Origin of the sequence: Thermotalea metallivorans, from assembly GCF_001562415.1 — a bacterium.
GTDB lineage: Bacteria > Bacillota > Clostridia > Peptostreptococcales > Thermotaleaceae > Thermotalea > Thermotalea metallivorans.
Map to the genome: position 1 here is coordinate 1 of NZ_LOEE01000032.1, position 57671 is coordinate 57671.

Consider the following 57671-nt stretch of genomic DNA (forward strand, 5'->3'; position numbering starts at 1 on the left):
GGGACTTTGCCTCCGGCTTCCTTCAGATTCCACCTCACGATGGACACCCTTGCCTTTGGCTAATGGTTCCCACTGCCAAGCCCATAGCGGACTTTCACCGCCAAGTTACTGCCCATGCCGGGCGCACGAAAAAAGGAACGTGGCACTGCAAACCGCGTTCCTTTTTGATTATTTCAGCATCCTCAGGGCTTCCGCAAGCTTGGGCAAGATCTGCTTCTTCCTTGACACAATTCCCTGAACAAAAAAACCCTGTTGCGGCTCTATATCAAAAGCTACGGCAAGAAGACTCAAATTGGCGCATTGGTACAGCAGATAGGAGCCTTCCTTCAGGATATCCGTTACCATCAGAAGGGTAAGGTAATAATTGTTATGTTGATGAACCCGTTGAATAAAATCGATAAATTGATCCCTTCGATGGAAGACATCTTCTATATCTAAGGTGAATACTTGGCCAATCCCTACTTTTACTCCCTCCAGTTGAAATTCTTTGAAGTCCTTGTAAAATACCTCTTCGATACTGTATCCTTCCAAAGAGGTCCCCGCCTTAAACATCTCCATGGAGAAAACTTCCAAATCCAATTGCAAAGTCTGGTTTAACCCCTCCAAAGCCCTTTTATCCCAAGGGGTGGCGGTGGGAGACTTCAACAGCAGAGTATCGGAAATAATTCCGGAGATCAGCAATCCAGCCATTTCATAGGGAATTTCCACCCTTGCTTCCTGGAACAAATGATAAATAATGGTACACGTACTTCCTACGGGCATATTTCGAAAGCTAATGGGCATAGCCGTGGAGATGTCTCCAATCTTATGATGATCCACAATCTCCAGAATTTCGGCTTCCCCCAGTCCCTCGGCACTTTGGGCATATTCATTGTGATCTACCAGAATGACTTGTTTTTTCCTTGGATTGATAATATGCCTCCTACCGATAAATCCTAAAAACCGCTGCCCATGATCTACCACAGGAAAATTTCTGAAGGTTGTATGGATCATTTCATCCTTCACTTCTTCCAAATATTCCTCCTCATGGAACTGGACAATTCCCTGGGTTTTCATGATGGAAGAAATAAAATTACATTGATTGATCAACTTTGACGTAGTAAACGTATCCGTAGGCACAGCGATCATATTTACATTCTTGGCCCTTGCCATATGCAAATACCTGGCAGGCAATTCTTTGTCTCCTGTGACGATAATCAATTTCACACCTGCCTCAATGGCCTCCTCGATGATCATATATCGATCCCCCACGATAATAATATCATCTTTGCTCAAAGTGCCGCGAATACTCTCATAATAAAAGGCCATCACCTTAATCCTGCCCCTGATCTCTTGGTACCCGTCCACAAGGATTTTTCCCTTTAAATCCCGGACAATATTCTCCATGGAGGTGTCCAGATGATAAAAGTCCCCTTGAATCAAACCCATGGCAATATCCTTCATGGTCACGATTCCTGCCAATCTCTCCTCTTCATCCACAATCGGCAGGGTTTTCAGATTTTTTTCCTCCATCTGCCGATAGGCATGCAAGATGGACGCCTTTGGTGAAATTCCTTCTACCTTATCATAATTTAGATCTTTGAGCTGTATTTTGACATTTTTGATAAGGCTGGGTAGCTGTACCCCAAAATATCCCAGTACAAATTTTGATTCCTTATTCAAGTTTCCAAGAATACAGGGAATTGTGTCGTACCCCAGCTGATTTTTCAAATAGGAAAAGGCAATGGCTGAAGCAACAGAATCCGTATCAGGATTTTTATGTCCGAATATCAAAATCGACATGAGCATTCTCCTTTATCTTTGCATTGAAAAACTAACGGCAAAACTAGATTTATATTATATGCCTACAGGCAGCCATGGGCCGGCATTGTCTTTATCTTATTGTATCATAGATTGGAGTTTGCATACCTTATTTTGCATCTTATGAAAAAAAAAACAGATCATCCTATTTGCTTAAGATTCTTTCGGAATAAAGTACAGATTTGTTAAATGCTTTTGATGTCAATATCTATTTTCGCATATTACAAATATTATTTTGATATCACGATATTTTCGTGTTATGATAATCGTGGAAACATTCCATTTCCCGAGCTGTCATAAAAGGCCATAAAAATGTTGAGACCACTCTGGAAACTTATGCCCATCTTTATATGGGGAGGTTGCTGAAAAATTAGACGCCCTTAACGAGTCTCTGGAGGATGAGAAATTGTCCGAAGAAATCTCGGAACTTGAGAAAAAATCGAAAATCTTGAATAATGTTGCCATTCTGCTGCCACAAACAAAAATTAAAGCCTGCAAACCCTTGATTTTATTAGGTTTATAGGCTTTTACTTTGCTATTCCCACTCTGTGATTAAGTCTTTTTCTTAAATTTAATGTGCTGATTTTATTGCATTTCACACCATTATTATTTCTATTTTCAATGAAAAAGCAGGTTTCATAAAATATGTGTACGATTTGTGTACGCTTGTTTTCACTCATTTTTATATTTCCTGCGGCATCAATTATATCATTTTATAATCTTTGTTAAATCCATTCTTGAATTTATAATTCGGTGAATTTCAATCGTTTCTTCTAACACAACATAGAATATTAAGTATTTATCAACTACCATCCTTCGGTATCGAAAGCCCATCACATCAACTGGGTATTCCTCATACATAAATGGAAATTCTTTCAAAGCATTAATTTTTTCAATAATTCTATCATATTGTTTTAAAGCTGTGCTTGGGTAGAATTGTGACAAATAATCAATCATATCACCCAAATCAACCTTTGCAGCAGGAAGCATTTTAATTTTATATTTTTTCAATGAGTTTCTCCCTCATTTCTTTTGAAACTTCATCAAAATCATATCTTATATCTGTTGATTTTGCTTCCAATGCAGCTTCTTTTAATTTTTCAAAAATCAAAATATCCAGCTTAAGCTTCTCATAAGCTTCCATGCTCATTACAACCATATCCCCATAACCATTCTTGGTCAAGAATACAGGTTCGGCAGTTTCATGGACTATCCTTGAAATATCGGCAAAATTATTTCTCAAATCTGATACAGGTCTAATATGTGGCATACATTTATCACCCCTTTATTAGCTTAGCATAATTTTATCATAATTATGCTAAACCATCAATGAAGTATAAAACCAATCCCCTAAGCCTTTTAATATGTAAGGCTCAGGGGATTTTTTTATTCCCATTCTGTGATTATGTCTTTTTCAATATTTTCACCTATTGATTTTACTGCATTTCACGCCTTTATTTTTTCTATTTTCATTGAAAAAATCAGGCTTCAAAAATTTTGCGTATCATTTTCGTATCACTTTTTCACTCATTTATTATATTTTCTGTGGTGTCAGATATATCATTTTATAATCTTTGTTAAATCCATTTTAGCATATACAACCCTATGAATTTCAACAACCCGTTCCTTAACTACATAGAAAACAGCATAATTCTTGACTGGTAAAAGCCTATATTCATTTTCCAACTCTTTGATTGGCTGATATACTTTGCACGAATAAGGGAACTGTTCAAGCCTGGATATGGATTCATCCAGGGCATTTAATAAATCCATTGCTGCCTTTGGTGCTTTCAAATGGTCTGCAATATAAGTCGTAATATCAGTTAAATCCTTCCTCGCTAAAGGCAGGTATCTAATTTCATACATTATCAGATTCCATCCTGTCCGAAAGCTTTACCCTTAATTCGTCAAAAACTTCTTTATGAGAATATCTCTTATCGGTTGTTTTGGCTTCCAATTCAGCTTCCTTCAGCTTGAAATATACTTCACTTTCAAACATTTTGCGTTCATAAGCTTCCATACTCATTACAACCATATCCCCATAACCATTCTTGGTCAAGAATACAGGTTCGGCAGTTTCATGGACAACCCTTGAAATATCAGCAAAATTATTTCTCAAATCTGAAACTGGTCTGATATGTGGCATTATATTCACCCCTCAATTAGTTTAGCATAATTTTATCATAATTATGCTAAACTAACAACAAATTTTTGAAAATTACCTTTCAATATCCTTTATATTAAATGGGTCAGTTAAATCTTTACCTTCATACTTTTCAAGAAATTCCAGTAATGCGGTTCTTCTTATTTTCATGCTTCCAAGTTTTAAGGCTGGAAGCAAACCCGCTTTGATTAAACTGTAAATGTAAGCATTATTACATTTAACCAATTCGGCAACTTCTGCAACTGTATATAAAATATCCTGTGATTCAGCATTATAAACCACCGTTACATTTTGCTGCTTTTCACCCAATAGATTATGTCTTTTTAATTCGTTAATGATTGCATCTGCAATCTGCTTTTCATCTATCTTTATTTCCATAATCTTAACCCCTATTCTTTTGAAAATTAACCTTCAATTTCATTATAACAAAAGGGATGCCCTTCAAGAACATCCCCAGCAGTTTATTTTATATCTGCTGCAATCCTATTTAGTTCTTCAATTGTGCTGTACGTGCCTAAAATATCCTTTGGCAAAGCCTTTTGAAGTGCTTCCAGGAATTCATTTGCCTTTTCCATCCCGCCTTCTTCAGAAAAATTGAAGGAATAACTTTCTTCATCACTAACCAACACATTCAGAAGCAGGTCACCTTTATCATTATGGCAAAAGTATATGTTCAAGCTTCACATCCCCCTTCATATTCAACATCAAAGAAGTATATAGGTATTTCTTCAGGTTGGATATTCAACAGTTCAGCAGCCTTTTCTATCTCTGATTGTGTGAAGTCTGTTGCACTTTTTAACCTGGAATTGATTCTTTGCTTGGTCATGCCCATAAGCTTCCCAAAGGCTTCCTTACTGCCATACATGACATTGATTCTTTGTTCCAACTTCTCATGATTGAAAATAATAAACATTTTTATTCCCCCATTCATCTTATAAGTAAAATTCAACTTCATCCTTCAGCTTGATGGTTTCCCAACCAAGGTACTTCCTTAAAACGTTCATAGCATCAATTAAGGCTTTGACTTCATCATAAAAAGGATTTTCACTAAGTTTTTTATAATTGCCTGTCCTATGTTCTTCCAGGAAGCAATCCAACAAGGCTTCATAATGTGGTCTTATTGCATCAAGTACATGGTCTATGGTAATCACCTTCATTTCCACATATTTTTTAATATTTCAAAGAACAATCTATGTAATGGGAAGCATTGCAATACTTCCTCTTGGCGGGTTCCCGCTACCCCACAAAGGGGTTTCGACTTGTACCCAGCAAGTCATCATCAGGCGGGTTTATTTTGCACGACAGAATTCAATTGTAATTAACTTTTGGTCACCTATATCATAGGTTTTCAATGTAGAAATGCTGTCCGAATAAACAAATTCAGTATAAGCATTCATCACTGGTGCAACATCTTCTATAGTTGCGTTAAACAACTTTTTCAGTGTAGAAATTGCAATTCCAATATCCCATGTTTGAAATCTAATAAGAGAACTTGAAACTCTTACTTCTATTGACTTCATAATAAACACCTAACCTTTCATAGTTATTATTTAACCTTACAAGGTTATTTTATCACCCTTCAAAGTATTTGTAAAGATATTTTTTGACTTTTTAAGGTTAATTTTTAATTCTCTATTGATATTATTTGCCTTTTCATGGTAAAATCTTTATGAAAGGATGTGATAAAATTGATTACCTGCAATATTAGAATTTTAATGGCAAAACACAAGATAGATGATATTCAGGAACTGATAAACCGTTCAGGATTAAGCAGAAATGCAATCAACAGGCTTTATAAGGGAACTAATGCTGAAATTGAAGCTACCAGCCTAAAAACCCTTATAACGCTTTGCAAGGTTTTTAACTGTAAGCTTTCTGACTTATTGGAATATACACCTGATTCACCTGAAGAATAATAAAAAAAAAGCACTTGGAATTCAATCCAGGTGCTAATTTTTGTATGCTATGCCCTTACAGCTTGCCCATATTAAGCCCAAAACATCAAGGTAAGGTATTTATATTACCCATGGTAAAAAAGCCCTTCAGAAGCCAAATAAAGAAGCACCTGCCATTAAATCAGCGGGTGCTTTAATAAACAATACCTTCTATATCATAGGTTGGTATTTTACCAATATCTCCAATAGCTTCAATTGTTGGGATTGAACCATCATCAAAGAAAACCGATTCAAGAACACTGCAAGCTGCTAACAAACTATTTTCAGGCGGGTAGTATGTTCCACCAATTGCAGGGCATTTTTTCAGCTTTATAATAAAATCATTTTGTGCTTCTTGGTTAAATTCTCCATCAACTTCAATAATCGGGAATCCATCTTTCAGGAAACATTCAACTTCTCTTTCAACACCAAGATATTTACCTTTAGCAATTATTTTGGGCATGGGTTCACCCCGTTTTCTTAAATAGTCACTTTTCATATATTCTTCAAATTCCTTTTTCAGTTCTTCAGGTGCATCATCTGTCAAATGCCAGTTGTCACATTCCATAATAAAATAAGGGGAATCTATAAAGCTTGGTCTTGGTTGTGACATATTATTTCACCGTTCCTTTGAAAATTAACTTTCAAAAAATATTATAACATATTATTTCAAATATTTGGATATAAAATACCCTTGAAGCACATAAAGCAATTCAAAGGTATGTTGATAAAGATGAAAAGGAGTATACACAAATGATTATACCTTAAATAAAAGGATATAGTTATTACCGACATCCTTTTATATTCCAAATTCAAAAATCAGGAGTTCCCATTTTAGGATTGTGGTATCATTCGCATAAACGAAAAAAAGCCCAAGGGATAGCCAAAATAAAGGCTGTTCCTTGGGCATTTATCATTATTATAGATGCACACCTTCAGCGGCAACCTGCATTGCTTCATATAGTCCTTCAGCAAGGTAATCAATTATGCCATCAAGGTCAGTATCTTTGCTTACATTGTTGGTTATGCCGCCCATTTCAATCTTGATTTCGGCAGTTGTAAAGCGGTTTATTACTTCCTGTTCTGCCAAGTCACGCATATATTCAAGGGTTTCTTCACTCATTTCCATAGAATTAGCCATCTTTGCTGTATTAGCTGCTGTATCAGCTAAATTTTTCATTGCTTCAGCGTTATTGAATATGGATAAAAAGTCATTATCTTGCGCCGCCTTGGCAGCATTTGCCGCTTGTGCTGCACTTATTTCAGCTTGTCTTTTAGCGGCTGCATCCCATGCATCTGACTTCATCCTTTCAAGTGCTGCATCCCTTGCAGCCATACCAGCTTCAAGTTGATTCCTGTAATTCTGAAGGTCGGCTTCCCTTGCTCTTTTAGCTGCATCATTTTCCATTTGTGCAGTTGTTCCAAAGGTTACTTCCTGGATTGCACTAATGGACACCCCTGGAATCTTATTCAGCAGGTTAATGAAATTATTGATGATTCCAATTGCACCATTGACCATGTTTTGAAGGATAGTCAGTACATTGGCTTTCATATCACCCATGAAATTCTGAATTCCAACACTTGCTGTCATAATTCCAAACTTCAGCTTATCCCATAAATCAAGAACCCAATAAACACCTGTAAAGAATCCAATTTTTACCCAATCCCAGGCTGTCAGGATTCCATTCATGCAAATTTTCCATGCTATTTCAAGCCCTCCAACTGACTGAACCCATCTGTAAATAGCAGCAATTACAACCCCAACTGCAAGTGCTATCCAAAATAATGGATTACTCATTAAGGTTGTAAAGAAAGCTTTGGCAGCCCCTGTTGCAATCCATGTTGCAACAGTTTGTATTCCAAGTCCAACTGCATAAGCACCAACAGCAGCAGTAAGCCCCCAAAATATTGGTTCAAGGGTTGACCAGTTGTCATATATCCATTGCGCCCCTCTACCAATACCCTGAAGCACTGGTTCAAAGGTCTGAAGTAAGGTATTTCCAACAACTGTTCCAATCTGTCCAATAGTCATTGGCATTTCAGCAAACTTGGCATTGGTTTCATCAGCAGAAGCAAACATTGCATTTTTGATAATGTCAGCAGTAATTAAGCCTTCAGCGGACATATCTTTTAATTCGCCAACTGATTTCCCCATGTATTCAGCAATGGATTGTGCAAGAAGCGGCGCATTTTCCATAATGCTTCTGAATTCATCACCTTGTAATTTACCTGCCGCCATTGCCTGTGTAAGCTGGTACATTGCCGCTGTCTGTTCTTGAATACTTGCCCCGCCAATAGCAAAGTTCTTGTTCATAAGTTCAGTAAATGCAACTATTTCAGCATTGCTTGAAAAAGCATCTTTTGCCATAATTCCAAGCTTGGAAACAGCGGCGGCAGTGTCCATATAAGCAACCCTTGAAGCATTTGCTGATTCCAGTATCATATTTTGAAGTTCTTCAGTAGTTTGAAGTCCATCATTCATTAAATCAAGCCTTGCATTTGTAGAAGTCATGGAATCTGTCAATTCAATAATCTTTTTAGCGCCAAAGGCAGCACCAATTGACATTGTCACACTTTTCAATTTACCCAATAAACCATCAGCAGCCCCTTGACCATTACGAATATCATTATTGAATTGCTGTTGTGCCTGGTTTGCTTCTCTTATTTGTTGTTCAATCTCATTAAAAGCCAATTCTGCCCTGTTTAATTCTGTCCTTGCTGCTTGAATACTTGCAGTATCAATTGCATTACCTGAAGCAGTCTGAAGTGCTTCAAAACTTGATATTGTCATATTCAAAGCATTGGTTATACTTCTTAATCCTGGTGTCATACCATCATGAATCTGAATAGCTGTTCTTATTGTTGCCATTTATAATTCACCCCTTTCTATTTTCCTTCGTTTTTGCTCTAATTTGAGCATTTCCATATACAATATTTGCCACTTATCTTTGTTTGGAATTCGTTTTGCATTGGAAAGTTCATTTTTAATTTGACGATTAGATTTATTCATAATTCTACAAAACCCATCTTTATAAACTTCAAAAAGCTTATGTTCCTTGTTTAAAAGAATAATTCCTGTATCAAGCAGTTGCCCAACTTCTTCATCAACTGGAACAGTATCATCAGGAACATAGTTAATTTCACTTATGAATGGAAGGAAGCTGAACTTTACCGCCCACAAATGTTTATTGATTACTTCAATATTTTGGTTCACTTTGTTTTCACCCCTTTCTAACAGCATTGTTTGAGAATTTTATATAGTAAATCATCAACGATTTCCATTCTTTCAAGAACCGTATCAGGTGAAGCAAATTTATTTATTTTATCCCTGTCATGTTCCAGTGAACTTAACACTTTCCACTGATATTTTTTCATCAATGCTTTACCTTCTTCACTATTTCTTATTTTTTTAAGTGCACCGAATTCAATTTGTTGAACATACTGATGTGATACATTGAACTTTTTACCTATTTGTTCAATTGATTGTGGTTTCCCCTCTAATCCATAATGCAAAATAAGAACTTCCCTGCCAGTAATACCATTTTTCAGCTTGAAGGTTAAATAATTGACATCCATAAAACTAAAATCTTCACCATTGAATTCTGTTTCTTTACCAAATACTGAATCAAGCACTTCATATAGGTCTTGCCTTAATATTTCATTGTCAATTTCTTCATCAACTTCTAAAAAAGGCTGTTCTGAACTTTCATCTGCAAGTAATTCTTCAAGGTTTCTATCATCATCTTCTGACACAACGTTATTAAGACTGTGCATTATTATCCAGTCACTCGTTGAATCACTTTTTTTAACCCTGGAAATATTTCTGTTTATGAAATTAAGCATTCTACCTTTAATTACTTCACCAGCATAAGCTGATAATTTAACGGGTTCTTCAGTATTAAACCTGTATTTTTCAACTGCTTTTATAAAAGCAATCCAACCTTCTTGTTCTAAGTCATCAAAATCAAGTAATGCTTTACTTGCAACACCACAATATTTGTTGGCAAAATACTTGACCAGCCCTTTATTTTTCTGTATCAGTTCATCTAAAGCAGAATAATTGCCTTCTTGATATGCTTTTACAAGTTCTTCATTAGTCAAGTAATTCACCCCCTTCAGCGACTATCTAAACATAGCCATGATGCTAAGTTCAGGATACAGAATCATTGATAACTTCAGCAAAGCTTTCTTCTTATTCCTTCTAACTGTTGTAACATCAATATTTAAAGCATCAGCTATTTCATTTCTTGTCTTATCCTCAATATAGGAATTGTAAAAAATAGTGAAGCACCTTTCACCAACCATTTCATAAAGCTTTTTAAAAGCTTCATTCATGCCCTTTACAAATATCGCTACTTCACGTTTCTTATTAGCTGGTACTGAAGCATCATTCAGCATAATTAAGCTTTGCTTGAACCATATAATGTCACTGAAAATGGATGAAATAACTTGTTCCTCATATTCATTAAGCAAATGTGCTTTTCTTAAATCATTTAAAAGGGTTTCCGCTGCCTGTTTTACTATCTGCTTGACTTCAAATAAATCTAATGTTTCCACCAATAACAACCACCCCCTGAAAACAAATAGCTGCACCAATGCTGAAGGGGAGTCCACCACCAGTGCAGCTTTTAAATCCATCAAATAGCTTTTCTTTCAAGCAGTGCAGCCCCATCACAAGCCCTTGCAAGATAGTAAGAACGAGTAACATAATCGCCTTCATGCCTGTCCAGTATATATTCAAGGCTGTTGTTTTCTGCACTGGTTGCCTTGACTTCATTCAGATAATCAACCAAACAGTCAATATACTGGTTGTAAGCTGTCTTTAAAGCAAGTTCTTTTTCACTCATATCAAATTTCACCGCCTTTCAAATTAAGCTTCCAAAGCATTTGCTAATTCATGAATAGTATCAACTTTGGAATTGAATATTTCCATTTTTATTCCTGATTTCATATCCTCTTTTGAATCAAATAAGCTGCCAGCCAATGATTCAACTTCATCCAGGTTATTAAGCATTGCTGTATAATCCATTACTTTTCCAAAGGTCTTTTGGAATGGATATTGGAAATGAGAACTTAAAATGTCTTTAAATCCTTCACCTTTACCATCAGCCCTTGTAATCCCCCTTGTTTCAGGAAATATACCTTCAACAACTTGCTTGAACAACTGCATTGTTTGCATATCATTTTTAAAGGGTTCAAGCATTTCAGATAACTGCTTATCAGTAAGGGATTTACCAATTGTTTCAATGAATTTCAAAGCATTAGAAACTTGAATCTGATAATCAGCAGGCTTTGCTTCAGGTTCACCAATAATGGCTTTCCTTTCTTCAGTAATAATTTCTTTTAACTGCTTGTTAAACATCGTATCAATAGCCTTTAAGCCTTGTTCCTTTTCCTGTTTAAGCTGTTTTATAATTTCAGCCTTATATTTATCTGTATAGATGGTTGACTGTTGTAAATCGTTAATCTGTTCATCAATTTTGGCATATTCCTTCCTTGCTTCCCTTTGCATTTCAAATAATTTCTGCACCCTGTTTTTAATCTCTGTTTTCATGTTTATTTACCAACCTTTCTTTGTTTATAATTTTTGAAGCATAATTTTCAATTCTTCAGTGGTAAGCCCTTCAAAAGGGTTATTATCCAATTGCCCTGATATTTCAACCTTATCCTTAAACATTCCCAAGTGCCTTCCAAGCAGTTCCAAAGCCTTCAATTTGTCATGAAGTTTAAAAGATATTCCATTGTTGGTTTCTTTGATTTCAGCAATAGCTGAAAGCTTATCTTGCTGGATGCTGTCAGTGTCAAAGAATTCAACATGGTTATTTTCGATTTTTAAGTAATCAGTAATAATTGAAAAGCCAATCTTACCAAGTTCATGAACAACCATATCCTGTGTTATTCCTGTTCTTCTCGACCGTTCATCCATCATTTTTTCAATTCTTCTTTGGATGTAGGGTTTTGTAAGGTTTTCATTAGCAATAAACCTTGCTGTTTTAGGGGAATACCCTGCCCTGATTGCCGCCTGTGTTGCGTTCAGGTCAATCAGATATTCTTCACAAAACCTTCTTTGTTTCGCTGTCAGCTTTGCCATTTTATCCACCTGCCTTTCTTTTTAAGGTGTCCGATATGTCCGAATACTAACTTTTTAATCCAAGTCAGCCAGCACCTGGTTCAACAATGCTTTTAAATCCTCATTACCTTTGAAGCCATTCAAATCCAGGGTTACTGTTTTACCCATGCGAACTTCATCATTCATATCCTTCCATTTGGGTTTTGAAACCTGAAGCCTTTTAGCTTCCTTGTAGTACCTGAATTCCCCTTTTTCTGTAATAACAGTTACTGGTGTTTCCATCTCATAATACTTTGCCATTTTCATCTTCCTTTCTTTTAATCAACTTCATCAAACCAACCATCATAAATCATGTTCCTGGTGTCCGTTCTGCAATTTTCCCAAGTAAACTGTGGAAAACCTGCTTTTATAAAAGCACTATCAATTTTCATGACAATGTTATTTGGTATTGGTGAACCTTTTAGTAAATAATCTTCAATGAATCCAAGGTCATCTTCAGATAAAACATTCAGCATCTGACCAACTGCAATTTGATTATTTGGCGGCAGCTTGTCCAGGAAATCAACAAATATTGACATGCTTACACCCCCATAGAACAAAGCTGCAATTTCTTCATCCAATACCTTTCTTGCCATTCCTTCACCTTTTCAGGATGTTCAGAACGATATTTCCGCTGGTATTCATTCAGCTTATCTCTGTTTTCTTGTTGATACTTTTTTAAGTATTCTTGACGGCTTTTTGTTCTGTCATCCAATGAATTCACCCCCTAAAAGCATACTTTGCCATAAGATAATTTTACCATTTTGTGACGTTATGTTCATCAATATAACACTATATTTAGTATGTTTCTAAAAAATAAGACACTATATATAGTGTCTTTAGTGTTTTTCTATGATTTTGTAAATTGTTCCCCTGCTCAATCCATACTTTGCAGCCAAATCAGAAACTTCCATTCCAGCAGCATAATCTTTTCTGATAAGATTGTTCCGCTTCTTCCTGTCATGATATTTTTCATTAAAATTCTTGGGTATGTATATGTTTTTACCTGGAAGATGATTGACCAATTCCTGAAAAGCAGCTTCACCAACAACTTTCTTCAGCTTTTCTATTGAAACCACATTTGACATTATTTACACCATCCTTCCAAGTCAATATAATAAGCATCCTGCTTAATTTTAATAATCTTGGTTTGACCAGTTTCTTTGTCCTGGTATGCAAGAATTCTATTTGGAATATTGCTGCAATTATTGGAACACCTTGACTTTATCAACTTGCCTTTTTTAATTTCATCCTTATGAACTGCTTCAAACTGCTGACAATGTGGACAACAAATATAATAATAACCATTACTGCTTTTGCCTACTGGTTTAACAATATATCTACCATCAACCCTTTTGCTTCTTTCATCAATATAGAAGGTCAATCGGTATTTTCTATCTATTCTTTCAAAGCCTAAAATGCTTTTACAATTCAATCCTTCATCAGCCAATTCAATAACCTTTTTCAAACTTAATGTACTCATTTAAACCACCCTTTCTTAATATTTAGGGGTTACGCTTCTACGGTTTTGACCGTAGATATATATAATATTTATTTTTTTTATATATAAATTTTTTATATAATTTTTTTTTATATATTTAATATAAGAAATTTATTTTAACCGTAGACAACCGTAACCGCCTTGATATTTCAGTAATTTCAACCGTAGAATAAACTGTAACCAACCGTAGAATAAACCGTAACTATCAATCATTGCTAATAAATATTCTTGTTGATTTCCCATTTACTTTTGTAACCTTTATTCTAAAGTTGAGATGTCTATTTATTTGTTTAGAAAATTCAATATTGCTTACTGCTTGAAATCCATTCTTAGTGCAATAAGTACAATAATGTTCATAAACCTTGCTTGTAGGCTCATTTTCAATCTGAAATTCTTCAATATTACACTCTTGAATAAATCCAAGAACCGGATTGTTTGTCACTTCATATTCATCCAGTTCTTTTTCAACTTTTTCAGATTTTGTATAAGCTTTGTTTTTCAAAACCCTTTTTAAACCTTCAATCCCAAGAAGAATCATATATTCAACACATTCTTGTTCTCTTAATTCATACTTGATACCAGGTGTATAATCAGGGTCATCATTACTGAATCGTGCATCAAACGGAATTATAACCAACCTTCTTAATATTGCACCAGTATCCCTTCCTTTCCCCATTCTTGGGATGTTATTTGCTGAAAACAGTAATTTTGCATAGTTTTCATATTCAAATGGGTCTTTCCCTTTTCGTTCAACACTAACCCTTTCACCAGTAACCAACTTCTTGAATACCGCTGCATTGGCAATAAATTCATCACCTATATCATCACCTATGTTTGCAAGCTTCCCAAACAATTCAGCAGTTTTGAATCTATCACCCAATTCTTTAAGGTCAAGGGATGCAATATTTTCATCTCCAAGCATTGTTTTCACCATATCCAGGAAGGTTGATTTTCCATTATTTTTTTCACCAAGAAGGATGAAAGCTTTTCCACCTGCAAGAGTATTTGAACGGTACATAACCGCACCTAAAATTTCTTCCAATAACTTTCTAATGTTGCCATCATTACAGGCAATCTTATTTAAGGTTTTATCAACCAATTCAGAATAAGCAGCAGGGTTGTAATCCCAATTGATTTTATTGGTGATGATAATGTCAGGTGAAAATGGCACAAATGAATCATCCCTGATGTTATAAACCCCATTCCTGAAAGCAATTAAATTGGCTTCTGAAGTTGGTGTATTTTCAATTATCAAGTCATCTAAATATGACATTACTTCATTTCTTTTTGCCCTGCTCAATTGTGGAATATGTGTCAACATTGTATTATTGATTAGTTTGTCATTTGAAACATAAACACCATCTTTATATATGTGAAGCTGATTATTTATCTTGATGATGTGGTTATTGTTCTTGATATAGGTTGCAAACTTATCAAACAAGAATGTTGTTCCTTTGAAGAAAATTGGCTTCTTGAAAGCATCATCCCGCAGCACTACATCAAGTTCAGAATCCTTCAATGGAACTTTCAAAACATAGCTGTTTATCAACCTGATTGTTTCCCTTGCTTCTTCAACTGTAAAGTCAGCAGATTGAAGTGTCAGGATGTAATTAAATAAAGCTTGGTTTCTACCATCCCCAGCTTCCATATCAAGAAATTCAAAGCTGGTTCTAACAGGGGTCATCCATTTGGGAAGTTCCTGAATTTTATCTTCAGGGGTGTCATAAAGAATTTCCCTGTTTTTGTTGTTGAACTTCAGGATTGAATATGAATTTCTGATTCCAAGCTTAATGTCAGCAGTCAAACCAATTGCAAGCTTACATTTGGTTTTGTTGGTTGTCACACCCTTATTCTTAAACAGAAAGTGCTTCCCCCTGCTTGTTTTGTAAACTCTGCATTTCAACTTTAATGCCTTGACTATCTTGAATATAACTTCACTTGATTCAAAGTCATCAATATCAATCAGGATGGTTTCATCCCCAAGGATGCCCGCAAATTCAGGAAGTGATTGAACCTGTTCAATTGAATAAAGTTCTTCTGTTGATTTTCCTTTGAACTTAATTAAACATTGTTTTTCCTTTGTTGGAACATAACCTTTGAACAGTTGCATTGACAATCACCACCTTCCTCACATTTTATTTTCATTTTAAATGACCACCTTTTCTTCAAAAAATCGTTTGCTGATTTTACCTGCCACAACAATTTTCCCTTGCTTTTTCAGTTCCTCATTTAAGCTTCTAATAATCCTATAAGCGGTTGTTTCTGAAACCCCAAGAATTTCAGCAACATCAGCGGCTTTATAAAATTTAGATTCCTGTTTAATGACTTGATTATTTGCCATAGGTTACACCCCTTTCAGCGTTTCTTATCAAGCTTATAATTTCTCTTTTTTCATCTTCAGGAATTTCTTTTCTAAGCTTCCGACTTAAAGTAAATTCTGATATATGAAGCAGTTCGGCAAGCTGCCATTGCTTCATATTGGCTTTTTTTAATGCTTCCCTGATTTCATTGTTCTTCATAATTTCACCCCTTTTAAGTAGTTGTTGACTTTGTTGTTGTTGTTGCTTATAATCAAATTATAACAACTATTTAGTTTTTATCTACTAACAAGTATGTTTTAACTGTTAGTTATAAATTGTTGTTAGTTATAAAACATAAAAGAAGGTGATTCAGTGGCAAGAAAAAAGGTTGTTATCAACCCAATAGTTGGTGAAAGAATCAAGAAGCTGCGGAAGGAAAAGAAAATCAGCCAAACTGAATTGGCTCAAAAGCTTAATTATGAAACTGGAAATACAGTCTTATATTGGGAAAATGGTAGAAGTTCTGTTCCTGCTGACATCCTTGACCAATTAGCAGATATATTTGAAGTTTCAATTTATTACTTACTTGGGAAAACAGATACCAAAATCAACTGGGCAAAGTATGACGAAGAACACCAAGAAATATTATCGGCAATAGAAAAAGCCAATCAATTTGAAGATTACCTCAAATCAATTGGCTTTGGGATTGAAGTTAAACCACATGGAGAAAGTGCAATTTACATCCTTTCAAGAAATGAAAAAAGTATTGAAATCAGTGCTGAAGCTTTTGAAGCATTTCAAGAATCAATTGAAAACTATATTCAGTTTGAGTTTTTCAAACTGAATGAAAGAAAGGAATGATATAATGCCTGTTTACAAAGATGAAAAACGTGGTACTTGGTACTGCAAATTCAATTACAAAGATTGGACTGGTGCGAATAAACAGAAAATGCAACGTGGTTTTAAAACTCAAAAAGAAGCTAAAGCATTTGAAAGGGAATTCCTTAGTAAAGCACATGCTTCCTGTGATATGACTTTTGGAAGCCTGGTAGAACTGTATATGGAAGATTGCCAAAGCAGATTAAAACCAACAACACTTGAAAACAAAAAGTATGTGATTGACCTGAAGGTTCTTCCTTACTTTAAAGATATGCCGCTTAACTCTATTACCCCAACAACCGTTAGAAAATGGCAGAATGAATTGATTTCACATGAAAACAATTATAGCCAAACATACCTGAAAACAGTTAATAACCAGCTTTCAGCTATCTTCAATTTTGCAATGAAATATTACAAGCTTCCTTCAAATCCTGCCAGGATATGCGGAAGCATGGGAAAGAAAAATGCGGATTCAATGAAGTTTTGGACTGTGGAAGAATTTAGTAAATTTATTACTGCTGTGGAAGATAAGCCAGTTTCAAAAGTCGCATTTGAACTGCTGTTTTGGACAGGAATGCGGTCAGGTGAATTATTAGCACTGACATTAAATGATTTTGACTTTGAAGCCTTAACAGTAAGTATTAACAAGAATTATGCAAGAATGGGTGACCAGGATTTAATACTTGAACCCAAGACACCCAAAAGCAAAAGAGTTGTCACAATCCCACCTTCCTTGGGTACACTGGTTCAGGAATACGCATCCAAGCTTTATGATTATGAACCTGATGAAAGACTGTTCCAAGTAACAAAATATTATCTTCATCATGAAATGGATAGGGGTTGCAAGAAATCAAAAGTTAAGAAAATAAGAATCCATGACTTGCGGCATTCCCATGCATCATTATTAATTGAAATGGGTTTTTCACCGCTGCTTATAAGTGAACGTCTTGGGCATGAAAATATTGAAACTACCCTTCAAACTTATTCCCACCTTTATCCGAATAAGCAAAGTGAAGTAGCTGATAAATTACAAAAGCTGATACAAAAAGATATAAATGATACTACTGGAAAATAGGAAATGTATCATTTGCGTATCACAAGTAAAATTTTAATCCTCTAAACCCTTTATTATCAAGGCTTAGAGGATTTTCTTTTACTATTCCCATTCAATGGTTGAAGGGGGCTTGGAAGTTATGTCGTAGACAATACGATTTACATTGTCCACCTCATTGACAATGCGATTGGAAATTCTCTCTAAAACCTCATAGGGAATTCTTGCCCAGTCAGCCGTCATTCCATCGGAGCTGGTCACAGCACGGATGGCTACCGTATGGCTGTAAGTTCTCTCATCGCCCATGACGCCGACACTGCGAATATTGGGCAGGGCCGTAAAGTACTGCCATATTTCACGATGAAGTCCCCCTTTTCTGATTTCCTCCCTCAAAATAGCATCGGATTCCCTCACGATATGGAGTTTTTCTTCCGTAATTTCTCCCAATACTCTGATGGCAAGGCCCGGTCCTGGGAATGGCTGTCTCCATACAATTTCCTCAGGAATACCCAATTCCTCCCCAACCTTTCTTACCTCATCCTTAAAAAGCTGTCTTAGTGGTTCTATCAAAGCAAATTCCATATCCTCCGGCAAACCGCCTACATTGTGATGACTCTTAATAACAGCCGCCGTATCGGTACCGCTTTCAATCACATCGGGATATACGGTACCCTGTACAAGAAAATCCATTTTTCCAAGCTTATCCGATTCTTCTTCAAATACCCGAATAAATTCTTCTCCGATAATTTTCCGCTTCGCCTCCGGGTCTATCACACCTTTTAACTTCCCTAAAAATCTATCCGCTACATTTACTCGAACCAAGTTCATATGAAATTTTTCCTTAAAGGTTTTTTCAACCTGATCCCCTTCATCCTTTCTTAATAGGCCGTGATCTACAAAAATACAAGTCAACTGATCCCCCACGGCTCTATGAACAAGGACAGCTGCCACCGAAGAATCCACGCCACCAGAAAGGGCACAGAGAACCTTCTTATCTCCCACTTTTTCTTTGATTTCTTGGATCGTCTTTTCTACAAAATCATGCATGTTCCAGTCACCGGAGCATTTGCACACCTCGTATAGGAAATTGCGGATCATCTCTTTTCCCTTTTCGCTGTGCTCCACCTCCGGATGGAACTGTACGGCATACAATTTCTTTTCACTGTTTTTCATGGCCGCCACGGGGCAATTATCTGTGAAAGCCGTAATTTCAAACCCTTGGGGCGCCACCTCAATGAAATCCGTATGGCTCATCCAGCACTTGGAATGATCGGGAATATCATGGAAAATGCCTTCCCTGTCTTGGATATGCAACTCTACCCTTCCATACTCTCTGGAAGAAGCTCTGTTTACTTTCCCGCCAAACATTTGGGCCATTAATTGCCCCCCATAGCAGATCCCCAAGATGGGAATCCCCAGCTCAAAAATCTCCCGGTCACAGGCAGGGGCATTTTCTCCATATACGCTGGCCGGCCCGCCTGTAAAAATAATGCCCTTGGGATTCTTCTCCTTAATCTTCTCTATCGGCGTATGATAAGGTACTACTTCACAATATACATTTTGTTCCCTTACCCTTCTTGCAATCAACTGGTTATATTGACCGCCAAAATCAATAATTAAGACTAATTCTTGTGGGTTCATAATTGTCCTCCTTTTATGAGATCCGGTAAACTATTCACTGACACTATAGTTTGGTGCTTCCTTCGTAATGCTGATATCATGGGGATGACTTTCCCTTAAGCCTGCTGCCGTAATTTTTATAAATTTTCCGTTTTCCTTCAAATCCTTGATGGTAGGTGTACCGCAGTATCCCATCCCTGCCTTTAATCCGCCAACCATTTGATATACAATATCCTTTAATGCACCCCGATATGGCACCTTTCCTTCTACACCCTCCGGAACAAACTTCTTTTCATTCTCCTGGAAGTATCTGTCCTTGCTGCCGCAAGCCATGGCGCCCATGGAGCCCATCCCTCTGTAAACCTTGAAACTTCTTCCCTTGTAAATCACCATTTCTCCGGGGCTTTCTTCTGTACCCGCAAACAGCGATCCGATCATGCATACATCGGCCCCTGCACCAATGGCCTTTGCAATATCGCCCGAATATTTAATGCCGCCGTCTGCAATGATAGGAATATCATATTTTTTTGCAGCCTGGGCACAATCATAGATGGCTGTAATCTGGGGAACGCCTATGCCGGCCACAACCCTCGTAGTACAGATAGACCCGGGTCCGATGCCCACTTTGACCGCATCTGCCCCTGCCTTGATGAGATCTTCCGTTGCCTCTGCCGTCGCCACATTTCCTGCAATGACCTGCAAATCAGGATAGATGGATTTTACCCGTTTTACTGCATCCAGAACCCCTTGAGAATGCCCATGGGCCGTATCGACGACAATAACGTCAACCCCTGCTTTTACCAGCGCAGCCGTTCTCTCTAGCATATCTCCCGTAACACCGATGGCTGCTCCCACCAAAAGTCTTCCTTTTTCATCCTTGGCTGAATTTGGATATTGTATGGCCTTTTCAATATCCTTGATCGTAATGAGCCCTTTGAGATACCCTTCATCATCAACGATGGGAAGCTTTTCGATTTTTCTGCTCTTTAAGATTTTCTCTGCTTCCTCCATAGAGATGCCCTCTTTGGCAGTTACAAGATTCTCTTTGGTCATTACCTCTTCAATTCTTTTGTTCATATCATTTTCAAATCGAATATCCCTATTTGTAAGGATACCCACCAGTTTTTTATTTTTGTCCGTAATGGGTACACCGGAAATATGGTATCTTTCCATCAATTCCAGAGCATCCCCGATCACATGCTCCGGAGACAAATAAAAGGGATCAACAATGACACCGTGCTCGCTTCGTTTTACCTTGTCCACTTCTAGGGCTTGTCTTTCTATGGACATATTTTTATGGATAATTCCAATACCACCTTCCCTGGCAATGGCGATGGCCAGCCTTGCCTCCGTTACCGTATCCATTCCTGCGCTCATCAGTGGAATGTTGAGCTTAATTTTTTTCGTCAATCTTGTCCGTACATCCACATCCCTCGGCAAAACACTGGATTTTTGTGGGATCAAAAGCACATCATCAAAGGTTAACCCTTCTTTTATTAATTTCCCTTCCATCTCGACCCTTCCTTTCTTCTTTATCTACCCTTAACGTACCCAACTCCACATAAAAACATTACATCCGCTTTCCAAGAATTGCATCTGCAGCAGAACCCTCCCATAAAATCTTTACATAAAAGATTACACTGCATGGGGGAAATGATAAAAAAATCCGTATAATAATTCGAGTGAAATTATTACACGGATCCTTTAAAAAGCCGCAAAACATCCTGCATAATTCCACTCATAGTCAGACAATTTACGGTTGTCCGGTAGAGACATTCGGGCCATATTCCCGAACATATATGAGGGCTTATTCTATATATTTTTCTATATAACGTATCAAATATAAAAAAACTTGTCAATAGACATGAAGGCAAAATAATATATTCGAAATTTTCTACATACTTTCAATATATTTTTTCATGGCATAGTGGATGTCTTCATAAACTTTTTTCAAAGGAAGGTGGAAATTTTCTGCAATCTCCTTGCAGTCTTCGTATTCGGGAGCGTACTTTAAAATCTTCCCTCCCAGAAAGCCTACCTTCATTCCCACCACCCCATATTTTGTGCGTATCCGCAATACCTTTCGCTCTAAAACACTGCGCTCTACCGCATATCGCCTGATCCCCAAGGTGGTAGTCTCCATAAAAATAAATTGCTCCAGTTCCTCTCTTTTGTCTTCCTCACACAATACAGACAAAAGAATCCCGGGTCTGTTTTTCTTCATGATGACAGGTACCATGAATATATCCAGGGCACCCGCCTCCAGTCCTTTCTCCATTACATACCCATAGAACTCCGGGTTCATGTCGTCTATATTGCACTCCAACATCACAAGACTATTTTTTTCGTTTTTTTTTCCCCAAGACATACCCTTAGTACATTGGGAATCTCTAGATCCTTTTTCCCCAAGCCATAACCGATTTTATGAATCTCCATGGCAGGAATGTCTCCGAATCCGTCGCTGAAAGCCTTTACAATGGCGGCTCCCGTGGGCGTAACAAGCTCTGTCTCAATTCCTTTGTTGTAAACAGGCACTCCCTTCAAGATTTCAAGGGTAGCCGGTGCCGGCACAGGAAAAACCCCATGGGCACAATGTACAAAGCCTGTGCCCACATGAAGGGGTGATGCATATACCTCATCTACCTCCAGAAGATCCATGCAAATGGCTGTCCCTACAATATCTACAATGGAATCCATAGCTCCTACCTCATGAAAATGAACTTCCTCCAAGGGTTTTCCATGAATCTTAGCCTCTGCCTCCGCCACCAACCTGAAGATTTTTTTGCTCATTACCTTCACATGATCCTTTAGTTCGCTTTCATCAATGATCCTCTCCACATCATGAAGATTTCTGTGATCATGATGGTGGTGATCCTCGTCATCATGGTGATGATGGGTCAAAATTACATGAAAATCTGTTCCGGTGATCCCCTTTTTCGTGGATTTTTTGATTTCCAGCTTGTAGCCATCTACTTGCAGCTTTTTCATTTCATTCAAAAACTGTTCTTGATCGATGCCCAAATCAAGAAGGGCGCCGACGGTCATATCTCCGCTGATTCCCGAAAAACAATCAAAAAATAATATCCTTTGCATGCCGAATTCCTCCAAATTTTCTTTTGTATGCAAATAAAATTCAATAAAGATTTTTTTATAAAAATACAATTCCTTACGTAAAAGTTTATCCCAATCTGGAAGTTTATTCAAGCCTATTTTTCCCAAAATCGAAATGCCTTTGCCTAAGCAGCCTCCCTAGACAGGTCAAATCAAAAAGAGATAGCGCCTTGGGTCGCTACCCCTTGAAACAACAGCATACTCTTCCATCTCCATATCTGCCACATCATATCTATGCAAGCTATAGACTGGGCTATTGCCGGTATGATCTGTAACTTGATCATCCATTATGATGAAATACAGCTTATTTTTTTAAACTTATAAATAAAGAATCGAAATCTTAGAGAGAATCTTTATTGCCTAATTTGTCTATTTTATTGACAAGGATTTGCATGGATTCGGCAATTTGTTTATTGGACGTGGCCAGGATATGGAATAAATAAACCATATAGATTATAATACCCAAATTCACCAAAACAAAAAGACCGCTCACCATGGGAAGTCCATAACGGAAAAAATTCATATAGCTATCAACTCCTTTCTTTATTTATATCATACCATTTTCATAATTTTTCGTACATACATACAAAAGAAATTCTGGATGAATTTGGTACACAAAATTTATCCCGCCAGGGTCAAAAATGGAGGAATTTTCTATATGGAGGCCGTAAAAACAATAACAGAATTTATTAACCCCAAACAAAGAAGGAATCCTATTTTCCTAGGACTCCTTCTTTGTTTTTTTCTATTTCAGCTTCAGCAATAACTCCCCTGTCTTTACCTGCTGTCCTTCTTTTACTGCAATAGACTCCACAATCCCCGCAACAGACGCCGTTACGTTTGTTTCCATTTTCATGGCTTCAATCACCACCAATATTTGATTCTCTTTTATTTCCTCTCCCACATTGACAAGAACTTTTGCTACGGTTCCCGGAATACTGGCGCCGATTTCTTTGCTATTGGAAGGGTCTGCCAGTGTGACGGGTTTGGATTCCCGTCTTACGTTGCTTGCCTTATCAAATACATTAATCTCCCGCCGGTTTCCGTTTACTTCAAATACCACCCGTCGGTAGCCGTCATGGTCAACCCTTCCGATTTCCACCAGCTTCACAATTAGGACTTTTCCTTCTGCAATTTCTACCTCACAGGTTTCACCCTCATACAGGCCATGGAAGAAGACGTCACTGCCCATACGGCTCAAATCCCCGTATTCATTCACATACTTCAAATATTCTTCAAACACCTTAGGATACAGGGCATAAGAAAGGACATCTTTTTGGGTCGGATGCATATGAAATTTTTTCTTCAAATAGATTTCAATCTTTTCAAAGTCTTCCGGCTCCAACAATTCACCGGGTCTGCAGGTAATCGGTTTTTCCCCTTTTAAGACCACCTTCTGCAGCTCCTCCGGGAATCCTCCCATGGGTTGCCCCATCAATCCTTTAAAATAATCTACTACAGAATCGGGAAATGCCATGTCCTTTGCTTTTTCACAGATATTTTCCGGGGTCAGCTCATTTTGCACCATGAAGATGGCCAAATCTCCCACTACCTTGGATGTGGGCGTTACTTTTACGATATCCCCCAGCATCTCATTGGCCTTCTTATACATTTCCTTTACTTCATTGAATCGATGGCCTAAACCAAAGCTTTCCACTTGAGGCTTGAGATTGGAATATTGACCTCCCGGAATTTCATACTTATAAATTTCTGTGGTTCCGGACTTTAATCCCGATTCAAATTGCTCATAAACAGGTCGTACGGCAGCCCAATAATCTGAAAGTTTTTGTACATCATCCAGATCAATCCCCGTATCCCTTTCTGTGTTTTCCAAGGCTGCAACCACAGAGTTGAGGGCGGGCTGGCTAGTCAGGCCCGACAGGCTGTTGATAGCCGTATCCACGATATCCACGCCGGCCTCGGCTGCCATAAGAATCGTTGCAACACCGTTTCCGCTGGTGTCATGGGTATGCAGATGAATGGGTATGGATATTTCCTCTTTTAAGGCCTTCATCAGCTTAGCTGCCGCATAGGGCTTCAATAAACTGGACATATCCTTGATTCCCAAAATATGGGCACCCATGTTTTCAATTTCTTTCGCCATCTTCACATAGTAATCCAGGGTGTACTTCTCCTTGCGACTATCCAAAATATCCCCCGTATAGCATAGACATACTTCTGCAATTTTTCCGTTCTTTAACACTTCATCCAGGGCCACTTCCATTCCCTTCAGCCAGTTCAGGGAATCAAAGATTCGGAAGACATCGATGCCGCTGGCTGCCGATTCCTGAATAAAGGATCGGATGATATTATCGGGATAGTTTCGATACCCTACGGCATTGGAACCCCTTAGAAGCATCTGGAATAATAGATTGGGTATTTTCTTTCTCAACTCCTCCAATCGAATCCAAGGAGATTCCTTTAAAAATCTGTAAGCCACATCAAAGGTAGCCCCTCCCCACATTTCCAGAGAGAATAAATCCTTTGCCAAAATGGAAGTATCCTTGGCAATCTTGAGCATATCCCTTGTTCTCATCCTGGTAGCCATGAGGGACTGGTGAGCGTCCCGCATGGTCGTATCGGTCAGCAGCAATTTTTTCTGGCTTTTGATCCATTCCACAACCCCTTCCGGGCCCCTCTCCTCCAACAACTGCTTTGTACCCCTTAATTCTGCGGGCAGCTCTACCTTGGGAACTACCGGCACGTCAAAATCCCGTTTGATTCCTTTTGTTTCATTGACTACCTTTTCTCCAATAAATTTGAGTACTCGCAACTCTTTGTCTGCCTTGGGCGTGATTTGGAAAAGCTCCGGATGGTCTGCCAAAAATCCCGTATCACACTGGCCTTTTAAGAAGGTTTCGTGATTCAATACATTGATTAAAAATGCTGCGTTAGTCTTGACTCCGCCTACGGTAAGCTCCTTGATGGAACGGATGGCCTTTCTGGCGGCGTCCTCAAAGGTCCTGGACCAGGAGATAGTTTTTACCAGCAGGCTGTCATAGTAGGGACTGATGACCGCTCCCGTATACCCGTTGCCCCCATCCAACCGGATGCCAAAGCCCGATCCCGTTCTGTATACATCAATTCTCCCCGTATCCGGTGAAAACTGGTTGGAAGGATCCTCTGTGGTCACCCTGCATTGGATGGCATATCCCCTGGGCTTGATATCTTCTTGGGAATAAATCCCTATTTCCGGTGAATGCAGAGGATATCCTTCGGCAATCAGAATCTGGCTTTGGACAATATCAATGCCTGTTACCATTTCCGTTACGGTATGTTCCACCTGTATTCTGGGATTCATCTCAATAAAGTAGTGATTGCCATGCATATCTACCAAAAATTCTACAGTACCTGCACTTCTATAGTTGACTGCCCTTGCAATCTTGAGGGCATCATTGCAGATCTCCTGTCTCTTCTCTTCCGGAACAGAGAAGGCCGGCGTAAACTCTACCACTTTTTGATGTCTTCTCTGGATGGAACAGTCCCTCTCATACAGATGGACCACATTGCCGTACCGATCTCCCAAGATCTGTACTTCGATGTGCTTTGGCTTTTCAATATATTTTTCGATGAATATATCGTCAATACCAAAGGCCTTCTTTGCCTCATTTTTTGCACTATGGAATTCTCTCGCCAGGTCTTCCTCCCTTCTGACAATGCGCATTCCTCGACCACCGCCTCCAGCAGCAGCCTTCAACATCATAGGATATCCCCATTGTCTGGCAAAGGCAATGGCTTCCTCTTCAGAAAGTACGGCTTTGTCAACACCGGGAATAATCGGGACCCCGCATTCCTTAGCCACAATCTTGGAATTAATCTTATCGCCTACCTTTTCCATCATGGTATAGTGAGGTCCGATAAATACAATTCCCGATTCCTCACACTTTCTTGCAAATTCAGGATTTTCTGACAAAAATCCATAACCGGGATGGATAGCGTCTACCCCTTTTTTTAAAGCCAGATTGATGATTTCATCAATACTCAAATATGCTTCAATAGGCCCTTTATTTTTTCCTATAAGATAAGACTCGTCGGCCTTGGTTCTGAACAAAGCACACTGGTCTTCCTTGGAATAAATGGCCACGGTTCTGATTCCAAGCTCATGGCAGGCCCGAAAAATCCGGATGGCAATCTCTCCACGGTTTGCCACCAACACTCTTTTAAATTTCATTGGCATTGGTCGTTGCATCCTACTCTCCCCTATTCTTTGTGATATCAGTAAACATTTCCTTTTAAAATTTAAATGTATATTTGTATATTTGCATGCTGTATGTGTATATTTATTAAATTATAACTTATCTTTTTACGGTTTTCAATATTTTAAATTTATGTAACAATTTTTTCGAATTATTTCTGCTTATTCAAAGAGAAAATCCGGCCTTTGGAAAAGACCGGATCACAACTTACCAAAATTATCCAATGTTTTGGGATATTTTCATTACAAAATACGTACTTTGACCAGTATCTTATAAGCTACCATTAGGGCGATGAGAAAGATCATTCCAAGGAAGCCATAGGCTTTCAAACCGATAAAAATCGCAGCCAATATCATGACAGGGTGAATGTCTAAAGTGGTAGATACCAGCTTTGGTTCAATAATTTGTCTGGACACCGTAACAATTACATAAAGGATCAATAATCCAACACCCATCAAGGTATTCCCTAAGTAAAAATTATAAATCGCAAGGGGTATATACACAGCACTGATGCCCAAAATAGGAAGTATATCCATAAAGGCCGATAAGGCACTGAGAATCAAAGCATAATTTATCCCTAAGATTAAAAATCCAATGAAGGTTTCAAGAAATGTTAAAAATATGACGGTTGCATAGGCTTTAAAATAGCCTGCAATCATACTGCTGCCTTCTTTCAGAATACTATGCATTTGATCCTTGCCTTCAAGGGAAAAAATAGAATAAAATTTTTCAATGATGTCAGGCATATCCTTTGAAAAGAAATAAGTAGCCAAAAATGTAATAAAGGCAATCATAAGTGCCACAGGAAGCCGAATGACAAAAGAAATAATCGCATTTAAACTGCGGACGGTGATATTCAAGATCCCCGATAGCATGGCCGTAAGCTGAGGATAGGCTTTTTCTGCCAGCACAGGATCCAACTGGCCAAAAAACTTGCTCACCTCATTTAGATATAGTTCCACATAACTCCTGATCGTTTCAAGATTTGGAACCTTCGTAAGCAATAGTCTTGCTTCATTGGTGACTTTATATAATACTGCAGATACTAAAATTCCAAGCACCAAGAACACAAGGGCGGTCGATAGGATGGAAGAGATGGCATTGGATATTTTTAATTTTTTCTGCAGATATAGATTGAATGGCTTGATCCATAAGGCAATGACGAATGCCAGCACAAAGGGTAGTGTATATGGAAGTGTTGAGAAAAATAGCAGGAATAGCAAAGTAAAGGCAACGATAAAGATCGCCGTCCTCTTCAACTTATTGAGAAAAAATGGATTTAGCATAGGAGACTCCTTTCCGCAGAAACCGCTAATATGATATCCAAAAATAATTATACTCTTCCCTAGGGTGAATGGCTATAAATCTTGGATCTGCATCCCTTTGAAAAAAAAACCGATCTCTTTGAAAAGATCGGGTTTTTTCTGAAAAACACCTATGGCATCATAATGCTTTCATAAGAATCTCTAAAACATTTTTTCATGAAAACCTGTTTTTAATCCCATGCTGGCGCATCATTCGGAGTGACAGGCGGTGTTGATTTCAAAGGTGCTTGATCGGCATAGATCATGGCTGTACCGACAGCCAGATTCAACAGCATGGCAACCGCCGTCAATAAAACTATTTTTTTTATTTTCATGATAATCCCCCTTTGGATTTTTATTTTATTGGGAATCTTCCAATCCCAACTTCAACAACTCTTTGCTCCTATCCATGTCCTTATGGGCATAGTAATAGGCTGCCTCGAAAAGTACATCTCTAAACTCTCTCTTATTTCCAATAACCTCTTTTACCAAAGCATCCAGTTCCCTATCTTTCCCAGCTCCCCCATAGGTCTTGGCAAGATAGCGGTAGGCTTCTGCCTGCAGGGACAGATCTCTTTCTCCCTTGACTTCTTCTAAAGCCCTCAACAGTATTTTTTCAGCTTCCTCATAGTTTCCTATGCCATAATATCTCTTCCCCAGATCCAACAAAGTGGTCTTCAAGAATCTGCTTCCATGGACTTCACGGATGTCCAAGCTCTTGCGGTTGTATTCCACGGCCTTCTCCAAGTCGCCCTTCTTTTCATATACATCACTCAGATTTTTATAGGCCATGGCCTCCCTTTCCAGGTTCTTGCTCCTTTGGGCCATTTCTACAACCTGCTCTAACAATTTTCTAGCCGTATGAAGCTCTCCCTTGCCCAAATAACAGTTGCCCTTCTGAATCATGATATCCATTTGCTGCTCGTCCGTAAAATCATTGTATTTTGCCGTCAGCCTATTTAAAAACTCAAAGGCCTCATCATACCTGCCCATCTCTACATACGCTGTAGAATTATTAAATAAAAGTCTTTTCATAATGGCAGGTTCTTCTATATGGTGACTTTCCAAAACTAGTATACCGTGGTTATGCAAATTGATAGTATCCCTATAATTTTTAAGGTCAAGGCATGCTCGTCCTAATTTGGAATAACTCCATGCCATTTTTACATGATGATTGATCCGGATATAGTTTTCCAAAGACTTGATGTGATAAATATAGCTGTCATGGAACTGAGCTTTATTATAATAAAAATCGCCCATCAATTCATAGATCATGGCCTTTTTGTCGTAAATATCCCAGTCGGCCAAAATCTCCTCTGCCCGACGAAAACTTTCCATAAACAGCCTTTCGTTGGACTGCAGGTACTCTTTCATCTGGTGAAACAGCTTTTCCAAAATCCGATTGGCCTGCTGCAGCTCATTCTCCATCAGGTAGTCTGCCGTAATATAAATAGGATTCTTTTGCTCTTCCGCGATCCGCATCAAGTTTTCTGCAATAATTTCAGCCGTATCGCGAACCAGTCTCGTTTTTCCGTTTTCTACGTAGCTGATTAAATTCCTTGTGATTTTATTACCGGTGATGTCTTCCTGCTTTGCTCCTAAAAAAGCCCGTATTCTTCTAATTTTTTCCCCCGGGGGCAGGATAATGTCTTCCATAAAATACATCGTGTCTTCTCACCTTTTCTTTCAATTGTTTTTATATTTTTTATTTTTAAAAAAAGTATATCATATTTTTCTAAAACAATAAAGATTTTTTTAAAAAAAAATTTACTTATATTTGCTCATCTTTTTTGCCCCAATTACATTTTTTTATTGTTTTTTATCTTTTTTATTACATTCCATAGGGGAGTACCTAAAGCAGAATACTCCCCTATTTTATTTTGTCTTCCAATTGATTGATAAATTCATGGGAAAGAATGTCGCCCGCATCTTCTCCATATAGTACGTTTTCAGGCATATTGTGCAAAACTGCGGAATAGGCTGTTTTAATGTTTTAATGTTTTAATGAATACTTTCTCTTGCCTGATGGATCTGTTTTGCCATCAACCATCCGAAGCGGACATGATCTTTTACATCTTCCCAGTTTTTTGCCAAACTCTGATTTTGCTTCAACCAACACATCTTCATCGTATCTTCTACTTCCTTCCAGTCATCTTCTTGCAACGGCCCATGAAACATACGATTCCTCCTTATATTTCGTTTTACTGCCCCCTTTATGCTTATGAATTGAGAGAAATGCTATTTTTGTGCAGTTATCATCAAACAGCAATATTTCCTAAATTTAAGAATTTTATCTTCTCCAGCTATTTTGCAGTATAGGATTCATTTTTTTCAAGCTATAACTCTTGCAAATCTCCGTATAATAATATTGTGTGAAGACGATTCCCAAAATATTTATTTCTTCGCCAAAAGAGGAGGTATACTCATATGCAGATGAACAATCAAACAGGCGGAAAGCCTCAATTGGATGCCCCAAATCTAAAGGTTTTAGAAGATCAGCTCAACTATGAATCCATGATGAATAAAAAGATGAGTCAATATGCCGAGTATTGTACAGATCCTCAATTAAAAAACATGTGCCGGCAAGGTGCACAACGGCATAAGCAAAACTTTGATGATCTGTTGAATTATTTAAACTCCCATCAATAGGAATTTCATCGTTCCTTGCGAAGCCTATCATCCGTCGGCTGAACAACAAAGGAGGTAATCACATGCAACATCAGGCAAACTTTACAGAAAAGGAACTAATGAACGACCTGTTAATGTCTGAGAAGCAGGTTTCTTCTGCATATACCGTTGGTATTACAGAATCCTCTTGCACTAATTTAAGAAATATACTCACACGATGCGAACAAAATGTATTTGCCAATCAGCAGGATATTTTCAATGCAATGCAGCAACGGGGCTGGTATACCGTTAAAAAGGCTGCTGCCCAAGATGTACAGACTGCAAAGGACAAATACAATCAAATAAAAAATGAATTGAAGTAGTTTCTGAAAAGAGTGGACCTCTTCCACTCTTTTTATTTTTTTGTTTTGTTTAAAAAATTCTAAATATTTTGTGCAATTATGGGTATAACATATCTAAAATAATAAAGTCTTCCGTTGGAAGATTTAAAGGAAGACTTTGTTGAAACCCATGACGGAAATTATGCCTTATCCACAATTGATAAAAGTAGATAATTTCCTATGTGTTATAACAAAGTTTCTGTTTGTCCTCGAACTTTATATTTTTTCTCAAGGAAAGGAGTGGGTATTGTGTATAATATTATTGCTACTTTTAAAAATATACCGGATTTAAATCGTTGTATAAAGACTTTAAGAGTAGACCCGAATATTCGTGGCCACATATCTGTAATCCCCAAAAATGCTTCATCCCATACGGAAAAGGAGATTTCCAGTGTTTTGATCAAGCGTTCCCGCCAAGTTGCTCCTTCCGGGCTGGAAGATATATGGGGCGGCGTATTTACCGGATTTATTATCGGTGCACTATCCGCCTTTGCAGCAGTTTATTTGAATACGAATCTTCTTCATCTTTCCACCCTTTCTTTCATCGCCGGAATTGCCTTGATCTTTTATGGCGGGGCTTCGGGAGCATTGTTAGGATTCCTTATCCACACTCTTTGGGCTAGGCGCAATTGGCTGAAAAACAAAGAAGAGGTAGTTCTTGTGCTTCACAAGTTGGATGACAGTACGAAAGAACTTGTTATCAAAAACTTAGAAAACCATCATGCCAGTAAAATCGAAATATATTAATTGATGACAGAAAAAACAATTTGATATAAACTAAAAAGCCTGAATCATCCGGAAAACAGGGTCATCTGGTCCTGTTTTCTTTGCTTTTTTCACTTATTTTTGCTCCTTTGATGATTTGTGCTTTGTTACATATTTATTTTTGCTTCAAATCGTAGTATGATGATAAAAAAAGAGAAGTCACGATGGCTTTGCAAAGATTAAAAGATCACAAAAGAAAGGAGAATCTACATGACAGATAGGGAGTTATTGGAAATGATTGCTGCGCAGGTAGGCATTCTTACAACACAGGTAGACAATCTTACAACACAAGTAGACAATCTTACAACACAGGTAGACAATCTTACAACACAGGTAGACAATCTTACAAAAGATGTTGCAGCGTTAAAAACTGAGGTGCAAGATATCAAAACAGAAATAAAAGATATGAACGTAGAAATACAAGAAGTCAAAAGTACGGTCATTCGCATTGAGCAAGAGCACGGTCAAAAACTCGAAGCCCTATTTGATGGATATGTACAAAATACAGAGAAATTAAATCGCATAGAATCAGAAGTTATAAAGCATGATGAGTTTATTTTTAGAAGAATAAAATAATATTATGGAATAAGGGACTGTATGGTGTCAATATAATCACCAAAAGAGTTGATATCCTTGCAGTGGAGTTAGAATATTGCTATGCAAGTTTTCCGGGGATACAGCCGATGAGCCTAAGATCAAAATATAAAGAAAGAAGCTGCTCAGAAGTTCAAAGAACAAATGAACAGCTTCTAATTATTTTTGTTTTAACTTTATTCTTTTTCAAAGTTTATAGGCTATCTTACATCATGCCCGGCATCCCGCCGCCCATGCCACCGCCTGCCATTCCTTCATTTTTTTCTTTAATATCTACTACTGCAGCTTCAGTAGTTAACAGCATTGCTGATACAGATGCAGCATTTTGCAGGGCTGAACGAGTTACCTTTGTCGGGTCTACGATACCGGCTTCGATCATGTTGACATACTTTTCATTGTATGCATCAAAACCAACACCTGGTTCGCTACCTCTTACTTTTTCAACAATCACAGATCCTTCTAAGCCCGCATTGGCAGCGATTTGTCTTACAGGCTCTTCTAAAGCTCTTCGGATAATCATTGCACCTGTCTTTTCATCACCGCTTAATTCAGCAATTAATTTTTCCACAGCCGGAATTGTGTTCAGCAGTGCAGTACCGCCACCTGCTACGATACCCTCTTCCACAGCAGCTCTTGTAGCATTTAATGCATCTTCGATTCTTAGCTTTCTTTCCTTTAATTCAGTTTCTGTAGCAGCGCCAACTTGGATTACTGCAACACCGCCTGCTAATTTTGCAAGTCTTTCTTGCAATTTTTCTCTGTCAAAATCAGAAGTTGTTTCTTCGATTTGTGTTTTGATTTGTTTTACTCGATCCTTGATTGCCTGTGGATTTCCAGCGCCATCAATGATTGTTGTATTTTCCTTGTCTACCTTTACCCTGTTTGCACGTCCTAGCATATCCATTGTGGCAGTTCTTAAGTCCAATCCTAATTCTTCAGAAATTACTGTACCACCAGTTAAGATAGCAATATCTTGCAGCATTGCTTTTCTTCTGTCGCCAAATCCTGGAGCTTTTACAGCCACGCACTCAAATGTGCCTCTTAGTTTATTTACAACAAGTGTAGCTAATGCTTCTCCTTCAACATCCTCTGCAATAATTAGCAGTTTTCTGCCTTGTTGCACAATTTGCTCTAAAATCGGCAGCAGATCTTGGATATTAGAGATCTTTTTGTCTGTGATCAGGATAAATGGATTTTCCAATACAGCTTCCATTTTTTCAGCGTCTGTTACCATGTATGGAGATACATAGCCTCTGTCAAACTGCATACCTTCTACGACTTCTAATGTAGTTCCCATGGATTTAGATTCTTCTACTGTGATAACGCCGTCCTTGCCTACTTTCTCCATAGCTTCGGCAATTAACTTACCGATTTCCTCATCAGCAGCAGAAATGGATGCAACCTGAGCAATCGCTTCCTTGCTTTCAATGGTCTTAGAGATTTTCTTGATTTCTTCAACAGCCACATCTACTGCTTTCTGGATACCCTTCTTTAAAATCATCGGGTTTGCACCGGCAGCAACGTTCTTTAATCCTTCTCTGATAATGGCTTGTGCTAATAATGTAGCAGTTGTTGTACCATCTCCAGCTACATCATTGGTCTTTGTTGCTACTTCTTTTACCAGTTGTGCGCCCATATTTTCATATGGATCTTCCAATTCGATTTCTCTAGCAATGGTAACACCATCATTTGTAATCATCGGAGAACCAAATTTTTTATCAAGAATAACGTTTCTTCCCTTTGGTCCTAAAGTAACCTTCACAGTATCTGCTAATTTATTTACACCCGCTTCTAATCTGCGACGAGCGTCTTCGCTGAATTTAATTTCCTTTGCCATGATATTGCCCTCCTTGTTTATGTATTAGATTGAATATGATTAACTATTCAACAACCGCCAGAATGTCGTTTTGTCTTAAAATTGTGTACTCTACTCCGTCGTACTTGATGTCTGTACCTGCATACTTAGAGAAAATAACCTTGTCTCCTACTTTTACTTCCATCTTGATTTCTTTACCGTCCACTACGCCACCTGGTCCTACGGCAACAACTTCAGCCATTTGTGGTTGTTCCTTGGCTTGGCTTGGCAGTACAATGCCACTTTTTGTTTTTTCTTCTGCTTCAAGCTTCTTAATCACAACTCTGTCTCCCAATGGTTTGATGTTCATCAAAAACCCTCCTTAGAATAATTTGTATAATTGATATTATATTATTATTCATTACCATTTTATTAGCACTCACTTCGATTGAGTGCTAATCACATTTATACTGTATAACATCTAAAATATATATGCAAATCTCCATTTATGGCATATTTTAATCTATTTTGATATTTTAGCCAATGAATTCAAATTTTATTGTTTATGCATCGCCTAACTTTTTTTTTCTAAATTTTTCTTTTGTTTTTGTCCTTTTGAATTCTCCTCTACTTATAGCAGTAGGGGAGAATTCATTAGAAGGAATTGTTCACTCCAAGAGTGATATTTATCCCATAAAAAAATAGGACATCCTCTCTTTTATTCCCTTATTGCTACAATGCGATAGATATCTGGTGTAATATTGCCTATGGAGATACTCTGGTATCCTTTCCTTTTCAGCAGTGCCTCTACCTCTGTTTTATCGATCCGATGAGTAACGGGAGGACCCATTTCGCCTTCTTTTTTCTCCCATTCAATAATGCCCATTTTCCCGCCGTCTTTTAATATCCTCGATACTTCATCCAAATATGCATCCTGATCCCCTACTTCATGTAAAACATTACAAAGGAAAGCGTAGCTTACACTCCCATCGGGCAAAACCAAGTGATCTTCTGCTACCAGCACCCCTTGGACATTAGAGATTTTCCCTTCTTTCAGGCGTTCTTCCACCTCTTTTAGCATCTCCCGGGAGATATCCAACGCATAGACCTTTCCCCCTTGTCCCACAATTTCCGATGCTGGCAGGGTAAAATATCCAATGCCGCAACCGATATCTGCCATCACATCCCCTTCCTGCAGACCCATCTCCATCAAAGTTTCCTTCGGGGGCAGATATTCTCTTCTTCTTGGATTATCTAACTTCTCTTTATCCTTTATATGAAACTTGTGTCCCATGTCATCCTCTCCTTTCTCCAAGACCCAGGGCCTCTTTTCTATCACCATGAAATATCCGCCCCATAGGGCGGATGTTTCCCATTTTATTCCTTACCGGAAGGCGGCATGTAAGGGATGATATTTTTGGCCAGATTTTGAATCGGCATGGTTTGCAGCCAAACCCTGCCCGGCCCCCTGAGCTTTGCCAAGAACAACCCTTCCCCTCCGAACAATATATTTTTGAAACCTTTTAACATCTCTATGTCAAACTCCACCGTTGGTTCAAACATGGCTACGTGTCCCGTATCCACCTTCAGCACTTCCCCGTTTTTCAGATGATACTCTATCACTTCCCCATCCATTTCCATAAAGGCAAGTCCCGGTCCCGTAACTTTTTGAAGAATAAAACCTTCTCCGCCAAACAGTCCGGCCCCTAGCTTCTTTCGGAAAAATATCTCCAGATTCACGGAGCGTTCTCCGCAGAGGAACGACTTTTTCTGACAGATCATACTTTGCCCCCGTTCCAATGTTACGGGTATGATTTTTCCGGGAAAAGAAGAAGGGAAAGCAATGATGCCGCTGGGAGAAGTGCAGGTATAGGTCGTCATAAAAAGGGATTCTCCCGCAAGCTTTCTGGCGATGCCGCCAAACAATCCGCCTTCCATATTTGTATCCATATGGAAATCATCCGTCATCCATCCCATGCCGCCCGATTCCGTAAACACACTTTCCCCCCGTTGCAACTCTAAAACGACTACCGGCAAATGGCCGCCCTTGATTTCATATTTCATCATTTTCACCTCCAAGATTAACATATTCTATATAAAAAGTTTTATACCTGCCTTTTGATCGATTTCGCTTTTGGCAGGTATTTTCTAATCTTTATCTCGCCTCAAAGCCTTTAGAATATCTACTTCATAGCAGCCCTTTACCCCGCAAAGCAATTCAATTCCTTTGTCACAATAAGCTTTTGGAGGGAGAGGCAAGTATTCTTGAAAAACCCTGCGAACTTCGTCATTGGCCTCCATCTGGATCTTGATCTCTGCTTTCACCCGATAGATTAATCCCAGCTCATAAGGACTTTGCAGCTTCTTTGCATAGGCCTCGGCACTTTTTAAATAGTCTAGGGCCTCCTGATACTTTCCCTCACGGATAAGCAGCAAAGCCATATATCCTTCCGCCGTAGAACGCCCCAAAAGGGTATCCACTTGCCGATAGGTTTCAATCGCCTTCGTAAAATAACTCTTGGCCCGATGATAATCCCCCATGTCAAAGGCCGCCTGCCCCGCATTGGTATTAAAGAGGGTAATGCCCCGAAACACCTTCTTTTCATCACAGATATGCATGGCTTTGTCATAGTAGTGCAGAGCGCTGGAAAACTTCATATTATGTCTTCGTATTTCTCCAATATAATTATAGGCTGCCGCAATATTTAAGGCATAACGATCCTCCTGTTTGCTTAAGGCCTCAAAGATATGGATGGATTGTTTTAAGGTTTCTTCTGCCTCTTCATACCTGCCAACCATTAGTTTTTGCAATCCCTGAAGCCGCAGCAATATGCCCATCTCCTTCTGATGATGGTGCCTTTGGGCCAATTTTAAGCCTTTGGAAAGGTATTCCTGCATCAAATCCGTATGATGTATCTGGATACCATAATAAATCATCTGCCGGTAACCCTTTAGCATATAGACAAAATCCCCGATTTTTTCTGCGCTCTCTATCATCTTTTGGATCGCTTCGACGCCGAAATGATACTCTCCTTCCTGTATGCAATACCTTCCCTTGGTATGATAGAAGGCAATTTCCAGCCGGGTTATTTCTTCCTTCTCCTTTTCCGTCCTCTTTACTTCCTTTAGTTCCTCCTCTAAATCCTTTAAATATTTGATAGATTCCTCCTGATTCAGACAAGCATATTTTTCTTCATCCATTTCTTCATCATACAGGATCGGGAAGAGTTCATGGCTGAAATCCGAATAATCATCCAGGTTTTTGATGCGGTATTTCAGTGCAGCCAGCTTATTTCCCCCATTAGAAAAATGATAAATCAGCTTGGAATAGACGTACTTGTCCCGATAATCGTTTCTTAGGCTCTTTTCCAAAATCTTACCAATACGATTGTGGAGAATTTTTCTTCTGGCAGGAGATTGAAGGCCGTAGATAAATTCCCTTAGCTTATGGTGGGTAAATTCAAAGCTGATTTCTTCCCCATGATCCACTTCCTTGAGAATATATCTGTTCTGCAGCTCTTCTAGGATATCCAGAAGCTCCAACTCATCTTTCCCGCTGATGGTGTGGATCATGTCCAAAGTCACCTTATCAAAAAACAAGGAAGCAATATTTAAGAGCTTCATCCCTTCTTCCGAGATATCGATAATCCGGCTTTTCAGTATATCCTGAGCTTTTCCTGAAATTTCACCAATGGTACCCTTTTCCTTCATCGTATTTAAAAGTTCCATCAAGAAAAAGGCATTTCCTTCGGTTTCTCGATAGATTCGATTCTTCATCTCCCGGGTTATGACATAATGAGGCAGTGCCTGCTCGATAAACTCTTCCACCTCTTCCCTAGTGAACCGGGATAGAACCACTTTTTCCATCCGTTGATCCTTGATCATCGTAGTGAGAAACGGTTCAATCTTTTTGCCATAACCATTTCGGCAAGTTCCGATCAGCAAAATTTGTTTTGTATCCTGATGACGCAATAGAAAACTTAATAATCCGATACTCATGGTATCCATCCACTGCAAGTCTTCAAAGATCAAAAGGACTTTTCTTTTGCCAGCAACTTTTCTGAAAATCTCCAGTACAGCTTCCTCTGCCACCTGGTATTTTACCCGATCAATGCCCTCCACAGGGTTGTGGGAGGCAGTGGCCCCTTCCACATCAAATATGGGGAATAGGTGCAGCACAATATTTTTCCAAAGCTGTGGAATTTCAATCCTCTCCCTGCGGATAATTTCCCCTAAATCAGCAAGTATTTGATTCCAAGGCTTTAGCGGGTATCCTTCCTCTGCCTGATAGCAGTTGGCTTGCAAAATATAAACATGCTGATTATCCACATTCTCCAAAAATTTCTCCTTCAGCTTGGTTTTTCCGATGCCTGCTTCTCCCATGATCAGAATCGATTTTGCTCCTTGGTTTTGAACAAAATCCATGTACTGTTCTTCCAGAAATTTTAATTCCTTATGCCGGCCGTAGAAAAACACATTTGCTTTCCATCTCCCGCTGCCTTTCTCCTCTTTGCCCCTCTTTGTCAAGGTTTCCTCATAGACCTTTTTTGTTTCAGCATCCGGTGTTATTCCTAGCTCCCGATCCAGCACTTCCGTCAGTCTGTGGTACAACTCTACAGCCTTATGGTAGGCACCCTCCCTGCCGTAACTTTCTATAAGAATGCGATAAGCCCTTTCATCAAAAGGGTCAGTATCCATCAACAGCTTTGCATAGTGCTCAACCTTGCGGTTTTCTCCTCTTTCTCGACATCCATTCACCTTCTCATATAACTTGGATATATACAGATCCCTATAATATTCTCTGTTTCGAAACATCCATTCCTCAAATTTTTCCCCTTCCTTCACCAGAAAGCCTTGAAGAAATTCCCCTCCGTAAGCAGCTATTCCTTCCTCCTGGTCATTGAAAAAACGTTGCAAATCCGTCTCAATTTTTATGTCGGGATTGACCATCACCGTGGATTTTTGAGGTGATATAATAATGTCCATGTCAAAGGCCTTTCGAATTTTATACATGGCATGCCTTAGATTTTTTTTTGCCGTTTCCTCCTCTACCTCTCCCCATAGCAAATCCACCAGCTCATCCCTCGTGGCCTGCCCATTTACAATCAAATAATAAAACAGAGCCTCCGCCTTTCTGAAGGGAAAAATGATTTGCTCATCATTTTTAAAGACTGCCGGAGCCTGCAGCATTTTTACCTGTATGATATCCATCCCATCACCTGCCTTTGTTTGCTATTATATCATATTTAGCAGCAAAAGGAATTAAATCTAAACAGATGAGCGTGACAGGGGACGGTTCTTTGTCACGCTCAATTGAGCTAAAAAATAAAGTGAAATAATATAGGATTTTTATCCAGTATCTCCTTTTTCTTTCTTATAATCCAAAATAAAGAGGGATTCCATCTATGAAAATAGAATATTCCTCAGAGGAGGAGGTGATATAATGCCAAGATATAGAAGGTTGGTTAGTAAAGCAGGTATCTACCATGTAATGATGAGGGGAAATGAAAAGAAAAATATATTCCATGATCATGAGGACAGACATAAATTTATTTGCATACTATCTGACAAAAAGAAAATATCGGAATATGAGTTATATGCCTATTGCCTTATGAATAACCATGTTCATCTACTAATAAAAGAAAGTAAAGAACCTCTTGCTCAATGTATGAAGAGGATTAATACCAGCTACGCTTATTACTTTAATCGAAAATATCAACGGGTTGGCCATGTTTTCCAAGATAGATTCAAAAGCGAACCCATTGAGGATGAAAATTATCTGTTGGCCGCCATACAATACATACATAACAATCCTGTTCAGGCTCAACTTGTAAACAATTGCAGGGACTATCCTTGGAGCAGCTATAACAGTTACATAAATGAAGCAAGCAAATCTGATGCCGTAGATAGAGAATTTATATTATCTTTATTTTCCCAGAATCCAAGGCAAGCGATCATATTATTCGAGCAATTTTCTGCAAAGGATAATACAAATTGCTTTTTAGATATAATGGAAAAAAGCGAAAATGAAAAGATAATCCTATATGGATACTTGGAAGGGAAAAAATATGCTGAAGAATTTTTAGGAAAGAAAAAACTATCTATAGAAGATTTAAAATGTAAGGTGAATAAACATGTTAGAGACGAGCTCATTGGTTTTTTAAAATTTCACTCTAACCTATCAATTAGAGAAATTGCAAATATATTAAGTCTAAACAGAGGCGTGATCGATAGAATAAAATTATAAAGCGTGACAGAGAACCGTCCCCTGTCACGCTAACAGGTCCCTATAACACAACCTTGGATAGAATTTCTTTTTCCAAATCCTCTACTTTTGTTTCCAAGGCTTCTACTTCTTTTGTCACTTCCCGGACGAAATCTTGATCCTTGATGGAGCCAAGGTTGATTTTGACATTATATAATGCAGAAAGTACAGCCGTCCTTGCCATCATCGCAGCCACAGCCCCATCGGTTACTGCATTTTTGTTGCCTTTTTCCACCACCGTCCCAATGGCCTCCATCATGCGAAAGGCATCCTTTGCCACTTCCAAGGGAACTAAAGCCGCTTTCTTTGTTGCCTCCTGAATGGCTGCCTTTCTGGCCTCTACCTCTTCTTCCGTAGCCTTTGGCAGCTTGAAGGCCGCCATCACTTCATTGAACGCATCGGAATCCCGATCAATATCTTCCACAAATTTTTCTCTGTATTTTGCCCCATGGGCAGCAATGGCCTTCATTTCATCCCCTAAGCCTTCGTAACCTTTTTTGCCGATGGTGAGGTTTGCCACCATTTCCGTCAAGGCTGCTGCCAGCCCCCCGCTGAGGGCAGCCACACTTCCACCCCCCGGAACAGGAGAGCTGGAAGCTGTTTCTTCCAAAAAAGCTTTGATGGTCATATTTGCTAACATTTTCTTTACACCTCCGCTGGATTCAATGCATATAGCATATTAACTTTTCTTATTTTCCTTGTCAAAAACAAGGACCCCCTTCTTAACTACTTTTTCCACTGTGCTTACCCCGATATGGTAAGGTATGTATTTATAGGATGGGAACTCGAGGATAATGATGTCCCCCTGCTTGCCTGCATCGATGCTACCGATCTTGTCTGCACGGCCCACGGCTGCAGCTCCGTTGATAGTCAAGGCAGTCACTGCTTCTTCAATGGACATCTTCATATACAAAGTGGCCAGAGCAAATACCAAGGGAATGGATTCTGTAAAACAGCTTCCCGGGTTCAGATCCGTAGCCAAGGCCACGGCACAGCCATGGTCAATCATGTGCCTTGCCCTTGCATAATGTTCCCTTAAGCTAAAGGCAGTACACGGAAGCAGTGTCGCCACCACCCCTGCCTTTGCCATGTCTTCAATTCCTTGATCTGAAGCCTGAAGCAGGTGATCTGCAGAAACAGCTCCCAATGCCGCCGCCAGTTCTGCTCCTCCTAACTGCACGATTTCATCGGCATGAAGTTTTAATTTCATTCCCATTTCCTTGGCCTTCGTCAAAAGTCTTCTGGACTGTTCCACGGAAAAGACGTTTTTTTCGCAGAAAATATCACAAAACTCTGCCAAGTTTCTCTCAACCACCGTCGGAAGAACTTTTTCTATCAGAAATTCTACGAATGCATCTTCCCGTCCCTTGTAATCCTTGGGCACGGCATGGGCCCCCAAAAAGGTTTTTACGATATCGATAGGATGTTCCTGATCCAGCTTCTCCATCACTTCCAGTTGTTTGATTTCTGTTTCATAATCCAGACCATAGCCACTCTTTCCTTCTACCGTCGTAACACCGAAGGATAGCATAGAATCCAGCCTTCTTTTGCCCAACCGGAACAATTCCTCCTTGGAAGCTTCTCGGGTTGCTTTTACGGAATTGATAATGCCTCCGCCTCTTTCCATGATTTCCATATAACTGTCGCCCCGGAGTCTCCAGGAAAATTCCTCAGCACGATATCCTCCAAAGACAAAGTGTGTGTGTGAATCCACAAAGCCAGGCAATACAGATTTTCCGGAAGCATCAATGACTTGGAAATCTGATTCGCAATAATTTTTCAGAATTTCTTCCGTAGAGCCCACCCCTTGAATCACACCCCCTTGGATGACAACTGCACCATTGGGAATCACGTGGAGCTCATTCATTTCCTTGCCCTTTTTCGCCTCAAAACCGCTGCAGGTCACCAGTTCTGCAGCATTTTTAATCAACAGATTGCCCTTTGTCATGGCTTTACTCCATCATCCTAGCCTCAAGGATCTGCTCCATAGAGAAATCCTCTACGCCTAAATAGTATACGGCCGTATCAATTAATGCTTCCATGGGTACAAGACCGATAATTTCACTGCCGACGATGCTCACGCCGTATCTCTTTGCTTCAATTCTAATCAATTCAAAGGCTCTATAAAGGGCGGTTTTTGTATAATCTGTCATATTCATAGAGATTTGCACAATGCCTCTATCCTTTAGTTCAATACCGATGGCCTTACAGTAGCGTAATCCTCCATTCAAAAAGCGTATATTTTTGGCGATTCTATTGGCAATCTCCATATTATCTGTTCCTAAATTGACGTTGAAAGCCACCAGTGGCATTCTGGCTCCCACAGCCGTTACCCCTGCCGTCGGATGGATTTCTGCAGGACCATAATCCGGTGTCCATTCCGGCTGCTTTATCTTCTCTGCCATTCCTTCAAACTCCCCTTTGCGGATATTGGCCAGATTTTCTCTTTGGGGCTGGGTTGCTGCCTTTTCATACAGGAAGATGGGCAGTCCGTATTTTTCGGAAGCTTCCTTTGCCACTTCCTTTGCCAATTCTACAGCTTCCGTCATGCTTACATTTTTCACAGGAATAAAAGGCACAACGTCTACTGCCCCCATTCTAGGATGCTGTCCCCGATGTTTCGTCATATCGATGACCTCAATGGCTGCCCCCATGGCTTCGATCACTGCCTTTTTCATCGCTTCAGGTTCTCCTACCACGGTAACCACCAAGCGGTTATGATCTTCATCTCTGCTGTAATCCAACAGTTTTACCCCTTCTTTTCCTCTAAAAGAATTTACGATCTTTTCGATTTTTTCCATATCCCTGCCTTCACTAAAATTCGGCACACACTCAATAATTTTCTTTAGCTGACTCACAGTTCATCCACCTTTCTTTTTAGAAGTCAGGGCTTACCGATGGAACCCATGGCCACATCGGCAAATGCCCCTCTCCTTTGTTTTTAAATCACCAAATCATGCAATGACATGCTATTTGCTGCTTTTCTTCTATTTCCTGCCGCTGAAGGCCTTTTCCACTAAACCCTTGACCAACTCTTCCTTGGGAATAAACGGCAGCGTAATATGATCTGTTCCTGCATTTTCCTTATTGTATTCTATACTTGTGGTAATGGAATTTTCATTTCTGGCCCAAGCCCGCCTTGCAACGCCGCCCATGACATCCCAGGGCATGGCCGTTTTGATGATATTGTCTACCCTTTCGCTGCCATCCAGTACCAGACCGAAACCGCCATTGATGGATTTGCCGATGCCAACGCCGCCGCCGTTGTGCAATGCAACTAAACTCATACCCCTGGCAGCATTTCCTGCAAAGCATTGGGTAGCCATATCTGCCATGACGTTGCTTCCATCCTTGATGTTGGAGGTTTCCCTAAAGGGGGAATCAGTACCGCTGACGTCATGATGATCCCGGCCGAGCATAATAGGTCCTACCTCTCCCTTGCGCACCATTTCATTAAATTTCAAGGCAATCTTTGTCCTGCCCATGGCATCCTGATACAGAATTCTTGCTTGGGTACCCACGACCAACTGGTTCTTCTCCGCATCCCGAATCCATACATAGTTATCTCGATCCTGCCCCCTTCTGGTCGGGTCAATGCATTCCATGGCAGCTCTGTCTGTCTTTAACAGATCTTCCTTTTTCCCGCTTAAGCATACCCAGCGGAAAGGTCCATAACCATAATCAAACAACTCCGGCCCCATAATGTCTTCCACATAGGAAGGCCAGATAAATCCGTCCTTTTCATCAATGCCATTTTTGGATATTTCCTTGACGCCTGCATCATATACGGATTTCATGAAGGCATTTCCATAGTCAAAGAAATAAGTTCCTCGATCCACCAATATCTTAATTAATTCAAAGTGGCGTCTTAATGTTTGATCCACCAGCTTTTGAAACTGTTCCCTGTCATATTGCAACATTTCTGTTCGCTGTTCAAAAGTCAGCCCCTGGGGACAATATCCTCCTTCATACACAGCATGACAAGAGGTTTGGTCAGAAAGTAAATCGATCTTGATATTGTTCTTCACTGCATATTCCAATAAATCCACAATATTTCCATGGTATGCAATGGAGATGGGTTCTTTCTTGGCCATGTACCCATGGGCAATATCAAAGCACTCTTTCAAGTCCGAGGAAACTTTCTTTACCCAACCCTGGTTGTATCTTGTCTGAATTCTGGAGTAATCTACTTCGGCGATAATGCCTACACCGTTGGCTATTTCTACGGCCTTTGGCTGGGCGCCGCTCATGCCGCCAAGGCCGGAGGATACAAAGAGAACGCCCTTTAAGTCTTGGTCCTGGGGAATGCCTAAGATCTTTCTTCCTGCATTCAGTAATGTATTGAAAGTTCCATGGACGATACCCTGGGGCCCGATATACATCCATCCGCCGGCAGTCATCTGCCCATAGTTGGCCACGCCCATTTGCTCTGCAATATCCCAATCCTTGGGGTTGTCAAACATACCCACCATCAAGGCATTGGTGATAATCACCCTCGGTGCATCGGGCTTGGATTTGAACAGCCCCAAAGGATGCCCAGATTCAATAACGAGGGTTTGCTCATTGGTCATGACCTCCAGGTATTTTTTGATCAATCTGTATTGCATCCAGTTTTGGCATACCTTTCCCGTCTCTCCGTAGGTAACCAGCTCATAGGGATAAAGGGCGATATCAAAACTCAGATTGTTATCAATCATCACCTGGAAAGCCTTCCCTTCGATACAATTCCCTTTGTATTCATCAATCGGCTTTGCCTTCAGATCCCCCTCTGGACGGAAACGATAACCGTAAATTCTTCCCCGCGTCATCAGTTCCTCCAAAAACTCCGGTGCCAATTGCTCATGGAGTTCTTCCGGGACATAACGCAGGGCATTTTTCAATGCAATCTCCGTCTGGGCCGGTGTCAGTTTGAACCCCCTGTCCGGCGCCCTTCGAATCCCTTCCACAAACTTGGGATACTCCGGCAATACATTGTCCAGTTTGATTGTCATTGCTTGAGATATATCATAGTTTGTAATCACTTCATATTCCTCCTTTTCTTCATCATCTCCATTCCTTCACCGCCATTAGAATAGTCCGGTAATCACGCCATTTTCATCAATATCAATGATTTCAGCGGAAGGCACCTTCGGCAATCCCGGCATAATCATGATTTCCCCCGTCAGGCACACAATAAATCCGGCTCCTGCCGATACTCTCACCTCTTTTACATGGATCTCAAAACCCTTGGGTGCCCCCAAAAGATTGGGATCATCGGACAGGGAATACTGGGTTTTGGCCATGCAAATGGGCAGTTTATCCAGTCCCAACTCTTCCAATCTCTTGATTTCTTTCAAGGCTTTGCTGGAGAATACCACGCCGTCTCCGCCATAGATTTCCTTCACAATGGTTTCCACTTTTTGAGGAATGGATGCCTCCACATCATAGAGGGGCCTGTAGTTTGGCGTTGAATTTTCAACCAGCTTCACCAGTTTTTCAGCCATCTCAACTCCGCCTTCTCCGCCTTTTGCCCATACTTCATTTAATGCTGCCTCCACACCAAATTCATTGCACTTCTTGAGCAACAGCTCAATTTCTGCCGGTGTATCGCTGACAAAACGATTGACTGCCACCATCGCCGGCAAGCCAAATTTCCTGACATTTTCCACCTGTTTTGCCAAGTTTGCAAACCCTTTCTCCAGAGCTTCAAGATTTTCCTGCCCCAATTCCCCTTTCTTTACGCCTCCGTGCATTTTCAGGGCACGAATCGTTGCCACAATCACAACCGCAGACGGTTTCAATCCGCCGTAGCGACACTTGATATCCAGGAATTTCTCAGCACCCAAATCAGCACCGAAACCCGCCTCTGTCACAAGGTATTCTCCCAGTTTCAGACCCAGCTTCGTCGCCATGATGCTGTTGCAGCCGTGGGCGATATTGGCAAAGGGTCCACCGTGAATCAGGGCAGGCGTATTTTCTAAGGTCTGCACCAAGTTGGGTTTAATGGCATCCTTCAATACCGTTGCCATGGCTCCCTGAACCTTCAAGTCCCCGCAGGTTACAGGCTGGCCATCCTCGTTATAGGCAACAACCATACGGCTTAATCGGGCTTTCAGATCCATTAAATCCGCTGCCAAACAAAGAATAGCCATAACTTCCGACGCTACCGTAATCATAAAGCCGTCCTGTCTTACATAGCCATTGGCCTTGCCCCCCAATCCTACAATCACTTCCCGGAGGGCTCTGTCATTCATGTCCAGTACTCTCTTCCAAACGATTTGTCTTGGGTCAATTCTTAATGCATTTCCATGATGGATATGGTTGTCAATAGCTGCCGATAACAGATTGTGGGCCGTTGTAATGGCATGCATATCCCCCGTAAAGTGAAGATTGATATCTTCCATCGGCACCACTTGGGCATATCCGCCCCCTGCTGCTCCTCCCTTCACGCCGAAGACAGGGCCTAAAGAAGGCTCCCTTAAGGCAATTACAGTTCTTTTTCCAATTTTGTTCAATGCTTGTCCTAATCCTACCGTCGTCGTTGATTTTCCTTCACCGGCGGGAGTAGGATTAATGGCTGTCACAAGAATCAGCTTTCCGTCGGGTCGATCCTTGAGTCTGTTAAAGATGCTGGGGTTAATTTTGGCTTTATATTTTCCGTACATTTCCAGCTCCTCATCCAAGATCCCCCACTCCTTGGCGATGTCCCCAATGGGCTTCATCTTTGCCTGCTGGGCAATCTCAATATCACTTGGTACTTTCACTGCCATGCAAACCACCCTTTCTATGTATTTTCCTGACATTGTATGTTTGTATTATATAATACCCCTCGTCACCAAATCGTCGAATTTTAGAAATTTTCTTTGTAATCTTTCCCGCCGGCTGCCAGCCACCGGCTATCAGTCAACAGTGCCGCTGACTGGGTACTGGCAACTGCCCAAGAAATATAATTTTTAGGCTTTTCCTGCTAATCGCTAACAATTATAAATATCTCCATATCCTTGAGATAAAATGTATGATAGACCTCTAAACTTCAAAGTTTCCCCGGGTAGCTTTCTAATCAAAAACAGAAGACCCCCCGGAACCATGGTACCCAGGCGGTCGCCAATACTGCGGTCACATTCCCTGGGGTAAACGCCACTTCCGCCAGTCATGGGACCGATGAAACTCAATTTTTTCTCTTGGGAAATTTGGAATCTTTTCCCCATCTCTCCAGTAGTCCCTCCTGTGCCCAAGAAACTATCAGGAAGCCGCCATGGCCTATTCCCTATGGGACAGTTGAAATGCCTGGATTTTCTCCTCTAATTTTTGTGCCAATTGATTCAATTCCTCTGCCAATGCGTTCACTTGTTCCATGGCCGCCGTCTGTTCCTCCGTAGAAGCCGAAACCTGCTGTGTGGCAGCTGCCGTTTCCTCGGAAACAGCCGATATATTTTCAATGACAGCCACAACCTTGTCCTTGCTGGCACCGATATGATCTACATTTTCCGCAATCCGGCGTATATTTTCTACGACCCCCTCCATGGTCTTGACAATCTCATGGAAAGTCTCCCTTGTATTGGCTACGGCCATGTTTTGTTGTTTTACCACATGCTCTGCCGCCTTCATAGTTTCCTGGGCCCTATGAATGTCCTGCCGAATGGTTTCAATAATTTGTTGAACTCCCTTGCTGGACTGGGCGGTAGATTCCGCCAGCTTCCTTACTTCCTCCGCCACAACGGCAAAACCTCTGCCCGCATCCCCTGCCCTAGCTGCTTCGATGGCCGCATTTAAAGCTAGCAAATTGGTCTGTTCAGATATATTGGCAATGGTCTCGACGATATTGCCTATGGTATTGGCCTTGTGGCTTAATTCAGCAACCACCTTCATGACCTCTTGAGAAACCTTAGTGCTGTCCATATTGCTCCGATCCAGTCCATTGATGGTTTCTAACCCCTTCTGATTGATCCGGACTATATTTTGGGATACAGTAATACTTTCCTGAACATTTTTTGCAATGACATCCAGCTCTTGGGACAAGGCTGCCACGGCAACCACTGCTTCTTCTGCATCCTTTGCCTGATTCCCTGCCCCTGTGGACACTTCTTCAACGGTTTTGGCCACCTCTTCAATAGAAATGGAAGTTTCCTCCGTCGTTGCAGCCAGGGCCTCAGAAGATGCCAGGACCCCATGGGAGGTCTGTTGGATGCTCTGGATCAAATCGCTGATTTTTTCGATCATCTGGTTGAAACTTTCACTGAGCCTGCCTAATTCATCCTTCCTTCGGATATGGGATCGCACCGTTAGGTCGCCTTCGGCAGCCCTGCCCATCACTTCCATAATCTTTGCAATGGGTAGGGTGATCTGTCTGGCAGCAAAAATACCGATCATAGAGACAAGGATGCCGATCACCACGGAACCCCATAGAATTTTTTCCATAATATTCTGCACCGGTTTTGTAATCTCATCCCGGTCCCCTGTCACTGCCAGTACCCAACCAGTTCCCGGAATAACACCGTATGCCACCACCTTCTGTTTTCCTTTATAGTCATAGGAGTCCACCTTGGTCTCTATCTTTTCCCCGTTGTTTAGCCGATAGATTACCTTTTTGATGGTATCATTTTCTACTGGCTTTGCAATCTTCTCCTTATCGGGATGGGAAAGCATGATTCCCTTTTTATCCACCAAATAGGCATAGCTGGATTTTGTATTGCCTATGCGGATATCCTTCAGATATTTGTAAAAGTCTCCTAAATTTACACCTACACCCAGTACGCCAACAGTCTTTCCATTCACCGTAATCGGATAGGAGAAAATCAACACCTGCTGGTCAGCCGATTTGAATATCACGCTCTGGCTCACGGCCCCATTCCCTTCCAGACTTTTTTTCATATAATCCCGGTCGGAATAGTCATTTCCCATAAGGGTTTCGTCACTGCTTGCAAAGACAACCCCTTTTCCATCGGCAGCAAAAATATATTCCAAACCTCCAAAATCAATCACCTTCAAGGCAAGCTCTTCGCGAATCCTTTCTACTATTTCCCCCTGATTGGCAGGTTCACTGCCGGAAGATTTGGCTAAAGCCAACTGCACAATCTCCTTCTCTTTGGAAAGAATCTTTGTCTCCAACTGTACCTTTTCAATCACAGCCTCAATAGTCTGAATCGTTCTTGTGTTGATGGACAACATTTCCTGTTCGCTCTGCGCCAGAATCGTTTTGGAAGCCTCCCGATAGACAAATATGCCGGAAGCTGCCATGGATATCATGACAAAGCATGCAATGAGAATTGGTAGTTTTTTTCGTATGGACATTGTAAACCCCCTTCATATGTTTTCCCTGGATCAATGCCTCATCTCTTTGCCAGTGATCCAGGCATTGACGGAAAAATCATCATGATGTTGACACCATTCATTTTGTCACTTATGAAGATTCGACACCTTTCCGCTTTTCCCTCTTTTTAATTTTTTTTAACATTTTATTTCTATTTGTCATGTAAAAAAGGAGTCAAAAAAGACTCCTTTTTTACATGACAAACCCTTGAGATTTGGCTTCCTACTCAGTCCTGCGCCCCTTTTTCCCTTTGCACTCTACTGATTTACATTTTCCCCCGCAGGTTCTACCGACTCCACTACAGTATCCTGAGGCGGTTCGTTCACCGGCACGACGGTCACCACATCATTCTGGGTATTTTCTCCCACAGCAGGATTATTCCCTTCCGTACTTGTCTCTTGTTCATCCTCAATTTCGATGATGCCTGTCTCTCCATCATAATTTACTTTCAACCCCAAATTCTCTGCAATAAACCTTAGGGGTACCACAGTCCTGTTGTTGATCAATCCTGCCGGTACATCAATGGTTTTCTCTTCCCCATTGACAAATACCTTTCCATCGGCAAGCTGAAAAACGATCTCCACGTCACCCTTTGTGATGATAACCTTTTGCTCTTCTCCATTCCAGGTTACCTGGGCTCCAAAGCCCTCTGCAATGGCTCGTACAGGAATCAGGGTTCTTCCCTGTTTGATTACCGGCGGCACGTCGAATTTCAAATGACCTTTTTTCGAGAAGATGTTTTCTACGGGAATGACCTGTACATCGGATCCTTCCTTTTTCATCTCCTCTGCTGCTTTTTTCAATGCTTCCCATTCAGCTTCCGTATACTTATTTTTCACCACTTCCTTCATCTGTGCAATAATCTCTCTCATTTTCCCTTTCATGGCTTCCATATCGGCTTTTGCTGCGGAAATTTTTTCAAGAAGCTCCTTTGCCAATTCCAAATTTCCACTGGCCTTTGCTGCCTCATAGGCGGCTTCCACTTGCTCCTTCTGTCCTTCCATCTGAGCCTTTAATGCTTCCACGGCATCCTTTTTGGCCTCCAAAGCATCCTTCACAGCCTTCCACTCCATATTTTTCAGCTTTTCTTTTAAGCCTGTTTCTCCTGAATCATCTTGTTCCATTTCAATTTTTAACTTATTCTTCATTGGCTCAGGCTTTACTCCTTTTGCCATGGCTCCAACGGGAGCAGCAAAGATGCATGCACCGATGACCATAAAAGAAACTGCTTTTTTCCAAACCATCATTTCCTTTTCCTCCTCTACTTTTGTTTTTGCTCAGGTTATGTCATAGAATACGAATTCTATTCCTATTTTAAGTACCTTCCTCCATCAATTCCCTTTAGATTTTTCACCCCTTCCATTTTCTTTTTCTCTTTGGGGCCTTTCTCCCATGGGATCTTTCTCTTCATCTTTCTCGTCTCCGCGGCCCCTTTCTTCTTTTTCAGGATGTTTTCCCCTGTCAGCTTCCCCCCGCTTCAATTCCCCTTGCGGCGTCTTTTCCTTTATGTTTTTTTCCATTTCACTTTTTTTTTCAAATTTTTCTTGCTGCCGTTCTTTCTTTTCCTGCTTCTCCTTTTCGTCCCCTTCACCTTTTTTCACCGGATTCTGCTGTTTTTCCACCAGCGCTTTATTATTTTTCGACTGTTCCTTGCCTTCATCCTTGTTTTCTCCACCAAGATTCCCTGGCTGAGATTTTTTTTGCTTTTCAGTTTTCTGCATCTCTACTTTCTCGGACTCCTTTTTTGGATCCTTTACCTTCTGGGAATGTTCCCTGTCTTCGCCAGCGGCAGGTTTATCCTCCCTTGCCTTGATGGCTTTTACTTCCCATGGGCCCATTCTTTTTTCCATCATCTGCTGGACCTTCATTGCTTTCATTTGCTCAATGGTGATCTTTTCTCCATTTGCTTCTGCTTTTTTATATACCTCATATTTCCCTAAGGAAAGATGTCTTTTCCTGGCCTCCTGAACATCTTCTTTCTTGCCTGCTACATAGACAATATGCAATTGCCCTAGTTCCATTTGCTGGGCCAATTTTCTTTCTATCTTTGCCACAATTCCCTTTTCATCCAGCCTTTCTTTTTCCTTCATCACCGTAGTGGAAATCAGGACGGCATTTCGTTCTTCCGTAAGATAGTGTTGCTCCTTTGCATTGTTCACAATCCTTAGCACAGCATCATCCACCGCCATGCCCACCAATTCCTTTGAAATGACTTTTTGTCCATCTACATTTACAGGGATTGCCTTCAATACCTTTTCGTCTCTGTTGATTTCCAGCTCCACACTGGGATTGATATCAATGCTGACGATGACTGCAGTACTGGCAAAGATCCTGGAAAAAATCCATGGGTGCATCCATGTCATAGAGAAAACCATGAAAAAGACCACGGCTGCAGCCAAACCCATCCTCCGGACAGAAATCTTGTTTTCCTTATAAAGATCGCCAGTGACAAAGATAATTTCCTTTCCAACGACGAGTCCGTCTTTTTTCACGATCTTCAAATATTCCATGGTATTGGTGAGTACAAGGGCAAAATCATTTTCAATCTTTATCACACATCCTCTGTACACCATGCACAACACCCCCCTCTACTTCATCAATATAATTTTTCAATAGATCCAGATTGCTGTCTAAAATCAATAGGGTAGCAATGATAAACTTTCTACTTCGTTTCAACATTTTCAGCGTTACATCCAACTCCTTCACAATTTTGCTGCCGGGAAGGGCTTTTTTTCTGTATAATTCATCCTTCAAGCCAGCATGGGATGCTATGTACTTTGCAATTCGGATACCGTTCAGCCGTGTATCTGCATGTTTGGGAGCTTCATGGACCAAGTCAGCGAAGGTAATGTCAAAGGCCTTCAGCCTGTCTTCCAGGGCCTTCATTTCGGCCTTTAGGGCAAAGGCCTCTGTAAAATCCTCTGTTTTCAATTGGGCTTCCACCTGCTGCTCCTGTTCCTCATCATACTGGCTGATAGGAATCGCAACCATGTATTTGCTTGTTTTCCGCAGATAATCCGTAACCCTGCTCTTAATCACCAGTTCTGCAAAAGCGATAAAACTTCCCCGGGAAGCTTCATACTTGTCTATGGCCTCATTGAAAGCCTCCAGGCCGATGCTGTATTCTTCGCTGTTTTCCGATTCAATATATCGGTTGGTGGTATTGGATACGGTCTTTATGATAAAGGGTATATATTCCTCAATAAACTTTTCCCGTTCTTTGGAATCTCCTCCTTTTATTTTTTCCAAACGATTGGTTAAGGAGTCTTTCTTGAGAAAATTGAATAGGCGCGCCAACCCCGTATACACCTCCTTACATCATAGATATACGACCTGATGAACTGTTTTCGGTACTGCCATCCAAAGTATAAAAGAGACCTCTCAGTCTCCTTTTTAATGTATCCATTGAAAATATAACAATTTTCCAAAATAGTAAATACAAGGGATAAAAATAGCCGGCAACATATTGCCTACTTTGATCCTCTTGATTTCCAACATATTGAAGCCAATTCCTGCCACCAGCAATCCTCCTATGGCCGCCATCTCCCGAACCACCTCCGGTATCAGCAATACCTTTACATAGGAAGCCGTCAAGGCAATAAATCCTTGGTAAAGAAATACGGCAATGGCAGAAAATAAAACCCCTGCACCCATTTTAGAAGCAAAGGCAACAGAAATAATTCCGTCAAGAATGGATTTGGCGAACAAGGTTTTGTGATCTCCCATCAATCCCCCTTCCAACGCTCCCATGATGGCCATAGCTCCTACGCAAAAAAGCAGACTGGCTGTTACAAAGCCCTTAGCAATTCCTCCTTCTTTTCCTCCCAGCTTTTTTTCCACCCATTTTCCAAGCCTTTCTAAATTCCCTTCAATGTCTATCAGCTCTCCCGTCATACTGCCCACGGCAAGACTCACAATCAGAAGCAAAACTGCCTTTGTTTGTAGTCCGTCACTAATCCCCAGGGCAATGATTGCCAAAGCCAACGCCTTAACAATGGTGTCAATATATCGATCGGAAATATGCCTTCCGAAAAATAAACCTACAGCACTTCCTACGACAATAGCCAATGCATTTGCAATAGTTCCCAGCAATGTGCTCTCCCCTTCCGTCATTTCTTCCAATACCTCAATATATATTCTTCTTTCCTCCGGAAACTCCTCTTTGAAATTATTTTCCAATTCCCAAGTTCCTGGCATAATAAAAAAGATATTGTTGGGCAAAGCCTGCATAGCTCTCAAACCGTTTTTGCGCAAAATGCTGAATATCCTTGGGGGCTGTCTCCTCCGGCAGGTAGAAGTACTCCATGACCCGTTTCACCCAAACATCCACAGGAAAAGCATCAAACTTCCCCATGGAAAACAGCAAAATGCAATCGGCAACCTTGGGACCTACACCACTGATTTTCATCAGTTCTTTCCGGGCAGTTTCCCTATCGTCATATTGCAGTTGATAAATGTCCGTCTGCTTTTCCCCTACCATGGCAGCGGCACCGGCAATATATTTTGCCCGATAGCCTGTCTTGCAGGCCTGTATTTCTTCTATGCTTTTCTTCCACAGGACTTCCGGCTCAGGAAAAGCATAATATTTTTTTTCCCTGTATTCTCCAAGGGGTTGGCCGTATTTTTCACACAATGCCTCTATAGATTTTTTAATCAAAGGAATGGCCCGATTGGACGATAAAATAAAAGAGATCAGCGTTTCCCATGGATCCTGCTTCAAAATCCGTATACCATGACCTTTCTCCACGGCCTTTGCCATGATTGGATCGTTTTTGCATAAGGTTTCCTTGATTTTTCCATAATCACGATCCAAGTCAAAATACTCCCTCCATATATGGTCAAATTCTTCCCTATGGGTATTATGAAAAATCACACAATCCCCCTTTTTTTCAATATGGAGTACCCGACCCTTGGCTACCCCGATATAGCTTCCGTCGGCTTCTCGATTCCAACGGAAGCATTGGCCGCATTCAAAAATATGGGTCAATTCAAAATCTACGGCTCCCTTCCATACAATTCGATTTTTTTCTTCCCTCATCTGCCCATCCATGGTTCTTCCTCCTTTATCCCTTTTATCATACCATCTTCTCTCTTTCATTGGAAAGTTCCATTTTTTCCCAGAAGGATATTTTTTATTTTTGCCGAATATATTGTATACCTCAATTTCATAGGAGAGATAGGTGCCCTTTGGGGAGAATAGGGAATGAAGTGTAAATCTTCAGCGGTCCCGCCACTGTGAAACGGAGCCGATCACAAAATGCCACTGGTTTTTCTGGGAAGGCGTGAAAGGCATTGATGTTGAGCCAGGAGACCTGCCTATCTGCTTCTTGCCCCCACATGGATGATGGTAAAGTTCATGGTTTGTTTGCTGTGCAAAGAAACCATGAACTTTTTTTATAGACAAAGGAGGAAGATATCATGGAAAAATTAAAACAAACCCTGGAGAAAATTGGAGAATTACAGCAGGAAGCCATGGAAAAAACCAGAAAGAGGGTAGACTGTTTGATCAAACCCCCGGGAAGCCTTGGCCGATTGGAAGATTTGGCTGTTCAGTTGGCAGGAATTACGGGAAATCCTTATCCTACCGTGGACAATAGGGTGATCATTGTCATGTCTGCCGACCACGGCGTCTACAAAGAAGGGATTGCTCCCAATCCACAAATCATTACGGCCATTCAAACGCCCAACTTTGCCAAGGGTGTTACAGGCGTTTGCGCCTTTGCCAAACAATCAGGCGCCGATGTCGTCGTCGTGGATATCGGTGTAGCCGTAGATGTGGATCACCCCGGCGTCATCAACCGAAAAATTCGGTATGGCACCGGCAACATGGCCCAAGGACCTGCTATGATGAGGGAAGAAGCCGTACAATCCTTAGAAATCGGCATCGAAATTGCCGAAGAGCAAATCCGCCGTGGAAAAAACCTGATCGGAACAGGGGAAATGGGCATCGGCAATACTACCCCCAGTGCCGCCATTGTAGCCGTGATGGGAAATTATGATCCTAGAGAGGTAGTAGGGATTGGTGCCGGCTTGCCGTTGGAAAAGCTGGACCATAAAGCCCAGGTTATCCGCAGGGCTATCGAAATCAATCAACCCAATCCAAAAGATGGCATTGACGTCCTTGCCAAGGTGGGAGGGTTTGAGATAGGGGGGATGGCAGGAACCATGCTGGCTGCCGCTGCCCACAGAGTTCCTGTGGTCATAGACGGTTTTATTTCCACAGCTGCTGCCTTGATTGCCTGCGCCATAGAACCAAAGGTAAAAAACTTCCTGATCCCATCCCACTGTTCCGCGGAAAAGGGAGGCAAAGCTGCTTTGGATCTATTAGGTCTGCAACCGATGTTTGATATGGGTTTGCGATTGGGAGAAGGCTCCGGCGCCGCCCTGGCCTTTCATTTTGTAGAAGCAGCCACCTACATGGTAAAGGAAATGATCACCCTGGAAGAATCAGGCATTACCTTATAAGGAAATCCTTCACAAATGGTATAAGTCCTTCAGTTTTCTCCGAAGGACTTTTATCATTTCCTTAAACCCTTCCCCGCTTTAAAGAAACATAGCGCCATATACCCTCTATGAATTCCTCGAATTTTATATCCTTCATGAAAAGTATATTATGCACGATAAAATGTCTGGATACCTGATCAATGATTTCCTCCCATTCATCCTCCCCAATATAAAATTTTTCGTCATATTTCCTTCGTATCTGCGCAATCACCACAGCTTTAAAATCTGTAAACATCATATATGCTCAATCCTTTATCATCTTTTCTGCATCAACGCACCCTTGAGTACTATTATAGACACATTTCGTTTCTTTTGCAAGCTGTATACACTTTTCGTTTCTCAAGTATGTTATTCCCCTGCTTTATGCTACCATATATCCAAGAGGTGATAGGGATGTCCTTTGCAGCACGACTCAAGAAACTCAGAGAAGAACACCGGATGACACAGGAAGATCTGGCAAATTACTTGAAAATTACGCGTCAAGCCGTGGGCAACTATGAACAGGGTTCCAGGTTTCCCAAGGATGAAAATATATTAAATGCCCTTGCGGATCTGTTCAATGTATCCTTAGATTATTTGCTGGGCAGGGAAGAAAAAATCCCTTCCCCTTCTTCCATTGATTATATTTTAGAAGCAGGGAATACTTATGAAGATGATAAATATACTGCTTTAAAACAATTATTGTCCAGCGTAGATGATTTACCTGTCGATATCATCCAAAAACTCAATGAAATTATCAACTTTTTTAGGACTTACAAATAAAATAATGTCCTGCCAAAACACCAAGTGGGAAAAGAGCAGAAAACTCTTTTCCCACTTGGTATCTATATACTTTCTAAAAATCGCTTCAGCATCACCGCTGCTTCTGCCCTAGTGGCATAATCCTTCGGAGCAAATTGATTGTTCAATCTTCCCCTCATCATCCCTAACTGTACCGCTGCCTTTACGTCGTTCAAGGCCCACCCGCTGATTTCTTCCTTATCTGCAAAGGACAAAGGAGACAACTGTTTAATCTTTTCCATATTTCCTTTTTTCTCATAGGCCCTAATGATCATAATGGCAATTTCTTCCCGGGTAATCTGGCGATTGGGAGCAAAATTTCCATCCCCCATCCCTTTCACAATCCCTGCCCGATAAGCCGCCTCCACATGCAGTGCCTTATTGGCATCCTTCGGAACATCCTTCAAAATACCTTCATATTCCCTTGTGGAGATGCCCAAGGCATTGACCACAAATTCGGCAAATTCTGCCCGGGTAATCTTTTCATCGGGCTTAAATTCTATGCCATATTTCGGGGTAACAACTTTTTGACTTCCAAGGGTCAATACATCCTCCTTTGCCCAATGATTTCTCATATCGGCAAAAACAGCCGTTTCAAAGGTCCATGTCTTCTCAATTTTTTTCTCCGTTTTGTCTTCAAAAACAACACTTCCCTTTACCGATGCCGTATATTTTTCTCCCGGTTCCAGAGGACTTACAGGA

General features: G+C 40.4%; 63 protein-coding genes, 1 pseudogene and 2 riboswitches (1 of these 66 running past the window's edge). Of the genes and pseudogenes, 10 read left to right on the forward strand and 54 right to left on the reverse strand.

Translation table 11 applies throughout. The features are described from left to right. Positions 1-168: 168 nt before the first annotated feature. From AN619_RS07815 to AN619_RS07860, 10 genes are all read right to left on the reverse strand, one after another. Positions 169-1782 (reverse strand): putative manganese-dependent inorganic diphosphatase, encoded by a 1614-nt coding sequence (locus AN619_RS07815; RefSeq protein WP_068556174.1) that lies wholly within the window; start codon positions 1780-1782, stop codon positions 169-171. Between the two features lie 726 nt (positions 1783-2508). Beyond that, positions 2509-2811 (reverse strand): type II toxin-antitoxin system RelE/ParE family toxin, encoded by a 303-nt coding sequence (locus AN619_RS07820; RefSeq protein WP_242867354.1) that lies wholly within the window; start codon positions 2809-2811, stop codon positions 2509-2511. Continuing rightward, entirely contained in the window at positions 2798-3070 is a 273-nt protein-coding gene (locus AN619_RS07825) for a type II toxin-antitoxin system Phd/YefM family antitoxin (RefSeq protein ID WP_068556175.1), read from the reverse strand. The genes AN619_RS07820 and AN619_RS07825 overlap by 14 nt, the downstream gene beginning before the upstream one ends. A gap of 290 nt (positions 3071-3360) precedes the next feature. Then, entirely contained in the window at positions 3361-3666 is a 306-nt protein-coding gene (locus AN619_RS07830) for a type II toxin-antitoxin system RelE/ParE family toxin (protein WP_068556176.1), read from the reverse strand. Then, a complete protein-coding gene (locus AN619_RS07835) occupies positions 3659-3946 on the reverse strand; it encodes a type II toxin-antitoxin system Phd/YefM family antitoxin (RefSeq protein ID WP_068556177.1) in 288 nt (95 codons plus the stop codon). Before AN619_RS07835 ends, AN619_RS07830 begins: the two co-directional genes overlap by 8 nt. Before the next feature lie 72 nt (positions 3947-4018). After that, positions 4019-4342, reverse strand: coding sequence for a helix-turn-helix domain-containing protein (locus AN619_RS07840; RefSeq protein WP_083525040.1), 324 nt, complete (start codon positions 4340-4342; stop codon positions 4019-4021). 83 nt (positions 4343-4425) lie between these two features. Further along, positions 4426-4641, reverse strand: a complete 216-nt coding sequence (locus tag AN619_RS07845) for a hypothetical protein (protein WP_068556178.1) — start codon at positions 4639-4641, stop codon at positions 4426-4428. Then, a complete protein-coding gene (locus AN619_RS07850) occupies positions 4638-4877 on the reverse strand; it encodes a DUF739 family protein (protein ID WP_068556179.1) in 240 nt (79 codons plus the stop codon). The genes AN619_RS07845 and AN619_RS07850 overlap by 4 nt, the downstream gene beginning before the upstream one ends. Positions 4878-4896: 19 nt before the next feature. Next, the gene (locus AN619_RS07855) at positions 4897-5115 is read right to left on the reverse strand and encodes a hypothetical protein (protein ID WP_068556180.1); all 219 of its coding nucleotides are present in this window, start codon (positions 5113-5115) and stop codon (positions 4897-4899) included. A 138-nt stretch (positions 5116-5253) separates the two neighbouring features. Beyond that, positions 5254-5484, reverse strand: a complete 231-nt coding sequence (locus AN619_RS07860) for a hypothetical protein (RefSeq protein WP_068556181.1) — start codon at positions 5482-5484, stop codon at positions 5254-5256. Positions 5485-5652: 168 nt separating this feature from the next. On the opposite strand from AN619_RS07860, the gene AN619_RS07865 reads away from it, so the two are divergent. Continuing rightward, the gene (locus tag AN619_RS07865; protein WP_068556182.1) at positions 5653-5880 is read left to right on the forward strand and encodes a helix-turn-helix domain-containing protein; all 228 of its coding nucleotides are present in this window, start codon (positions 5653-5655) and stop codon (positions 5878-5880) included. Positions 5881-6052: 172 nt separating this feature from the next. Here AN619_RS07865 and AN619_RS07870 read toward each other — a convergent pair whose 3' ends face one another. The 16 genes from AN619_RS07870 to AN619_RS07940 all read right to left on the reverse strand — a co-directional run bounded on the left by AN619_RS07870 (position 6053) and on the right by AN619_RS07940 (position 16027). Further along, entirely contained in the window at positions 6053-6511 is a 459-nt protein-coding gene (locus AN619_RS07870; RefSeq protein ID WP_068556183.1) for a hypothetical protein, read from the reverse strand. Positions 6512-6817: 306 nt separating this feature from the next. Continuing rightward, a complete protein-coding gene (locus tag AN619_RS07875; RefSeq protein ID WP_068556184.1) occupies positions 6818-8767 on the reverse strand; it encodes a tape measure protein in 1950 nt (649 codons plus the stop codon). Beyond that, the gene (locus AN619_RS07880; protein ID WP_068556185.1) at positions 8768-9112 is read right to left on the reverse strand and encodes a hypothetical protein; all 345 of its coding nucleotides are present in this window, start codon (positions 9110-9112) and stop codon (positions 8768-8770) included. Between the two features lie 17 nt (positions 9113-9129). Then, on the reverse strand, positions 9130-9999 hold the full coding sequence (locus AN619_RS07885; protein WP_068556186.1) for a sigma-70 family RNA polymerase sigma factor: 870 nt from the start codon (positions 9997-9999) through the stop codon (positions 9130-9132). Between the two features lie 21 nt (positions 10000-10020). Further along, on the reverse strand, positions 10021-10536 hold the full coding sequence (locus tag AN619_RS07890; protein ID WP_068556187.1) for a sigma-70 RNA polymerase sigma factor region 4 domain-containing protein: 516 nt from the start codon (positions 10534-10536) through the stop codon (positions 10021-10023). Then, positions 10536-10745, reverse strand: coding sequence for a hypothetical protein (locus AN619_RS07895; protein WP_068556188.1), 210 nt, complete (start codon positions 10743-10745; stop codon positions 10536-10538). The genes AN619_RS07890 and AN619_RS07895 overlap by 1 nt, the downstream gene beginning before the upstream one ends. A 23-nt stretch (positions 10746-10768) precedes the next feature. Continuing rightward, entirely contained in the window at positions 10769-11452 is a 684-nt protein-coding gene (locus AN619_RS07900; protein ID WP_068556189.1) for a hypothetical protein, read from the reverse strand. Between the two features lie 24 nt (positions 11453-11476). Next, entirely contained in the window at positions 11477-11989 is a 513-nt protein-coding gene (locus AN619_RS07905) for a terminase small subunit (RefSeq protein ID WP_068556190.1), read from the reverse strand. A gap of 54 nt (positions 11990-12043) precedes the next feature. After that, positions 12044-12268 carry a hypothetical protein gene (locus tag AN619_RS07910; protein ID WP_068556191.1) on the reverse strand — a complete coding sequence of 75 codons (225 nt, stop codon included), beginning with the start codon at positions 12266-12268 and terminating at the stop codon, positions 12044-12046. Between the two features lie 17 nt (positions 12269-12285). Further along, the gene (locus AN619_RS07915; RefSeq protein WP_068556192.1) at positions 12286-12546 is read right to left on the reverse strand and encodes a hypothetical protein; all 261 of its coding nucleotides are present in this window, start codon (positions 12544-12546) and stop codon (positions 12286-12288) included. A 2-nt stretch (positions 12547-12548) separates the two neighbouring features. Beyond that, on the reverse strand, positions 12549-12722 hold the full coding sequence (locus AN619_RS15915) for a hypothetical protein (protein WP_157064955.1): 174 nt from the start codon (positions 12720-12722) through the stop codon (positions 12549-12551). Between the two features lie 124 nt (positions 12723-12846). Then, the gene (locus AN619_RS07920) at positions 12847-13095 is read right to left on the reverse strand and encodes a Mor transcription activator family protein (RefSeq protein WP_068556193.1); all 249 of its coding nucleotides are present in this window, start codon (positions 13093-13095) and stop codon (positions 12847-12849) included. Further along, positions 13095-13490, reverse strand: coding sequence for a hypothetical protein (locus AN619_RS07925; protein WP_068556194.1), 396 nt, complete (start codon positions 13488-13490; stop codon positions 13095-13097). The genes AN619_RS07920 and AN619_RS07925 overlap by 1 nt, the downstream gene beginning before the upstream one ends. A 223-nt stretch (positions 13491-13713) precedes the next feature. Beyond that, on the reverse strand, positions 13714-15618 hold the full coding sequence (locus tag AN619_RS07930; RefSeq protein WP_068556195.1) for a DNA primase family protein: 1905 nt from the start codon (positions 15616-15618) through the stop codon (positions 13714-13716). A 36-nt stretch (positions 15619-15654) separates the two neighbouring features. Then, positions 15655-15849 carry a helix-turn-helix domain-containing protein gene (locus AN619_RS07935; RefSeq protein WP_068556196.1) on the reverse strand — a complete coding sequence of 65 codons (195 nt, stop codon included), beginning with the start codon at positions 15847-15849 and terminating at the stop codon, positions 15655-15657. Next, positions 15839-16027 (reverse strand): hypothetical protein, encoded by a 189-nt coding sequence (locus tag AN619_RS07940; protein ID WP_068556197.1) that lies wholly within the window; start codon positions 16025-16027, stop codon positions 15839-15841. The genes AN619_RS07935 and AN619_RS07940 overlap by 11 nt, the downstream gene beginning before the upstream one ends. 153 nt (positions 16028-16180) lie before the next feature. Here AN619_RS07940 and AN619_RS07945 point away from each other — a divergent pair, with 153 nt between their 5' ends. Both AN619_RS07945 and AN619_RS07950 read left to right on the forward strand, forming a co-directional pair. Beyond that, complete coding sequence (locus AN619_RS07945) at positions 16181-16669, forward strand: helix-turn-helix domain-containing protein (protein WP_068556198.1); 489 nt, start codon at positions 16181-16183, stop codon at positions 16667-16669. Between the two features lie 4 nt (positions 16670-16673). Beyond that, complete coding sequence (locus AN619_RS07950; protein ID WP_068556199.1) at positions 16674-17762, forward strand: site-specific integrase; 1089 nt, start codon at positions 16674-16676, stop codon at positions 17760-17762. 81 nt (positions 17763-17843) lie between these two features. On the opposite strand, the gene guaA is transcribed toward AN619_RS07950, so the two are convergent. The 9 genes and pseudogenes from guaA to AN619_RS15925 all read right to left on the reverse strand — a co-directional run bounded on the left by guaA (position 17844) and on the right by AN619_RS15925 (position 30147). After that, entirely contained in the window at positions 17844-19379 is a 1536-nt protein-coding gene (guaA, locus tag AN619_RS07955) for a glutamine-hydrolyzing GMP synthase (protein WP_068556200.1), read from the reverse strand. A 30-nt stretch (positions 19380-19409) separates the two neighbouring features. After that, the gene (guaB, locus tag AN619_RS07960; protein ID WP_068556201.1) at positions 19410-20870 is read right to left on the reverse strand and encodes an IMP dehydrogenase; all 1461 of its coding nucleotides are present in this window, start codon (positions 20868-20870) and stop codon (positions 19410-19412) included. A gap of 209 nt (positions 20871-21079) precedes the next feature. After that, positions 21080-21181, reverse strand: a riboswitch (purine riboswitch). Positions 21182-21252: 71 nt separating this feature from the next. Then, a pseudogene (gene larC / locus AN619_RS16685) lies at positions 21253-22451 on the reverse strand (nickel pincer cofactor biosynthesis protein LarC). Between the two features lie 358 nt (positions 22452-22809). Further along, positions 22810-22992 (reverse strand): hypothetical protein, encoded by a 183-nt coding sequence (locus AN619_RS07970; protein WP_068556202.1) that lies wholly within the window; start codon positions 22990-22992, stop codon positions 22810-22812. Positions 22993-23214: 222 nt separating this feature from the next. Next, positions 23215-26646 (reverse strand): pyruvate carboxylase, encoded by a 3432-nt coding sequence (locus AN619_RS07975; RefSeq protein WP_068556203.1) that lies wholly within the window; start codon positions 26644-26646, stop codon positions 23215-23217. A 261-nt stretch (positions 26647-26907) separates the two neighbouring features. Continuing rightward, positions 26908-27951 (reverse strand): sporulation integral membrane protein YtvI, encoded by a 1044-nt coding sequence (ytvI, locus tag AN619_RS07980; RefSeq protein ID WP_068556204.1) that lies wholly within the window; start codon positions 27949-27951, stop codon positions 26908-26910. Positions 27952-28160: 209 nt separating this feature from the next. After that, positions 28161-28304 carry a hypothetical protein gene (locus tag AN619_RS15920; protein ID WP_157064956.1) on the reverse strand — a complete coding sequence of 48 codons (144 nt, stop codon included), beginning with the start codon at positions 28302-28304 and terminating at the stop codon, positions 28161-28163. A 25-nt stretch (positions 28305-28329) separates the two neighbouring features. Continuing rightward, on the reverse strand, positions 28330-29634 hold the full coding sequence (locus tag AN619_RS07985) for a tetratricopeptide repeat protein (RefSeq protein ID WP_068556205.1): 1305 nt from the start codon (positions 29632-29634) through the stop codon (positions 28330-28332). A 336-nt stretch (positions 29635-29970) separates the two neighbouring features. Next, a complete protein-coding gene (locus AN619_RS15925) occupies positions 29971-30147 on the reverse strand; it encodes a hypothetical protein (RefSeq protein ID WP_157064957.1) in 177 nt (58 codons plus the stop codon). A gap of 249 nt (positions 30148-30396) precedes the next feature. On the opposite strand from AN619_RS15925, the gene AN619_RS07990 reads away from it, so the two are divergent. The 4 genes from AN619_RS07990 to AN619_RS08005 all read left to right on the forward strand — a co-directional run bounded on the left by AN619_RS07990 (position 30397) and on the right by AN619_RS08005 (position 32318). Beyond that, positions 30397-30618, forward strand: coding sequence for a hypothetical protein (locus AN619_RS07990; protein ID WP_242867358.1), 222 nt, complete (start codon positions 30397-30399; stop codon positions 30616-30618). 62 nt (positions 30619-30680) lie between these two features. Next, positions 30681-30959, forward strand: a complete 279-nt coding sequence (locus tag AN619_RS07995; protein ID WP_068556206.1) for a spore coat protein — start codon at positions 30681-30683, stop codon at positions 30957-30959. 267 nt (positions 30960-31226) lie between these two features. Next, the gene (locus AN619_RS08000; RefSeq protein ID WP_068556207.1) at positions 31227-31724 is read left to right on the forward strand and encodes a hypothetical protein; all 498 of its coding nucleotides are present in this window, start codon (positions 31227-31229) and stop codon (positions 31722-31724) included. 228 nt (positions 31725-31952) lie between these two features. Then, positions 31953-32318: a coiled-coil domain-containing protein gene (locus AN619_RS08005; RefSeq protein WP_157064958.1), complete on the forward strand. Its 366-nt coding sequence runs from the start codon at positions 31953-31955 to the stop codon at positions 32316-32318. A gap of 223 nt (positions 32319-32541) precedes the next feature. On the opposite strand, the gene groL is transcribed toward AN619_RS08005, so the two are convergent. From groL to AN619_RS08030, 5 genes are all read right to left on the reverse strand, one after another. Beyond that, positions 32542-34173 carry a chaperonin GroEL gene (gene groL, locus AN619_RS08010; protein WP_068556208.1) on the reverse strand — a complete coding sequence of 544 codons (1632 nt, stop codon included), beginning with the start codon at positions 34171-34173 and terminating at the stop codon, positions 32542-32544. 43 nt (positions 34174-34216) lie between these two features. Then, positions 34217-34501, reverse strand: a complete 285-nt coding sequence (groES, locus tag AN619_RS08015) for a co-chaperone GroES (RefSeq protein WP_068556209.1) — start codon at positions 34499-34501, stop codon at positions 34217-34219. Between the two features lie 348 nt (positions 34502-34849). Beyond that, positions 34850-35473 carry a class I SAM-dependent methyltransferase gene (locus AN619_RS08020; RefSeq protein ID WP_242867360.1) on the reverse strand — a complete coding sequence of 208 codons (624 nt, stop codon included), beginning with the start codon at positions 35471-35473 and terminating at the stop codon, positions 34850-34852. A 35-nt stretch (positions 35474-35508) separates the two neighbouring features. Continuing rightward, positions 35509-36195, reverse strand: coding sequence for a TIGR00266 family protein (locus AN619_RS08025; protein WP_068556210.1), 687 nt, complete (start codon positions 36193-36195; stop codon positions 35509-35511). 84 nt (positions 36196-36279) lie between these two features. Beyond that, positions 36280-39342, reverse strand: a complete 3063-nt coding sequence (locus tag AN619_RS08030) for an AAA family ATPase (protein WP_068556211.1) — start codon at positions 39340-39342, stop codon at positions 36280-36282. A gap of 232 nt (positions 39343-39574) precedes the next feature. Between AN619_RS08030 and AN619_RS08035 the strand changes: the two genes are divergently transcribed. Then, positions 39575-40378, forward strand: coding sequence for an REP-associated tyrosine transposase (locus AN619_RS08035; RefSeq protein WP_068556212.1), 804 nt, complete (start codon positions 39575-39577; stop codon positions 40376-40378). A gap of 40 nt (positions 40379-40418) precedes the next feature. Here AN619_RS08035 and AN619_RS08040 read toward each other — a convergent pair whose 3' ends face one another. The 12 genes from AN619_RS08040 to AN619_RS08095 all read right to left on the reverse strand — a co-directional run bounded on the left by AN619_RS08040 (position 40419) and on the right by AN619_RS08095 (position 54735). Next, positions 40419-41036: a cyclodeaminase/cyclohydrolase family protein gene (locus tag AN619_RS08040; protein ID WP_068556213.1), complete on the reverse strand. Its 618-nt coding sequence runs from the start codon at positions 41034-41036 to the stop codon at positions 40419-40421. 39 nt (positions 41037-41075) lie between these two features. Then, the gene (hutI, locus tag AN619_RS08045; protein ID WP_068556214.1) at positions 41076-42344 is read right to left on the reverse strand and encodes an imidazolonepropionase; all 1269 of its coding nucleotides are present in this window, start codon (positions 42342-42344) and stop codon (positions 41076-41078) included. Between the two features lie 4 nt (positions 42345-42348). Then, a complete protein-coding gene (ftcD, locus tag AN619_RS08050; protein ID WP_083525044.1) occupies positions 42349-43254 on the reverse strand; it encodes a glutamate formimidoyltransferase in 906 nt (301 codons plus the stop codon). Positions 43255-43383: 129 nt separating this feature from the next. Further along, positions 43384-45417 carry a urocanate hydratase gene (locus AN619_RS08055; protein ID WP_068556215.1) on the reverse strand — a complete coding sequence of 678 codons (2034 nt, stop codon included), beginning with the start codon at positions 45415-45417 and terminating at the stop codon, positions 43384-43386. A gap of 45 nt (positions 45418-45462) precedes the next feature. After that, entirely contained in the window at positions 45463-47145 is a 1683-nt protein-coding gene (locus tag AN619_RS08060) for a formate--tetrahydrofolate ligase (protein ID WP_068556216.1), read from the reverse strand. Positions 47146-47349: 204 nt separating this feature from the next. Then, positions 47350-47583, reverse strand: a complete 234-nt coding sequence (locus tag AN619_RS08065) for a hypothetical protein (RefSeq protein WP_068556217.1) — start codon at positions 47581-47583, stop codon at positions 47350-47352. 52 nt (positions 47584-47635) lie between these two features. Further along, positions 47636-49666: a methyl-accepting chemotaxis protein gene (locus AN619_RS08070; protein ID WP_068556218.1), complete on the reverse strand. Its 2031-nt coding sequence runs from the start codon at positions 49664-49666 to the stop codon at positions 47636-47638. 276 nt (positions 49667-49942) lie between these two features. Beyond that, positions 49943-50932, reverse strand: coding sequence for a copper amine oxidase N-terminal domain-containing protein (locus AN619_RS16135; RefSeq protein ID WP_068556219.1), 990 nt, complete (start codon positions 50930-50932; stop codon positions 49943-49945). Between the two features lie 84 nt (positions 50933-51016). After that, positions 51017-52258 (reverse strand): anti-sigma factor domain-containing protein, encoded by a 1242-nt coding sequence (locus AN619_RS08080; RefSeq protein ID WP_068556220.1) that lies wholly within the window; start codon positions 52256-52258, stop codon positions 51017-51019. Beyond that, entirely contained in the window at positions 52227-52982 is a 756-nt protein-coding gene (sigI, locus tag AN619_RS08085) for an RNA polymerase sigma-I factor (RefSeq protein WP_068556221.1), read from the reverse strand. The genes AN619_RS08080 and sigI overlap by 32 nt, the downstream gene beginning before the upstream one ends. A 96-nt stretch (positions 52983-53078) precedes the next feature. Next, complete coding sequence (locus AN619_RS08090) at positions 53079-53864, reverse strand: DUF554 domain-containing protein (RefSeq protein ID WP_330382054.1); 786 nt, start codon at positions 53862-53864, stop codon at positions 53079-53081. Further along, on the reverse strand, positions 53854-54735 hold the full coding sequence (locus tag AN619_RS08095) for a DNA-3-methyladenine glycosylase family protein (RefSeq protein ID WP_068556262.1): 882 nt from the start codon (positions 54733-54735) through the stop codon (positions 53854-53856). The genes AN619_RS08090 and AN619_RS08095 overlap by 11 nt, the downstream gene beginning before the upstream one ends. A gap of 111 nt (positions 54736-54846) precedes the next feature. Further along, positions 54847-55019, forward strand: a riboswitch (cobalamin riboswitch). 84 nt (positions 55020-55103) lie between these two features. On the opposite strand from AN619_RS08095, the gene cobT reads away from it, so the two are divergent. Further along, on the forward strand, positions 55104-56150 hold the full coding sequence (cobT, locus tag AN619_RS08100) for a nicotinate-nucleotide--dimethylbenzimidazole phosphoribosyltransferase (protein WP_068556222.1): 1047 nt from the start codon (positions 55104-55106) through the stop codon (positions 56148-56150). A gap of 61 nt (positions 56151-56211) precedes the next feature. Here cobT and AN619_RS08105 read toward each other — a convergent pair whose 3' ends face one another. Beyond that, entirely contained in the window at positions 56212-56427 is a 216-nt protein-coding gene (locus AN619_RS08105; RefSeq protein ID WP_068556223.1) for a hypothetical protein, read from the reverse strand. 155 nt (positions 56428-56582) lie between these two features. On the opposite strand from AN619_RS08105, the gene AN619_RS08110 reads away from it, so the two are divergent. Next, positions 56583-56951 (forward strand): helix-turn-helix domain-containing protein, encoded by a 369-nt coding sequence (locus AN619_RS08110; protein WP_068556224.1) that lies wholly within the window; start codon positions 56583-56585, stop codon positions 56949-56951. A gap of 62 nt (positions 56952-57013) precedes the next feature. Here AN619_RS08110 and AN619_RS08115 read toward each other — a convergent pair whose 3' ends face one another. Then, a protein-coding gene (locus tag AN619_RS08115) for a CAP and S-layer homology domain-containing protein (RefSeq protein WP_068556225.1) crosses the window boundary here: on the reverse strand, positions 57014-57671 show its final stretch. 1043 nt of this gene lie beyond the right edge of the window; the window shows 658 of its 1701 coding nt (coding positions 1044-1701); the start codon falls outside the window, past its right edge; it ends in the stop codon at positions 57014-57016.

Excerpts from the sequence above, each read along its gene's own strand:
- AN619_RS07925 (WP_068556194.1), bottom strand. The coding sequence starts at position 13,490 with ATGAGTACATTAAGTTTGAAAAAGGTTATTGAATTGGCTGATGAAGGA.
- AN619_RS07950 (WP_068556199.1), top strand. The coding sequence starts at position 16,674 with ATGCCTGTTTACAAAGATGAAAAACGTGGTACTTGGTACTGCAAATTC.
- AN619_RS08095 (WP_068556262.1), bottom strand. The coding sequence starts at position 54,735 with ATGGATGGGCAGATGAGGGAAGAAAAAAATCGAATTGTATGGAAGGGA.
- AN619_RS07830 (WP_068556176.1), bottom strand. The coding sequence starts at position 3,666 with ATGTATGAAATTAGATACCTGCCTTTAGCGAGGAAGGATTTAACTGAT.
- AN619_RS08030 (WP_068556211.1), bottom strand. The coding sequence starts at position 39,342 with ATGGATATCATACAGGTAAAAATGCTGCAGGCTCCGGCAGTCTTTAAA.
- guaA (WP_068556200.1), bottom strand. The coding sequence starts at position 19,379 with ATGAACCCACAAGAATTAGTCTTAATTATTGATTTTGGCGGTCAATAT.
- AN619_RS08060 (WP_068556216.1), bottom strand. The coding sequence starts at position 47,145 with ATGGCAGTGAAAGTACCAAGTGATATTGAGATTGCCCAGCAGGCAAAG.
- AN619_RS07915 (WP_068556192.1), bottom strand. The coding sequence starts at position 12,546 with ATGTCAATATTTGTTGATTTCCTGGACAAGCTGCCGCCAAATAATCAA.
- AN619_RS07920 (WP_068556193.1), bottom strand. The coding sequence starts at position 13,095 with ATGTCAAATGTGGTTTCAATAGAAAAGCTGAAGAAAGTTGTTGGTGAA.
- AN619_RS08005 (WP_157064958.1), top strand. The coding sequence starts at position 31,953 with ATGACAGATAGGGAGTTATTGGAAATGATTGCTGCGCAGGTAGGCATT.
- AN619_RS08025 (WP_068556210.1), bottom strand. The coding sequence starts at position 36,195 with ATGAAATATGAAATCAAGGGCGGCCATTTGCCGGTAGTCGTTTTAGAG.
- AN619_RS08040 (WP_068556213.1), bottom strand. The coding sequence starts at position 41,036 with ATGTTAGCAAATATGACCATCAAAGCTTTTTTGGAAGAAACAGCTTCC.
- AN619_RS08105 (WP_068556223.1), bottom strand. The coding sequence starts at position 56,427 with ATGATGTTTACAGATTTTAAAGCTGTGGTGATTGCGCAGATACGAAGG.
- AN619_RS07970 (WP_068556202.1), bottom strand. The coding sequence starts at position 22,992 with ATGAATTTTTTCCGTTATGGACTTCCCATGGTGAGCGGTCTTTTTGTT.
- AN619_RS07900 (WP_068556189.1), bottom strand. The coding sequence starts at position 11,452 with ATGAAAACAGAGATTAAAAACAGGGTGCAGAAATTATTTGAAATGCAA.
- AN619_RS16135 (WP_068556219.1), bottom strand. The coding sequence starts at position 50,932 with ATGATGGTTTGGAAAAAAGCAGTTTCTTTTATGGTCATCGGTGCATGC.
- ytvI (WP_068556204.1), bottom strand. The coding sequence starts at position 27,951 with ATGCTAAATCCATTTTTTCTCAATAAGTTGAAGAGGACGGCGATCTTT.
- AN619_RS15920 (WP_157064956.1), bottom strand. The coding sequence starts at position 28,304 with ATGAAAATAAAAAAAATAGTTTTATTGACGGCGGTTGCCATGCTGTTG.
- AN619_RS07975 (WP_068556203.1), bottom strand. The coding sequence starts at position 26,646 with ATGCCAATGAAATTTAAAAGAGTGTTGGTGGCAAACCGTGGAGAGATT.
- AN619_RS07995 (WP_068556206.1), top strand. The coding sequence starts at position 30,681 with ATGCAACATCAGGCAAACTTTACAGAAAAGGAACTAATGAACGACCTG.
- AN619_RS08110 (WP_068556224.1), top strand. The coding sequence starts at position 56,583 with ATGTCCTTTGCAGCACGACTCAAGAAACTCAGAGAAGAACACCGGATG.
- AN619_RS07890 (WP_068556187.1), bottom strand. The coding sequence starts at position 10,536 with ATGGATTTAAAAGCTGCACTGGTGGTGGACTCCCCTTCAGCATTGGTG.
- AN619_RS07895 (WP_068556188.1), bottom strand. The coding sequence starts at position 10,745 with ATGAGTGAAAAAGAACTTGCTTTAAAGACAGCTTACAACCAGTATATT.
- AN619_RS07940 (WP_068556197.1), bottom strand. The coding sequence starts at position 16,027 with ATGAAGAACAATGAAATCAGGGAAGCATTAAAAAAAGCCAATATGAAG.
- AN619_RS07815 (WP_068556174.1), bottom strand. The coding sequence starts at position 1,782 with ATGTCGATTTTGATATTCGGACATAAAAATCCTGATACGGATTCTGTT.
- AN619_RS07935 (WP_068556196.1), bottom strand. The coding sequence starts at position 15,849 with ATGGCAAATAATCAAGTCATTAAACAGGAATCTAAATTTTATAAAGCC.
- AN619_RS07905 (WP_068556190.1), bottom strand. The coding sequence starts at position 11,989 with ATGGCAAAGCTGACAGCGAAACAAAGAAGGTTTTGTGAAGAATATCTG.
- AN619_RS07870 (WP_068556183.1), bottom strand. The coding sequence starts at position 6,511 with ATGTCACAACCAAGACCAAGCTTTATAGATTCCCCTTATTTTATTATG.
- AN619_RS07990 (WP_242867358.1), top strand. The coding sequence starts at position 30,397 with ATGCAGATGAACAATCAAACAGGCGGAAAGCCTCAATTGGATGCCCCA.
- AN619_RS07835 (WP_068556177.1), bottom strand. The coding sequence starts at position 3,946 with ATGCCACATATCAGACCAGTTTCAGATTTGAGAAATAATTTTGCTGAT.
- AN619_RS15925 (WP_157064957.1), bottom strand. The coding sequence starts at position 30,147 with ATGTTTCATGGGCCGTTGCAAGAAGATGACTGGAAGGAAGTAGAAGAT.
- AN619_RS08070 (WP_068556218.1), bottom strand. The coding sequence starts at position 49,666 with ATGTCCATACGAAAAAAACTACCAATTCTCATTGCATGCTTTGTCATG.
- AN619_RS07930 (WP_068556195.1), bottom strand. The coding sequence starts at position 15,618 with ATGCAACTGTTCAAAGGTTATGTTCCAACAAAGGAAAAACAATGTTTA.
- AN619_RS07840 (WP_083525040.1), bottom strand. The coding sequence starts at position 4,342 with ATGGAAATAAAGATAGATGAAAAGCAGATTGCAGATGCAATCATTAAC.
- AN619_RS08065 (WP_068556217.1), bottom strand. The coding sequence starts at position 47,583 with ATGGGGAAAAGATTCCAAATTTCCCAAGAGAAAAAATTGAGTTTCATC.
- AN619_RS07850 (WP_068556179.1), bottom strand. The coding sequence starts at position 4,877 with ATGTTTATTATTTTCAATCATGAGAAGTTGGAACAAAGAATCAATGTC.
- AN619_RS07875 (WP_068556184.1), bottom strand. The coding sequence starts at position 8,767 with ATGGCAACAATAAGAACAGCTATTCAGATTCATGATGGTATGACACCA.
- groES (WP_068556209.1), bottom strand. The coding sequence starts at position 34,501 with ATGAACATCAAACCATTGGGAGACAGAGTTGTGATTAAGAAGCTTGAA.
- AN619_RS08080 (WP_068556220.1), bottom strand. The coding sequence starts at position 52,258 with ATGGTGTACAGAGGATGTGTGATAAAGATTGAAAATGATTTTGCCCTT.
- hutI (WP_068556214.1), bottom strand. The coding sequence starts at position 42,344 with ATGACAAAGGGCAATCTGTTGATTAAAAATGCTGCAGAACTGGTGACC.
- AN619_RS07860 (WP_068556181.1), bottom strand. The coding sequence starts at position 5,484 with ATGAAGTCAATAGAAGTAAGAGTTTCAAGTTCTCTTATTAGATTTCAA.
- AN619_RS08035 (WP_068556212.1), top strand. The coding sequence starts at position 39,575 with ATGCCAAGATATAGAAGGTTGGTTAGTAAAGCAGGTATCTACCATGTA.
- guaB (WP_068556201.1), bottom strand. The coding sequence starts at position 20,870 with ATGGAAGGGAAATTAATAAAAGAAGGGTTAACCTTTGATGATGTGCTT.
- AN619_RS07825 (WP_068556175.1), bottom strand. The coding sequence starts at position 3,070 with ATGCCACATATTAGACCTGTATCAGATTTGAGAAATAATTTTGCCGAT.
- AN619_RS08020 (WP_242867360.1), bottom strand. The coding sequence starts at position 35,473 with ATGGTGATAGAAAAGAGGCCCTGGGTCTTGGAGAAAGGAGAGGATGAC.
- AN619_RS07985 (WP_068556205.1), bottom strand. The coding sequence starts at position 29,634 with ATGTATTTTATGGAAGACATTATCCTGCCCCCGGGGGAAAAAATTAGA.
- groL (WP_068556208.1), bottom strand. The coding sequence starts at position 34,173 with ATGGCAAAGGAAATTAAATTCAGCGAAGACGCTCGTCGCAGATTAGAA.
- cobT (WP_068556222.1), top strand. The coding sequence starts at position 55,104 with ATGGAAAAATTAAAACAAACCCTGGAGAAAATTGGAGAATTACAGCAG.
- AN619_RS07910 (WP_068556191.1), bottom strand. The coding sequence starts at position 12,268 with ATGGCAAAGTATTATGAGATGGAAACACCAGTAACTGTTATTACAGAA.